Source organism: Enterobacter sp. ODB01 (assembly GCF_001623605.1).
GTDB classification, from domain to species: Bacteria; Pseudomonadota; Gammaproteobacteria; order Enterobacterales; family Enterobacteriaceae; genus Enterobacter; species Enterobacter kobei.
In genome coordinates, this window is record NZ_CP015227.1 from 2,811,452 (window position 1) to 2,868,232 (window position 56,781).

At 54.7% G+C, this 56,781-nt stretch carries 56 protein-coding genes (2 of these 56 only partly in view); 24 read left to right on the plus strand and 32 right to left on the minus strand.

Annotated features, from left to right (window positions below; all coding sequences use genetic code 11):
* Both mfd and A4308_RS13390 read right to left on the minus strand, forming a co-directional pair.
* Positions 1-2,555, minus strand: the 5' portion of a protein-coding gene (mfd, locus tag A4308_RS13385; protein ID WP_045282232.1) for a transcription-repair coupling factor. It extends 892 nt beyond the left edge of the window; only the first 2,555 of its 3,447 coding nucleotides appear in the window; the start codon lies at positions 2,553-2,555; the stop codon falls past the left edge of the window.
* 150 nt (positions 2,556-2,705) lie between these two features.
* The gene (locus tag A4308_RS13390; RefSeq protein WP_045282231.1) at positions 2,706-3,779 is read right to left on the minus strand and encodes an acyltransferase family protein; all 1,074 of its coding nucleotides are present in this window, start codon (positions 3,777-3,779) and stop codon (positions 2,706-2,708) included.
* Between the two features lie 258 nt (positions 3,780-4,037).
* On the opposite strand from A4308_RS13390, the gene lolC reads away from it, so the two are divergent.
* The 5 genes from lolC to cobB are packed head-to-tail and all read left to right on the plus strand — an operon-like array spanning position 4,038 to position 8,976.
* Positions 4,038-5,237 carry a lipoprotein-releasing ABC transporter permease subunit LolC gene (gene lolC / locus A4308_RS13395; RefSeq protein ID WP_014883405.1) on the plus strand — a complete coding sequence of 400 codons (1,200 nt, stop codon included), beginning with the start codon at positions 4,038-4,040 and terminating at the stop codon, positions 5,235-5,237.
* Positions 5,230-5,931 carry a lipoprotein-releasing ABC transporter ATP-binding protein LolD gene (lolD, locus tag A4308_RS13400; protein WP_023332716.1) on the plus strand — a complete coding sequence of 234 codons (702 nt, stop codon included), beginning with the start codon at positions 5,230-5,232 and terminating at the stop codon, positions 5,929-5,931. The genes lolC and lolD overlap by 8 nt, the downstream gene beginning before the upstream one ends.
* Positions 5,931-7,175 carry a lipoprotein-releasing ABC transporter permease subunit LolE gene (gene lolE / locus A4308_RS13405; protein ID WP_014883407.1) on the plus strand — a complete coding sequence of 415 codons (1,245 nt, stop codon included), beginning with the start codon at positions 5,931-5,933 and terminating at the stop codon, positions 7,173-7,175. Before lolD ends, lolE begins: the two co-directional genes overlap by 1 nt.
* Positions 7,176-7,228: 53 nt before the next feature.
* Positions 7,229-8,140 carry an N-acetylglucosamine kinase gene (nagK, locus tag A4308_RS13410; protein WP_045282230.1) on the plus strand — a complete coding sequence of 304 codons (912 nt, stop codon included), beginning with the start codon at positions 7,229-7,231 and terminating at the stop codon, positions 8,138-8,140.
* Between the two features lie 14 nt (positions 8,141-8,154).
* Entirely contained in the window at positions 8,155-8,976 is an 822-nt protein-coding gene (gene cobB, locus A4308_RS13415) for a Sir2 family NAD+-dependent deacetylase (RefSeq protein ID WP_014883409.1), read from the plus strand.
* 45 nt (positions 8,977-9,021) lie between these two features.
* On the opposite strand, the gene A4308_RS13420 is transcribed toward cobB, so the two are convergent.
* Complete coding sequence (locus A4308_RS13420) at positions 9,022-10,953, minus strand: methyl-accepting chemotaxis protein (protein ID WP_045282229.1); 1,932 nt, start codon at positions 10,951-10,953, stop codon at positions 9,022-9,024.
* Positions 10,954-11,190: 237 nt separating this feature from the next.
* On the opposite strand from A4308_RS13420, the gene A4308_RS13425 reads away from it, so the two are divergent.
* A complete protein-coding gene (locus A4308_RS13425; protein WP_045282228.1) occupies positions 11,191-12,420 on the plus strand; it encodes an EAL and HDOD domain-containing protein in 1,230 nt (409 codons plus the stop codon).
* A gap of 47 nt (positions 12,421-12,467) precedes the next feature.
* On the opposite strand, the gene potD is transcribed toward A4308_RS13425, so the two are convergent.
* Genes potD through potA form a run of 4 tightly spaced genes read right to left on the minus strand, consistent with a single transcriptional unit; the run spans position 12,468 to position 16,276 of the window.
* Positions 12,468-13,502 carry a spermidine/putrescine ABC transporter substrate-binding protein PotD gene (gene potD / locus A4308_RS13430; RefSeq protein WP_045282227.1) on the minus strand — a complete coding sequence of 345 codons (1,035 nt, stop codon included), beginning with the start codon at positions 13,500-13,502 and terminating at the stop codon, positions 12,468-12,470.
* Positions 13,499-14,290 (minus strand): spermidine/putrescine ABC transporter permease PotC, encoded by a 792-nt coding sequence (gene potC / locus A4308_RS13435; protein ID WP_014883413.1) that lies wholly within the window; start codon positions 14,288-14,290, stop codon positions 13,499-13,501. The genes potD and potC overlap by 4 nt, the downstream gene beginning before the upstream one ends.
* Complete coding sequence (potB, locus tag A4308_RS13440) at positions 14,287-15,144, minus strand: spermidine/putrescine ABC transporter permease PotB (protein ID WP_045282226.1); 858 nt, start codon at positions 15,142-15,144, stop codon at positions 14,287-14,289. Before potB ends, potC begins: the two co-directional genes overlap by 4 nt.
* Complete coding sequence (gene potA / locus A4308_RS13445) at positions 15,128-16,276, minus strand: spermidine/putrescine ABC transporter ATP-binding protein PotA (protein WP_198923270.1); 1,149 nt, start codon at positions 16,274-16,276, stop codon at positions 15,128-15,130. The genes potB and potA overlap by 17 nt, the downstream gene beginning before the upstream one ends.
* Positions 16,277-16,513: 237 nt before the next feature.
* Between potA and pepT the strand changes: the two genes are divergently transcribed.
* On the plus strand, positions 16,514-17,737 hold the full coding sequence (gene pepT, locus A4308_RS13455; RefSeq protein ID WP_014883416.1) for a peptidase T: 1,224 nt from the start codon (positions 16,514-16,516) through the stop codon (positions 17,735-17,737).
* An 89-nt stretch (positions 17,738-17,826) separates the two neighbouring features.
* Here pepT and A4308_RS13460 read toward each other — a convergent pair whose 3' ends face one another.
* From A4308_RS13460 to rluE, 8 genes are all read right to left on the minus strand, one after another.
* Complete coding sequence (locus A4308_RS13460) at positions 17,827-18,948, minus strand: ribosomal protein uL16 3-hydroxylase (protein ID WP_014883418.1); 1,122 nt, start codon at positions 18,946-18,948, stop codon at positions 17,827-17,829.
* Positions 18,949-19,039: 91 nt separating this feature from the next.
* Positions 19,040-20,503 (minus strand): two-component system sensor histidine kinase PhoQ, encoded by a 1,464-nt coding sequence (phoQ, locus tag A4308_RS13465; RefSeq protein ID WP_014883419.1) that lies wholly within the window; start codon positions 20,501-20,503, stop codon positions 19,040-19,042.
* Positions 20,504-21,175 carry a two-component system response regulator PhoP gene (gene phoP / locus A4308_RS13470; protein ID WP_014883420.1) on the minus strand — a complete coding sequence of 224 codons (672 nt, stop codon included), beginning with the start codon at positions 21,173-21,175 and terminating at the stop codon, positions 20,504-20,506. It abuts the gene before it with no gap.
* A 123-nt stretch (positions 21,176-21,298) separates the two neighbouring features.
* Entirely contained in the window at positions 21,299-22,669 is a 1,371-nt protein-coding gene (purB, locus tag A4308_RS13475) for an adenylosuccinate lyase (RefSeq protein ID WP_014883421.1), read from the minus strand.
* Positions 22,670-22,688: 19 nt separating this feature from the next.
* Positions 22,689-23,318, minus strand: coding sequence for a high frequency lysogenization protein HflD (hflD, locus tag A4308_RS13480; RefSeq protein ID WP_014883422.1), 630 nt, complete (start codon positions 23,316-23,318; stop codon positions 22,689-22,691).
* A 26-nt stretch (positions 23,319-23,344) separates the two neighbouring features.
* Positions 23,345-24,457, minus strand: coding sequence for a tRNA 2-thiouridine(34) synthase MnmA (gene mnmA, locus A4308_RS13485; RefSeq protein WP_014883423.1), 1,113 nt, complete (start codon positions 24,455-24,457; stop codon positions 23,345-23,347).
* 40 nt (positions 24,458-24,497) lie between these two features.
* Entirely contained in the window at positions 24,498-24,971 is a 474-nt protein-coding gene (locus tag A4308_RS13490) for an NUDIX hydrolase (RefSeq protein ID WP_023332725.1), read from the minus strand.
* Positions 24,972-24,980: 9 nt separating this feature from the next.
* On the minus strand, positions 24,981-25,634 hold the full coding sequence (rluE, locus tag A4308_RS13495) for a 23S rRNA pseudouridine(2457) synthase RluE (RefSeq protein ID WP_014883425.1): 654 nt from the start codon (positions 25,632-25,634) through the stop codon (positions 24,981-24,983).
* 117 nt (positions 25,635-25,751) lie between these two features.
* Here rluE and icd point away from each other — a divergent pair, with 117 nt between their 5' ends.
* The 3 genes from icd to A4308_RS13510 all read left to right on the plus strand — a co-directional run bounded on the left by icd (position 25,752) and on the right by A4308_RS13510 (position 27,742).
* On the plus strand, positions 25,752-27,002 hold the full coding sequence (icd, locus tag A4308_RS13500; RefSeq protein WP_014883426.1) for an NADP-dependent isocitrate dehydrogenase: 1,251 nt from the start codon (positions 25,752-25,754) through the stop codon (positions 27,000-27,002).
* Between the two features lie 77 nt (positions 27,003-27,079).
* Positions 27,080-27,427 carry a DUF1304 domain-containing protein gene (locus tag A4308_RS13505; RefSeq protein WP_045281777.1) on the plus strand — a complete coding sequence of 116 codons (348 nt, stop codon included), beginning with the start codon at positions 27,080-27,082 and terminating at the stop codon, positions 27,425-27,427.
* 69 nt (positions 27,428-27,496) lie between these two features.
* The gene (locus A4308_RS13510) at positions 27,497-27,742 is read left to right on the plus strand and encodes a DUF2543 family protein (RefSeq protein WP_014883428.1); all 246 of its coding nucleotides are present in this window, start codon (positions 27,497-27,499) and stop codon (positions 27,740-27,742) included.
* Position 27,743: 1 nt separating this feature from the next.
* Here A4308_RS13510 and A4308_RS13515 read toward each other — a convergent pair whose 3' ends face one another.
* Positions 27,744-29,243, minus strand: coding sequence for an EAL domain-containing protein (locus A4308_RS13515; protein ID WP_045281778.1), 1,500 nt, complete (start codon positions 29,241-29,243; stop codon positions 27,744-27,746).
* A 192-nt stretch (positions 29,244-29,435) separates the two neighbouring features.
* On the opposite strand from A4308_RS13515, the gene A4308_RS13520 reads away from it, so the two are divergent.
* Both A4308_RS13520 and A4308_RS13525 read left to right on the plus strand, forming a co-directional pair.
* Positions 29,436-30,920, plus strand: coding sequence for a sensor domain-containing diguanylate cyclase (locus tag A4308_RS13520; RefSeq protein ID WP_230278727.1), 1,485 nt, complete (start codon positions 29,436-29,438; stop codon positions 30,918-30,920).
* A 280-nt stretch (positions 30,921-31,200) separates the two neighbouring features.
* The gene (locus A4308_RS13525) at positions 31,201-31,449 is read left to right on the plus strand and encodes a GlsB/YeaQ/YmgE family stress response membrane protein (protein WP_008500746.1); all 249 of its coding nucleotides are present in this window, start codon (positions 31,201-31,203) and stop codon (positions 31,447-31,449) included.
* Positions 31,450-31,576: 127 nt separating this feature from the next.
* Here the strand turns inward: A4308_RS13525 and A4308_RS22510 are convergent, their stop codons facing one another.
* Both A4308_RS22510 and A4308_RS13530 read right to left on the minus strand, forming a co-directional pair.
* Positions 31,577-31,675 (minus strand): YoaK family small membrane protein, encoded by a 99-nt coding sequence (locus A4308_RS22510; protein WP_014883431.1) that lies wholly within the window; start codon positions 31,673-31,675, stop codon positions 31,577-31,579.
* A 43-nt stretch (positions 31,676-31,718) separates the two neighbouring features.
* On the minus strand, positions 31,719-32,738 hold the full coding sequence (locus A4308_RS13530) for a sensor domain-containing diguanylate cyclase (protein ID WP_032629199.1): 1,020 nt from the start codon (positions 32,736-32,738) through the stop codon (positions 31,719-31,721).
* A 163-nt stretch (positions 32,739-32,901) separates the two neighbouring features.
* On the opposite strand from A4308_RS13530, the gene A4308_RS13535 reads away from it, so the two are divergent.
* Complete coding sequence (locus A4308_RS13535) at positions 32,902-33,156, plus strand: putative hemolysin (RefSeq protein WP_023332730.1); 255 nt, start codon at positions 32,902-32,904, stop codon at positions 33,154-33,156.
* 80 nt (positions 33,157-33,236) lie between these two features.
* Complete coding sequence (locus A4308_RS13540; RefSeq protein ID WP_045269430.1) at positions 33,237-33,542, plus strand: periplasmic protein; 306 nt, start codon at positions 33,237-33,239, stop codon at positions 33,540-33,542.
* Here A4308_RS13540 and A4308_RS13545 read toward each other — a convergent pair whose 3' ends face one another.
* Entirely contained in the window at positions 33,543-33,887 is a 345-nt protein-coding gene (locus A4308_RS13545) for a DUF488 domain-containing protein (RefSeq protein ID WP_045135040.1), read from the minus strand. It lies immediately after the preceding gene.
* 101 nt (positions 33,888-33,988) lie between these two features.
* On the opposite strand from A4308_RS13545, the gene A4308_RS13550 reads away from it, so the two are divergent.
* On the plus strand, positions 33,989-34,696 hold the full coding sequence (locus tag A4308_RS13550) for a CTP synthase C-terminal region-related (seleno)protein (protein ID WP_049010365.1): 708 nt from the start codon (positions 33,989-33,991) through the stop codon (positions 34,694-34,696).
* A gap of 32 nt (positions 34,697-34,728) precedes the next feature.
* On the opposite strand, the gene A4308_RS13555 is transcribed toward A4308_RS13550, so the two are convergent.
* Positions 34,729-35,916, minus strand: coding sequence for a CynX/NimT family MFS transporter (locus tag A4308_RS13555; RefSeq protein ID WP_045281780.1), 1,188 nt, complete (start codon positions 35,914-35,916; stop codon positions 34,729-34,731).
* Between the two features lie 99 nt (positions 35,917-36,015).
* Here A4308_RS13555 and A4308_RS13560 point away from each other — a divergent pair, with 99 nt between their 5' ends.
* Positions 36,016-36,807 (plus strand): AraC family transcriptional regulator, encoded by a 792-nt coding sequence (locus A4308_RS13560; protein ID WP_023332735.1) that lies wholly within the window; start codon positions 36,016-36,018, stop codon positions 36,805-36,807.
* Here the strand turns inward: A4308_RS13560 and A4308_RS13565 are convergent.
* Positions 36,791-37,237: a DUF441 domain-containing protein gene (locus A4308_RS13565; protein WP_023332736.1), complete on the minus strand. Its 447-nt coding sequence runs from the start codon at positions 37,235-37,237 to the stop codon at positions 36,791-36,793. The genes A4308_RS13560 and A4308_RS13565 overlap by 17 nt on opposite strands.
* Positions 37,238-37,381: 144 nt before the next feature.
* Between A4308_RS13565 and yoaI the strand changes: the two genes are divergently transcribed.
* Positions 37,382-37,486, plus strand: a complete 105-nt coding sequence (yoaI, locus tag A4308_RS22515) for a small membrane protein YoaI (protein WP_023332737.1) — start codon at positions 37,382-37,384, stop codon at positions 37,484-37,486.
* A gap of 16 nt (positions 37,487-37,502) precedes the next feature.
* Here the strand turns inward: yoaI and A4308_RS13570 are convergent, their stop codons facing one another.
* The 3 genes from A4308_RS13570 to yeaG all read right to left on the minus strand — a co-directional run bounded on the left by A4308_RS13570 (position 37,503) and on the right by yeaG (position 41,395).
* On the minus strand, positions 37,503-38,003 hold the full coding sequence (locus A4308_RS13570) for a YbaK/prolyl-tRNA synthetase associated domain-containing protein (protein WP_023332738.1): 501 nt from the start codon (positions 38,001-38,003) through the stop codon (positions 37,503-37,505).
* Positions 38,004-38,102: 99 nt separating this feature from the next.
* Positions 38,103-39,386 (minus strand): YeaH/YhbH family protein, encoded by a 1,284-nt coding sequence (locus tag A4308_RS13575; RefSeq protein WP_014883442.1) that lies wholly within the window; start codon positions 39,384-39,386, stop codon positions 38,103-38,105.
* Positions 39,387-39,460: 74 nt separating this feature from the next.
* A complete protein-coding gene (gene yeaG, locus A4308_RS13580) occupies positions 39,461-41,395 on the minus strand; it encodes a protein kinase YeaG (protein WP_014883443.1) in 1,935 nt (644 codons plus the stop codon).
* A gap of 431 nt (positions 41,396-41,826) precedes the next feature.
* Between yeaG and A4308_RS13585 the strand changes: the two genes are divergently transcribed.
* The gene (locus tag A4308_RS13585) at positions 41,827-42,573 is read left to right on the plus strand and encodes a MipA/OmpV family protein (RefSeq protein WP_014883444.1); all 747 of its coding nucleotides are present in this window, start codon (positions 41,827-41,829) and stop codon (positions 42,571-42,573) included.
* A gap of 78 nt (positions 42,574-42,651) precedes the next feature.
* On the opposite strand, the gene A4308_RS13590 is transcribed toward A4308_RS13585, so the two are convergent.
* Positions 42,652-43,536, minus strand: coding sequence for a D-hexose-6-phosphate mutarotase (locus A4308_RS13590; protein WP_045281781.1), 885 nt, complete (start codon positions 43,534-43,536; stop codon positions 42,652-42,654).
* A 75-nt stretch (positions 43,537-43,611) separates the two neighbouring features.
* The gene (gapA, locus tag A4308_RS13595) at positions 43,612-44,607 is read right to left on the minus strand and encodes a glyceraldehyde-3-phosphate dehydrogenase (RefSeq protein ID WP_014831506.1); all 996 of its coding nucleotides are present in this window, start codon (positions 44,605-44,607) and stop codon (positions 43,612-43,614) included.
* A gap of 341 nt (positions 44,608-44,948) precedes the next feature.
* Between gapA and msrB the strand changes: the two genes are divergently transcribed.
* A complete protein-coding gene (msrB, locus tag A4308_RS13600; RefSeq protein WP_023332742.1) occupies positions 44,949-45,362 on the plus strand; it encodes a peptide-methionine (R)-S-oxide reductase MsrB in 414 nt (137 codons plus the stop codon).
* 41 nt (positions 45,363-45,403) lie between these two features.
* Entirely contained in the window at positions 45,404-45,682 is a 279-nt protein-coding gene (locus tag A4308_RS13605; protein ID WP_023332743.1) for a YeaC family protein, read from the plus strand.
* Between the two features lie 60 nt (positions 45,683-45,742).
* On the opposite strand, the gene A4308_RS13610 is transcribed toward A4308_RS13605, so the two are convergent.
* The 4 genes from A4308_RS13610 to sppA form a co-directional block, all read right to left on the minus strand.
* Positions 45,743-46,999 (minus strand): glycoside hydrolase family 18 protein, encoded by a 1,257-nt coding sequence (locus A4308_RS13610; RefSeq protein ID WP_045281782.1) that lies wholly within the window; start codon positions 46,997-46,999, stop codon positions 45,743-45,745.
* A gap of 202 nt (positions 47,000-47,201) precedes the next feature.
* Entirely contained in the window at positions 47,202-47,843 is a 642-nt protein-coding gene (gene pncA / locus A4308_RS13615) for a bifunctional nicotinamidase/pyrazinamidase (RefSeq protein ID WP_014883449.1), read from the minus strand.
* A 9-nt stretch (positions 47,844-47,852) separates the two neighbouring features.
* A complete protein-coding gene (gene ansA / locus A4308_RS13620; RefSeq protein ID WP_014883450.1) occupies positions 47,853-48,869 on the minus strand; it encodes an asparaginase in 1,017 nt (338 codons plus the stop codon).
* A gap of 63 nt (positions 48,870-48,932) precedes the next feature.
* Positions 48,933-50,789: a signal peptide peptidase SppA gene (gene sppA, locus A4308_RS13625; protein ID WP_049010368.1), complete on the minus strand. Its 1,857-nt coding sequence runs from the start codon at positions 50,787-50,789 to the stop codon at positions 48,933-48,935.
* 167 nt (positions 50,790-50,956) lie between these two features.
* Here sppA and A4308_RS13630 point away from each other — a divergent pair, with 167 nt between their 5' ends.
* From A4308_RS13630 to A4308_RS13640, 3 genes are all read left to right on the plus strand, one after another.
* The gene (locus A4308_RS13630) at positions 50,957-51,508 is read left to right on the plus strand and encodes an NAD(P)H nitroreductase (protein ID WP_014883452.1); all 552 of its coding nucleotides are present in this window, start codon (positions 50,957-50,959) and stop codon (positions 51,506-51,508) included.
* A 116-nt stretch (positions 51,509-51,624) separates the two neighbouring features.
* Complete coding sequence (selD, locus tag A4308_RS13635) at positions 51,625-52,668, plus strand: selenide, water dikinase SelD (protein WP_014883453.1); 1,044 nt, start codon at positions 51,625-51,627, stop codon at positions 52,666-52,668.
* A gap of 4 nt (positions 52,669-52,672) precedes the next feature.
* Complete coding sequence (locus tag A4308_RS13640) at positions 52,673-54,586, plus strand: DNA topoisomerase III (RefSeq protein ID WP_014883454.1); 1,914 nt, start codon at positions 52,673-52,675, stop codon at positions 54,584-54,586.
* Between the two features lie 117 nt (positions 54,587-54,703).
* On the opposite strand, the gene gdhA is transcribed toward A4308_RS13640, so the two are convergent.
* Positions 54,704-56,047 (minus strand): NADP-specific glutamate dehydrogenase, encoded by a 1,344-nt coding sequence (gdhA, locus tag A4308_RS13645; protein ID WP_045281784.1) that lies wholly within the window; start codon positions 56,045-56,047, stop codon positions 54,704-54,706.
* Positions 56,048-56,274: 227 nt separating this feature from the next.
* On the opposite strand from gdhA, the gene A4308_RS13650 reads away from it, so the two are divergent.
* Positions 56,275-56,547 (plus strand): YnjH family protein, encoded by a 273-nt coding sequence (locus A4308_RS13650; protein ID WP_045281785.1) that lies wholly within the window; start codon positions 56,275-56,277, stop codon positions 56,545-56,547.
* Here the strand turns inward: A4308_RS13650 and A4308_RS13655 are convergent.
* Positions 56,507-56,781, minus strand: partial view of a pyrimidine (deoxy)nucleoside triphosphate diphosphatase gene (locus A4308_RS13655; RefSeq protein WP_045281786.1) — the 3' portion only. 142 nt of this gene lie beyond the right edge of the window; the window shows 275 of its 417 coding nt (coding positions 143-417); its start codon lies off the right edge, out of view — the gene reads right to left on this strand; the stop codon is at positions 56,507-56,509. The genes A4308_RS13650 and A4308_RS13655 overlap by 41 nt on opposite strands.

Consider the following 56,781-nt stretch of genomic DNA (forward strand, 5'->3'; position numbering starts at 1 on the left):
CGCTCCAGCTCGCGCTCGCGCATCTGCCCGTGGCCGATGGCAATACGCGCTTCCGGTACCAGCTCGGCCAGCCTGTCCGCGGCTTTCTGGATATTTTCAACGTCGTTATAAAGATAATAAACCTGGCCCCCGCGCAGTACCTCACGCAGGATCGCCTCGCGTACCACCAGATTATCGTACTCGCGGACAAAGGTTTTCACCGCCAGACGACGCGCCGGTGGTGTGGCGATAATCGACAGATCGCGCATGCCGCTCATCGCCATGTTCAGCGTACGCGGAATTGGCGTTGCGGTCAGGGTCAGAATATCGACGTCGGCGCGCATCGCTTTGATGCGTTCTTTATGGCGCACCCCGAAGCGGTGCTCTTCATCGACGATCAGCAGCCCCAGATCTTTCCACTTCACGTCGCTTTGCAGCAGCTTGTGCGTACCTATCAGAATATCGATTTTGCCTTCGCTTGCCTGTTCGAGGATCTGCGTCTGCTCTTTGGCGCTGCGAAAACGTGACAGCATCTCAATGCGCACCGGCCAGTTGGCGAAACGGTCGCGGAAGTTGTCGAAGTGCTGCTGGGCGAGCAGGGTGGTCGGCACCAGCACCGCCACCTGCTTGTTGTTTTCAACCGCCAGGAAGGCGGCGCGCATCGCCACTTCGGTCTTGCCGAAGCCGACGTCGCCGCAGACTAAGCGGTCCATCGCCAGCGGCTGGCACATGTCGCTCAATACGGCGTTGATGGCCTGGGCCTGATCCGGCGTGGTTTCAAACGGGAAACTGTCGCAGAACAGCTGGTACTGCTCTTTATCATGCTTAAAGGCGAAGCCCTCTTTGGCCGCGCGCTGGGCGTAGATATCCAGCAGCTCGGCCGCCACGTCGCGTACTTTCTCCGCCGCTTTCTGGCGCGCGCGAGCCCAGGCATCGCCGCCCAGCTTGTGCAGCGGGGCGTTATCCTCCGCGCCACCCGCGTATCGGCTGATCAGATGCAGGGATGACACCGGAACATACAGTTTGGCGTCGTTGGCGTAGGTCAGCATCAGGTATTCACCTTTGATGCCGCCGGCTTCCAGCGTGGTCATTCCCTGATAGCGCCCAACGCCATGTTCCAGGTGAACAATGGGCTGGCCCGGATGCAGTTCGGCCAGGTTACGGATCAGCGTGTCCGGGTTAATGGTTCGACGGCTGTCCTGACGGCGCCGCGCGACGCGCTCACCCAGCAGATCGCTTTCGCAAATCAGCGCCAGGTTGTTGAGCGTATCAATAAACCCGTGTTCGGCGGCACCAATCATCAGATAACGGCCGTTTCCGGCCGCGTCGCTGAGGCGCTGAATGCGTTTCGGCGCAACTTTTATTCGCCCCAGCAGCTCGCCGAGTGCTTCGCGGCGGCCTTCACTCTCAACGGAGAACACCACCGGGCCGGTAAAGGACTCCAGGAACTTGCGCAGATTATCCAGCGGCGATTTCTGCTGCGCCTGTACGGCCAGGTCCGGCAGCGTCCGGAAGGCGAGGTTGGTGTTGGCGGCCTTATCGGCAAGCGAATCGGTTTTGAGCTGGATCCGCGGCCAACGCTTCAGCTCCGCATTGAGTTCGTCGGTACGCAGCCACAGCGCTTCCGGCGGCAGCAGCGGACGCATCGGGTCAACGCCCCGGTTTTCGAAGCGGGCGCGGGTTTCGCTTTCGAAACGGCTGGCGCTGGCGTCGATATCGCCGGTGTTCACAATCAGCGTATTTGCCGGGAAGTAGCTGAACAGGGCAGGTAGCGGCTCGTTAAAGAACAACGGCTGCCAGTATTCGATCCCGGCCGGGAGCGTGCCTTTGCTGACCTGCTGATAGATGTGCTCGGCATCACGCTTCACGTCGAACTTATCGCGCCACTGGCTGCGGAACAGTTCGATGGCAGTTTTGTCCGTCGGGAATTCATGTGCGGGCAGTAAGTTAATGGACTCTACTTCCTCCAGCGTGCGCTGGGTGTCGGCGTCGAACACGCGCAGGCTGTCGATTTCATCATCGAAGAAATCGAGACGATACGGCTGGTCGCTGCCCATAGGATACAGATCAAGCAGTGCGCCACGGGTTGCGTATTCCCCGTGCTCCATCACCTGATCGACATGGCGATAGCCGGCACCGTCAAGCTGCTCGCGCAGGGCATCACGGGACAGGCGCTGGCCTTTTTTCATCACCAGCGCATGACCATGCAGATAGCTGTGCGGACAGACGCGCTGCATCAGGGTATTCACCGGCACAATCAGCACACCGCGCTGCATGGTCGGCAACTGGTAGAGCGTCGACAGGCGCGAGGAGATGATCTCCTGATGCGGAGAGAAGCTGTCATACGGCAGCGTTTCCCAGTCGGCCAGGCTGAACACCAGGCTATCGGTGAACTGGCGGATTTCGTCGTGCAGGCGCAGGGCATTTTGCATATCCGGGGCAACAAGCACCACCGGGCCGGGGTGTCGTTCAGCAATTTCTGCCACCAGCGTGGCGCACGCCGCGCCCGTAAGTTCACCCAACTGGCGCTGGTCGCCCGCTTTGACAGGCAAGGAATAACGATAGTGTTCAGGCATGGCTATGTCAGAGTCTCTTATGGATATACCAACAGTATTGGGGCATATCACTGATACGCAATGTCTTTATTATCCTCGATCGTTTTACATAAGCAAATTGTAACCGCACGGGGTGACTTTCCGCCCCCAAAACGGGGGGCGGAGAAGGCATTAGCGGGGGGACGGTGACAGGGAGAGCGTTGACGGAGGAGAGAAGAAAAGATCGCCAAACAGCGCGGTGGAGAGTTTGCGCACCCCGAGCCCGGCAAGGGTGCAGATAAGCAGGCTGGCAAACGGATAGACCAGAATTAAGCCCAGCTCTGCCCAGACCGGCCAGTATGCGGCATTCATCTCGCCAATCAGGAACAGGCTGAAGGCCTCAATGAGGATGCGGTGGGTGGTATAGATCGCAATGGTGTTGGAGCCAATCACGTTCAGCAGATTGTTGGGATGCACGGCGTAACGCTGCTCAATACTGTAGAAAAGCTTCATGATCAACACAATCGACAGCAGGGAAAGCAGGAGAGAAACGTTAGCAAACCACAGCACCACGGAGACGGCGGCGAACGCCCCTGTCGCCAGCCACGTGCGGCGCAGGTTGAAACTTTTCATCCACGCCATCAGCTCTGCGCCATACCACGCTCCGAGGCTGTAGTAGATCATGTTGCGAACTACGCTGTTCATTCCCCACCACGGCAACGGCAGGAAGTTGATCGCGACGCTCGCCAGTGCCAGCAGCCCGAGAACCGGTAGCTTCCAGCGGCTCAGCAGTTTACACAGCGTGAAGTAGACGACCAGAGCATACAGATACCACAGGCTGGTGCTGGCGGTGAGCATACCGCGTACAAATCCTGAGAGGGAATCGGCGTAGGCCGCGTTCGAGGAGGTGGCAAGCTCACGATCGGGCGCCAGCCAGGCATTCAGGTGGGTCAATGCCTGCCATTGCAGAATCCCCCACAGGACCAGAACCCAGACAATGCTCCAGATCCGTTTGTCGAGACTGGTTCGCCAGTTCACCTCATCGATATAACGACGGATCAGATAGCCGGAGATAAAGAAGAATACCGGCATGCGGAATGGGGCGAGGTAGAGATTAAAATAGACCCAACATTTCGCGAGAAGGCCGGATAGCGGGTGTTGCAGCCCGCTCAGGTGCGGATAAAAGGTGATGACCGAATGATAGATAACCACCAGGCAGATACACAGCCCTTTTATCTGGTTAATCCATAATGCTTTTTGCTTCATTGTTCGCGACTACCTTAAATTGCCATAAACGAACGAGCAATTGTTGTGAAATGAAACCGGGATGTAACGGGTAACAGTCTGTATCAGGAGGTTTTTCGGAAAAGGTGGAGGTTGCGAGGCGACAATTCAGACAATAGCACGCTGATTTATCTGAATTTTTCAGAAAAATGATTACCAAAGCTTACGGTTTCAGTCATTTACGCTTAACGGATTCGCTTATATACTCGTGGGTCTGCTATCAGCAAACAGACGGATTTCATGTATCAACCTGTCGCACTCTTCATAGGCTTACGTTACATGCGTGGGCGCGCCGCGGACCGCTTCGGTCGCTTTGTCTCCTGGCTTTCGACTATTGGCATTACGCTCGGCGTGATGGCACTGGTGACGGTCCTTTCCGTCATGAATGGCTTCGAGCGCGAGCTGCAAAACAACATCCTGGGGCTGATGCCGCAGGCCGTTCTCTCCTCCACCAACGGTTCGCTGAACCCGCAACAGCTGCCGGAAAGTGCGGCGAAGTTACAGGGTGTCACGCGCGTTGCGCCGTTAACAACCGGCGACGTGGTGCTGCAAAGCGCCCGCAGCGTGGCGGTCGGCGTCATGCTGGGTATTGACCCTGCACAAAACGATCCGCTGACGCCGTACCTGGTTAACGTGAAGCAGACCGATCTGGCCGCCGGAAAATACAACGTTATTCTGGGTGAGCAGCTTGCCGGCCAGCTTGGCGTCAACCGTGGCGACCAACTGCGTGTGATGGTGCCCTCTGCCAGTCAGTTTACGCCGATGGGGCGCCTGCCAAGCCAGCGCCTGTTTAACGTAATTGGTACCTTTGCCGCCAACAGCGAAGTCGATGGTTATCAGATGCTGGTTAACATTCAGGATGCTTCGCGCCTGATGCGTTACCCGGCAGGGAACATCACGGGCTGGCGCCTGTGGCTCGACGCGCCGCTGAAGGTTGATACCCTCAGCCAGCAAAAACTGCCGGACGGCACCAAATGGCAGGACTGGCGCGAACGTAAAGGCGAACTGTTCCAGGCCGTGCGTATGGAAAAAAACATGATGGGGCTGCTGTTGAGCCTGATCGTGGCCGTGGCCGCTTTTAACATCATCACTTCGCTGGGTCTGATGGTGATGGAAAAGCAGGGCGAGGTCGCCATCCTGCAAACCCAGGGGCTCACGCCGCGCCAGATCATGGCGGTCTTTATGGTGCAGGGTGCCAGCGCCGGGATTATCGGCGCGCTGCTGGGGGCGGGGCTCGGCGCATTGCTTGCCAGCCAGCTTAATAATTTAATGCCGATCATCGGCGCGCTGCTTGATGGCGCGGCGCTGCCGGTGGCTATCGAGCCGCTGCAGGTTATCGGTATTGCGCTGGCCGCGATGGCCATTGCGCTGCTTTCGACGCTTTATCCTTCCTGGCGCGCTGCCGCCACTCAACCCGCTGAGGCTTTACGTTATGAATAAGATCCTGTTGCAATGCGACAACCTGTCCAAACGCTATCAGGAAGGCGCTGTGCAGACCGACGTGCTGCACAATGTGAGCTTCAGCGTGGGCGAAGGCGAGATGATGGCGATTGTCGGCAGCTCCGGCTCGGGCAAAAGTACGCTGCTGCACCTGCTCGGCGGGCTGGATACCCCAACCAGCGGCGACGTGATTTTTTCCGGCCAGCCGATGAGCAAAATGTCCTCAGCGGCGAAGGCCGAGCTGCGTAATCGCGAGCTGGGCTTTATCTACCAGTTCCACCACCTGCTGCCGGATTTCACGGCGCTGGAAAACGTGGCGATGCCGTTGCTGATTGGCAAAAAGAAACCGGCAGAAATTAACGCCCGCGCCAGCGACATGCTGAACGCAGTAGGGCTGGGTCATCGTGGCAATCACCGTCCGTCGGAGCTTTCCGGCGGCGAACGTCAGCGCGTGGCCATTGCCCGTGCGTTGGTCAACAACCCGCGTCTGGTGCTGGCGGATGAACCGACCGGTAACCTGGATGCGCGTAATGCGGACAGTATTTTCCAGCTTTTAGGTGAACTTAACGCCTCGCAGGGCACCGCGTTTCTGGTGGTCACCCACGATCTGCAGCTGGCAAAACGCATGGGGCGCCAGCTTGAAATGCGCGACGGTCATCTGAATGCAGAACTGACCCTGATGGGAGCGGAGTAATGGCTTCACCGTTATCGTTACTCATCGGGTTACGCTTTAGCCGCGGTCGCCGTCGCGGCGGCATGGTGTCGCTCATCTCCGTCATCTCGACCATCGGTATTGCGCTGGGCGTGGCGGTGTTGATTGTCGGCCTGAGCGCCATGAACGGCTTCGAGCGCGAACTGAATAACCGCATTCTGGCGGTGGTACCGCACGGGGAAATCGAGCCGGTTAACCAGCCCTGGACCCACTGGAGCGATGCGCTCAACAAAGTAGAGAAAGTCCCGGGCATCGCTGCTGCCGCGCCCTATATCAACTTTACCGGGCTGGTGGAGAGCGGGGTAAACCTGCGTGCCATCCAGGTGAAAGGGGTGAACCCTGCCCAGGAAGAGCGTCTGAGCGCGCTGCCGAAATATGTGCAGAACGGCGCGTGGGCAAACTTTAAGGCCGGCGAGCAGCAGATCATCATGGGCAAAGGCGTTGCAGATGCCCTGAAGGTGAAGCAGGGCGACTGGGTGTCGATCATGATCCCGAACGCCAGCGCCGATCACAAATTGCAGCAGCCGAAACGCGTGCGCCTGCACGTCACCGGTATTCTTCAGCTGAGCGGTCAGCTTGACCATAGCTTTGCGATGGTGCCGATGGAAGATGCGCGGCAGTATCTCGACATGGGCGACAGTGTGACGGGCATTGCCATTAAGGTGAACGACGTCTTTAATGCCAACAAACTGGTACGCGACGCGGGCAGCGTGACCAATAACTATGTTTACATCAAAAGCTGGATCGGCACTTACGGGTATATGTACCGTGATATCCAGATGATCCGCGCGATTATGTATCTGGCGATGGTGCTGGTGATTGGCGTCGCGTGCTTTAATATCGTCTCGACGCTGGTGATGGCAGTCAAGGACAAGAGCGGTGACATTGCCGTGCTGAGAACGCTCGGGGCGAAAGACGGTCTTATTCGCGCCATCTTCGTCTGGTACGGTTTGCTGGCAGGATTGTTCGGCAGCCTTTGTGGCGTGGTGATTGGCGTGGTGGTTTCCCTGCAGCTGACGCCAATTATCAACGGCATTGAAAAGCTTATTGGTCACCAGTTCCTGTCGGGTGATATCTATTTTATTGACTTCCTGCCGTCTGAATTGCACTGGCTGGACGTTTTTTATGTGCTGGTTACAGCACTTTTACTGAGTCTGCTGGCAAGCTGGTATCCGGCGCGTCGCGCAAGCCGAATTGATCCGGCGAGGGTATTAAGTGGCCAGTAATTACGTCATGATCTAGCGGCTTTTGGGCCGCCAGGTCAAAAGAGGAATGCACTATGTATTATGGATTTGATATTGGCGGCACCAAGATTGCGCTCGGCGTATTTGATAAAGACCTCAGGCTGCAGTGGGAAACGCGCGTTCCCACGCCGCGCGAGAGTTACGACGAATTTTTAACCGCCATTGCCACGCTGGTGGCGCAAGCAGATGAACGCTTTGGCGTCAAAGGCAGCGTCGGCATTGGTATTCCGGGCATGCCCGAAACCGACGACGGCACGCTGTATGCCGCCAACGTACCTGCTGCAAGCGGCAAACCGCTGCGCGCCGATCTCGCTGCCCGCCTTGAACGCGACGTGCGTTTAGATAACGATGCCAACTGTTTTGCGCTCTCTGAAGCCTGGGATGATGAATTCCGTCAGTATCCATTGGTCATGGGACTGATCCTCGGCACGGGCGTCGGCGGAGGGATCGTGATCAACGGTAAGCCCATCACCGGGCGTAGCTATATCACCGGTGAGTTCGGCCATATCCGCTTGCCGGTGGATGCCCTGGACGTTGTCGGGCGTGAGTTTCCGCTGACCCGCTGCGGCTGCGGCCAGCACGGCTGTATTGAGAACTACCTCTCCGGCCGCGGGTTTGCATGGCTTTACGAACACTTCTATCATCAGAAACTTGAGGCCCCTCAAATCATTACCTTGTGGGAGCAAGGGGATGCGCAGGCGCGTGAGCACGTTGAGCGCTATCTGGATCTGCTGGCGGTATGTCTGGGAAATATTCTCACTATCGTCGACCCGGATCTGCTGGTGATTGGGGGAGGGTTGTCAAACTTCACTGCGATTACGGAACAGTTGTCCGGGCGTTTGCCCCGACATTTATTGCCGGTTGCACGCGTGCCGCGTATTGAACGTGCGCGACACGGGGACGCAGGAGGCATGCGCGGAGCCGCATTCCTTCATCTCACCGATTAGTTTACGAGGTTTCTATGCTGTCGCGTCGCCAGGGTCGACTCAGCCGTTTTCGCAAAAACAAACGCCGCTTACGTGAGCGCTTGCGTCAGCGGATCTTTTTCAGAGACAGAATGATGCCAGAAGCGATGGATAAACCCAGAGTGGTGGTGCTGACCGGGGCGGGGATCTCCGCTGAGTCAGGAATTCGAACCTTCCGCGCGGCGGACGGACTGTGGGAAGAACACCGCGTGGAGGATGTCGCCACGCCGGAAGGTTTTGCCCGCGATCCGGATCTCGTGCAGGCGTTTTACAACGCCCGCCGTCGCCAGCTGCAGCAGCCTGAGATTGCGCCCAATCCGGCGCATCTGGCGCTGGCGAAGCTGGAAGAGGCGCTGGGGGATCGTTTCCTGCTGGTGACGCAGAATATCGACAACCTGCATGAGCGAGCCGGTAACAAAAACATCATCCACATGCACGGTGAGTTGCTCAAAGTTCGCTGTGCCTGGAGCGGCCAGGTGCTGGACTGGAAAGAGGACGTGCTGCCAGAAGACAAATGTCACTGCTGTCAGTTCCCCGCACGCCTGCGCCCGCACGTGGTGTGGTTCGGCGAGATGCCCCTGGGGATGGATGATATTTACAGCGCGCTGGCGATGGCAGACGTGTTTATCGCCATTGGTACATCCGGCCATGTTTACCCGGCGGCGGGGTTTGTTCACGAAGCGCGACTGCACGGCGCCCATACGGTTGAGCTCAATCTGGAGCCAAGCCAGGTGGGCAGCGAGTTTGAAGAGAAACACTACGGTCTGGCAAGCGCGGTCGTCCCGGAATTTGTCGACAAGCTGCTGAAAGGGCTTTAGCGGCAATGGTGTAAAAAGGCACCCGTCCTGCGGGTGCCTGACGATTTACGAATGAAAGAACGCCAGCGTCTTCTCCAGCGATTTAGCCTGCTCGTCCAGTGAGAGCGCCGCGGCTGAGATCTGCTGCACCAGAGAGGCGTTCTGCTGGGTTGTGCTGTCCATCTGATTCACGGCGGTGCTGACCTGGCTAATCCCCCGATTTTGCTCGTCCAGCGCCTGAACGATATCGTTGATCACCAGATGCACATGCGACACCGCCTCGATAACCTGTTTCATCATCACGCCGGTTTCATTGACCAGCTCAACGCCTTTGTTGACGCGGCCAGACGATTCGGCAATGAGCTGAGAAATCTCTTTTGCTGCGTTAGCGCTCCGCTGGGCCAGGTTACGGACTTCACCGGCCACCACCGCAAAACCGCGTCCCTGCTCACCCGCCCGTGCGGCTTCTACGGCAGCGTTTAGCGCCAGGATATTGGTCTGGAAGGCAATGCCATCGACAATGCTGTTGATCTCACCGATCTTACGCGCGCTGTCATCAATCTCGCCGATCACCGTGACAACGTCGTTCACCAGCGTTTCGCCATGTCCGGCGAGGCTGGCGGCGCGGTCGGTCAGCGTGGTCGCTTTGTGCGCATTGTCGGCATTATTCTTCACCGTGGCCGAAATCTCTTCCATGCTGGCCGCGGTTTCCACAATCGCTGCTGCCTGCTCCTCGGTTCGCGAGGCAAGGTCAAGGTTACCTGCCGAAATCTCGCTGGTGCCACCCCGCACGGAATGGCTGGCATCGCTGATGTTGTCGACGATGCGTTTGAGCTGCATCTGCATGGTGTGCAGGGCGTAAAAAATACTGCGAGTATCTCCCGCGCGCACCGGAATTGTATTGTTCAGCTCCCCGCGGGCGACGGCCAGGGCAATTCCGGCGGCGTCAGAAGGTTCGCCACCCACCGGTCGGTCAACTTTACGCGTAAAGATTTGCGCCATGACCAGGCTCACCACTACGATACTGAGCACCATAAGGACAATGGCTTTCAGCAAAAATGCACGCGCCTCGGCCATCACCTCACTGACCGGAGTGACGATGGCCAGCTTCCACGGCGTCTGGCTGTTACCAATTGCAATATCCTGCCAGGTAATAAATGCCTCCTCATTCAGCAGTGGATCGTTTTCCCGGATGACATCATGGCCCGTTATCTTCCCCGCGTAAGGCTTTCCGGTGGCCTGTTTGTCCGGGCTGAATACCACTTTATTTTCCGCTGAGAGGAGCAGGGCATAGCCAGTCCCGTTCCACGGTTTTATTGCCCCAGTCATGGCTTGCAGCGTGGCGAGTGAAAAGTCAGAGGTGACCGATCCCAGAAACTTACCGTCAGCCATAATGGGGGCGGCAATGGAGGTAAGCATGACGTCTACGCCATTGTAGGGGTAGATATAGGGTTCGATGATCACCTCTTTTTGCCGTTGCTTCGGCAGCAGGTAATAATCGCCGCTGCCGGGTGTTTCCAGGTCCGTCAGCAGGTGCAGTGCGGGTTTGCCAGAGGCATCGCGGTCGACATAGCGGGCATAGCGTCCGGCAGGATCCTCTCCGCTCTGTCCGGCAAAGGCGGCATCCTGATGGTCAAACGCGTTGGGCTCAAAAGCCATCGACATGGAGAGAAACTGCGGGTGGGCCGCAAGATAATGGATCAGCAGTTGGTTGAGACTTTGGCGATCGGAGATGCCCGCATCCCGCAGCGCCAGGGCACTGTTGCCCATATCCCTGGCGGCAGCCAGCGCGGAATCCATCTCCTTACTGACCTGCAAAGACTGCACCTCAGCAATCTGGCGGATATGTTTTTTGGCCAGACTGTCCTGCTGCGCCATCCACTGCCACATCATAAAACCAATCGTGGCGGTAAAGCCCACCGTCACGGTGAGAAAAATGGACAATAGCATTAACGTTTTGACGCTCATTTTTGATCTTCGGACCTTGGCGTTTTGCATTCTTATCTCCCGTAATCGTGTGCGTGTCGGTCAGGCACATATTACTTATCGGATATATCACTCTCTTTCTGTAGAGTACCGGGAGTATTTAATTTAAATTCTGAGAATATAAACCCTGTTAATTAGTGTGGATGCTTTTATTTTGTGCATTCAATCAAAATAGTGCTCGATAATGCTCGTTATCGTCGTGTAGAAAGAGGATGCTAATAAATATTAAGTGGTAGAGGAGGATGGGATATGTACGGATTTATCGCCAGACAACCCATTTTTAACCCGGAGATGAAGACGGTCGCCTATGAACTGCTCTTCAGAGAGGGAATGACAAACCGTTTTCCGGATGTCTCGGCGGAATATGCGACATCCAGAATGATATCAGATCAGTTTTTATGTGTACCCGCGCAACGGATCGCCGGGGAGCACACGTCGTTTATTAATTTTCCCTCCCGGATGGTCATCGACCGGAGCGGAGAAGCGCTCGATAAAGAGAGCGTGGTCATTGAGATACTGGAAGATGCGGTTCCGGGGGCTGAGCTGTTGCAGGCCGTCAGAGAGATGAATGCGCACGGCTACCACTTCGCGCTCGATGATTTCACCCTCGCTCCGGAATGGGATGCGTTTTTACCTTATATTTCGGTTCTGAAATTCGATATCAGAAATTATACCTTAGCGCAAATTAAACAGTATCTGGCATCGCGTAAGAACGAGACCGCACATATAAAATATCTCGCTGAAAAAATTGAGACTAAAGAGGAATTTATTCGATTCAGAGATGAAGGATTTTCTCTGTTTCAGGGTTATTTTTTCTGCCGTCCGGAGATGATTAAATATAAACGTTTATCGCAAAATCAGCTTGCGATTTTCCGCCTGCAAATGGAAATCGGACGTAATAAACCTGATTATCGCATTATCGAATCGCTGATAAAAAGTGATCTCACCCTCTCCTGGAAAATTATGCGCTACATGAAGCACACGGCATTTAAACATGTTGGTGCCTGTAATTTCAGCAAGTTAACCCTAAGTGAGGTACTCCGCTATCTTGGGGAGAATCAGCTGAGACGGTTCGTTGCCGTCGTGGTCCTGGCGAGTGCGGACAATGACACCGTCAGCGAGCTTTATCCGTTGAGCATGATGCGTGGGAAATTCTGCGAATTGATCGCAGAGGCGATAAACGAACCGACGCTGGCTGAAAATGCTTTTCTGTGCGGCCTGTTCTCGCTGCTGGATACTCTCCTTGAACTGCCGATGACCGAGTTGATGAAGCAGATTGCGGTGCCGCAGAGCGTGAGCAACGCACTGTGCCATCAGGAGGGGCAGCTAGCTGATATGATCGCACTCTGTCGTTACTACGAGCAGCAGCAGTGGGAGGAGGCGACAAGACTGAGTCGCGCACTGGGGCTGTCGGATGATGATGTGGTCGAGGCGATGAGAAGGGCGACGATTTGGGCTGGCGAGAATGCGGCCAGTTAATGCTTCCTCACGCCGTTAGCACGGCGTGAGGAATAGCGCGATGCCGTTTATCGGCCCGCTTTTAGTTTCTGGTAATACTCTTCGTAGAGGCGGCTGGCGTCACCAACGTCGTTCTGCCATTCCCCTTTGCTGATGGTGTCGGCATCCGGATAGAGTGACTTATCGTTAGCCACTTCAGGCTTCAGCAGCTTGCGTGCCGCGAGGTTCGGTGTCGGGTAGCCAATCGTTTCGGCAACCTGCTTCGCCACGTCCGGGCGCAGCAGGAAGTTAATCAGCTTCAGCGCACCCTCCACGTTTTTGGCATTGGCAGGGATCGCGAGGCTATCCATCCAGAAGATCCCGCCTTCTTTCGGCCACACTACCTCCAGCGGCGTACCGGCCTGACGGGCAACATACGCGGAGCCGTTCCACACCATGCCCAGATTCACTTCGCCTTCCATATACGGGTTTGCCGGGTTATCAGAGTTAAATGCCGCCACGTTAGGCATCAGCTTTTTCAGCTCGTTATAGGCCGCTTCAATCTCTTTTGGGTCCGTCGTATTGCCGGAGTAGCCGAGCTTACGCAGCGCTACCTGGAACACTTCGCGCGCGTCGTCGGTTAACAGCAGGCTGCCTTTGTATTCCGGTTTCCACAGATCGGCCCAGCTTGTAACGGTTTTCGGATCGATAGCCTCGCTGTTGACACCAATTGCGGTTGCGCCCCAGATGTAAGGAATGGAGTAGTCGTTATTCGGGTCAAACGGCTTGTTGAGCATCTCCGGATCGAGATTGTTGAAGTGAGTGAGCTTCGTTTTATCGATCTTCTGAATCATGCCCTCTTTGCGCATTTTGTCGACAAAGTAGGTAGACGGCACCACCAGATCATATGCGCCGTCTTTGTAGGTTTTGAGCTTGGCATACATGGTTTCATTCGACTCGTAGGTCGAGTAGATGACCTTGATGCCCGTCTCTTTCGTAAACTGTTCCAGCAGGCCCGGTGGCACATACTCGGTCCAGTTATAGAAGTAGAGCGTTTTACCGTCATCAGCGTGCGCGGCACCCATGCCAAGTACCAGTGCCGCAGCGGCGAGCATTTTTTTCATTTCATTGTCCCCTGAGATTTTGTTTTATCACGAGCAATAATCTGGCTGGCAATCACCAGAACCAGCGAAAACACCAACAGAATGGTCGCCAGCGCGTTCACTTCAGGTGAGACGCCGACTTTGACCATCGAATAGATCTTCAGTGGCAGGATTTCGTAACTCGGCCCGGTCACGAACGAAGAAACAACCACGTCATCCATCGACAGCGTAAAGCTGAGTAGCCATCCTGCGGCTACCGCGGGCATCGCCAGCGGCAGAATGATTTTGCGCAGGATGGTCATCTCGCTGGCCCCCAGATCTTTCGCCGCCTCAAGCATACGCACGTCAAACCCTTTCAGACGTGCAAAGACGGTAACCACCACAAACGGAAGGCAGAAGGTGATGTGGGAAAACAGCAGCGACCAGAAGCCAAGCTGAATGCCCAGCAGCATAAACAGCACCAGCAGCGAAATCGCCATCACGATATCCGGCGACATCATTACCACAAACAGCATGCCGCTGACGAACGGCTTACCGCGAAAGCGATAGCGATACAATGCCACCGCGGTGAGGGAACCGATCAGCGTGGCGAAGGTGGCGGAGAAAATCGCCATCGTCAGCGAGTGCTGAGCGGCCTGCAGCAGACTGTCATTATTCATCAGCAGGCTGTACCAGTTGGTGGTAAAGCCCTGCCAGTTGATGCCGAAGCGTGAACTGTTAAACGAATTCACGATCAAAATGATAATCGGAATATAAAGGTAAGCGTAAATGGCGGTCATAAAACCGCCGCGAAGCAGTCGACCGATCATTCGAGTTCCACCTTTTTATTCAGCAATCGTGAGGCCCGCCAGTAGACCAGCAGCATCAGCCCCATTACCACCGTCAGCGTAATGCTGGTCGCGGATCCGAACGGCCAGTCGCGGATGTTCAGGAACTGGCTCTTGATCACGTTACCAATCAGCAGGTTTTTTGCTCCGCCCATGAGATCTGACACGTAGAACAGCCCCATTGCCGGGAGCATCACCAGCAGACAACCGGCGATAATGCCGGGCATGGTCAGTGGAATGATAATGCGGATAAAGGTTTGCAGCTTGTTAGCACCCAGATCTTTTGCCGCTTCCAGCAGCGGTTTATCGAGCTTCTCGATGCTGGAGTAGAGCGGCATCACCATAAACGGCAGCAGAATATAGACAAGGCCAATAATCACCGCACCCGGAGTAAACATGATGCGTACAGGGGTATCAATCACCCCCAGCCACAGCAGAAACGCGTTGAGGTAGCCTTTGGTGCTCAGGAAGATTTTTAACCCGTAGATGCGAATCAGCGAATTGGTCCAGAACGGCACAATCAACAGAAACAGCAAAAGCGGGCGCACCTTTTGTGGCAGCCCGGCCAGGAACCATGCGAAAGGATACCCCAGTAGCAGGCAGGTGACGGTAGCAATCAGCGCCATATTCAGCGAGTGCAGAAGCACGTCAAAATAGAGCGGGTCGAGCAGGCGCGCGTAGTTATCCAGCGTAAAGACCAGCTTAACGAAGTGGGCATCGTCGCGTGTCAGAAAGCTGGTGGCGATGATCATCAGGTTGGGTAAAAAGACAAATAACACAAGCCAACCGACGATAGTGGTAATCACCACCTTCTGGAATTTACTTGTGTTCTTCATCAGCCAGTACAACCTCCCAGCTTTCTACCCAGTTGATAACCATTTTCTGGTCGAGAGAGTGGTCGAAGTCAGGATCGTCCTCGTTAAAGAATTCGCTGACCATCACCATTTTGCCATTTTCCAGTTCGACGACGGACTCCAGCGTCATCCCTTTGTAATTGCGCTCGCGGATATAGCCGATAAGCCCTTCGGCTTCGGTATTACCGTGAATTTCATCGACACGCAGATCTTCAGGACGCAGCAGGACGTTGAGTTTTTGTCCCTTCTCGACGGCGAAGTTCACGGTGATATTGCATTCACGTCCTTCCACGTTCGCGCGCACGCGCCGATCGTCCAGACGTTCAATCACCGTGGCATTAAAGATATTGATTTCGCCAATGAAGCTGGCGACAAACAGGTTTTTCGGCTCTTCGTAAATTTCACGCGGCGTGCCGTCCTGCTCTATTTTGCCATCGCGCATTACCACAATACGGTCTGACATGGTCAGCGCCTCTTCCTGGTCGTGGGTGACGAAGACAAAGGTGATGCCAAGCTTGCGCTGTAGCGCCTTCAGCTCGTTCTGCATCTGCTTGCGCAGTTTGTAGTCCAGCGCGGAAAGCGACTCATCTAACAGAAGCAGGCGCGGTTTATTGACCACGGCACGGGCAATGGCCACGCGCTGCTGCTGACCGCCGGAGAGCTGGTGGGGTTTTCGCTGAGCAAACTCGTCCAGCTGCACCATCCGCAGGGCTTCCGTGACGCGCGGGGGGATCTCGCTGGCCGGCGTTTTTTGCATCCGCAGGCCAAACGCCACGTTCTCAAACACGGTCATGTGCGGGAACAGGGCATAGCTCTGAAAGACGGTATTGACGTGGCGATCTTCGGCAGGAACCTGGGTTATGTCCTGGTTCTCAAGATGGATGTGGCCATTATCGACGCTTTCCAGCCCGGCGATAAGGCGCAGTACGGTTGTCTTGCCGCAGCCGGAGGGGCCAAGCAGCGTAAGAAACTCGCCGTCATTGATGGTCAGATTGAGGTCGGAAATGACCTCTTTGCCATCAAAACTTTTACGAATTCGTTCAAGTTGCACCAGCGGTGAACGAGAACGGGGTTGTGTATTCAATTTTTGCACTGTCCCATATAGACGCCTCAGGCAGCAGGCCGAAGCGGGGTTTGTGTGTAACCACCTTGGTGACTCGTAATGAGGGCGGACATTCTACGGCAAACCTCGGGAATCGCCAATCCTTGTCACTGATTCATAAGCTACATTTACTAACGCAGAACGATATAAACGGAAAATATTCTCGTTTGCGGGATAAAAGTGACCTGACGCAATATTTGCGTTTTGATGCTTATTGATAATGTTGTCACAAAAAGTGAGGGTGACTGCATGGATAAATTACTTGAGCGTTTTTTACAGTACGTTTCGCTGGATACCCAATCTAAACCGGGTGTCCGCCAGGTGCCAAGCACCGAAGGCCAGTGGAAGTTATTAAACCTGCTTAAAGAGCAGCTCGACGCCATGGGGCTGGTTAACGTCACGTTAAGCGAAAAGGGCACTGTGATGGGGACGCTGCCGGCGAATGTCCCGGGTGATATCCCGGCGATTGGCTTTATCTCCCATGTCGACACCTCTCCGGATTTTAGCGGTAAACATGTGAACCCGCAGATTGTTGAAAACTACCGCGGCGGTGATATTGCGCTGGGCATTGGCGACGAAGTGCTCTCTCCCGTGATGTTCCCGGTCCTGCACCAGCTGCTCGGTCAGACGCTCATCACCACCGACGGGAAAACGCTGTTGGGCGCAGATGATAAGGCGGGGATCGCGGAGATCATGACGGCGCTGGCGGTGCTGAAAGGCAAAAACATTCCGCACGGGGATATCCGGGTTGCTTTCACGCCGGACGAAGAGGTGGGGAAAGGCGCGAAACATTTCGATGTGGAGGCTTTTAACGCGCAGTGGGCCTACACCGTCGATGGCGGTGGCGTGGGCGAGCTGGAGTATGAAAACTTTAACGCCGCTTCGGTGACCATTAAAATTGTCGGGAACAACGTTCACCCCGGTTCAGCCAAAGGGGTGATGGTGAATGCGCTGTCGCTGGCGTCGCGTATTCATGCTGAAGTCCCCGCGCAAGAGAGCCCGGAGATGACAGACGGATATGAAGGTTTCTATCACCTGACCAGCATTAAGGGCACCGTGGATAGCGCCCAGATGCACTACATCGTGCGCGATTTTGACCGTAAAGCCTTTGAAGCGCGCAAGCGTAAGATGATGGAAATCGCCAAAAAGGTAGGCAAAGGGCTGCATCCTGACTGCTACATTGAACTCATCATCGAAGACAGCTATTACAATATGCGTGAGAAGGTGATGGCGCATCCGCACATAATTGATATCGCCCGGCAGGCAATGCGCGACTGCGATATTGAACCGATCTTAAAACCGATTCGTGGCGGTACCGACGGTTCGCAGCTGTCATTTATGGGATTGCCGTGCCCGAACCTGTTTACCGGTGGCTACAACTACCACGGCAAGCATGAGTTTGTGACGCTGGAAGGAATGGAAAAAGCGGTGAAGGTGATTGTGCGGATTGCGGAGTTGACCGCGAAGCGGTGAGACATTGCCCGGTGGCGCTGCGCTTACCGGGCCTACGATCGGAATGTAGGCCGGCTAAGGCGAAGCCGCCACCCGGCACATCTCAAGACTCAATCCTCAAAAAACCAATACCCGCTGTTAACCAGCGCGGCCAGCATGGCGAGGAATGAGGGATCTTCCAGCGCATCGCCAAAGGTTTCAGCAGTCAGAACCATATGGCTGGCAATCGCTTCCAGTGCAGGACGGTGCGGGGAATCCAGCTTCTCGCCATTGACGAAGACCTCTTCACCGATGCGTAGCACGCGCAACCCGCCCAGACGAACCAGCTTGTCGCCCTGCTGAAGGGCATCATAAATCTCGTCAGCCTGATAAGGCGGCTCCGGAGGCGCCACGTCCAGCTCGTGGCGGGACTGGCTAATAAACTCGCCAAACCACTGTCTGAAATGTTCCGGCTCGTTGATCAGATCCAGCATCATACCGCGCAGCTTGTCCAGCTCTGCTGGCAGAATATCTGCCGGATGCTCGCGCGCAGGCACATCCGGATCGCTGTAGCGATAGCTGCCCAGCTCGCGTTGCAGAACATAGTCGGCAAAGCCGCTGATCATCTCGCGACCGCTTGGTGCGCGGAACCCAACCGAGTAGTTGAGCGAGTTTTCCAGGGAGTAACCCTCATGCGGGAACCCAGGCGGAATGTAGAGAATATCGCCTGGCTCCAGCTCTTCATCAATAATCCCTTCAAACGGATCCACCTGAAGCAGGTCCGGATGCGGACAGTGCTGTTTCATCGGCACTTTCTCGCCCACGCGCCAGCGGCGGCGACCCGTACCCTGAATAATAAACACGTCGTACTGGTCCAGGTGCGGACCCACGCCGCCACCCGGAACGGAGAAGGAGATCATCAGATCGTCCATCCGCCAGTCGGGCAGGGCGCGGAACGGGCGCATTAGCGCGGCAGTGGGTTCGTGCCAGTGGTTGACGGCCTGCACCAGCAGCGACCAGTTGTTTTCACCGAGATGATCATAGCTTTCGAAAGGACCGTGACTGACCTGCCATTTCCCGTCCTGGTGACTGACCAGGCGGCTGTCGACTTCGTTTTCCATGGCCAGACCGGCCAGTTCGTCAGGCGAGATAGGGTCGACAAAGTTGCTGAACCCACGTTTCAGAACCACCGGGCGTTTTTGCCAGTAACGTTCAATAAACTCGGGCCAGTTAAGCGTTAAGTGATAATCCATATTTTTTTATTCCGCAGGTTCTTACTGACACGGATTATAACGGAAGCTCAGCCCCCCGGCTGCGAGATCCTCGCATTTTTCACATAACGGGTTAACTATCGTTCGATGTGGGCTGCTGGCGACCAAAAATCACTTCCATTCTGGCGCCGCCCAGCAAACTTTCGCTGGTTTCAATTTTTCCATCGTACTGGTCGACAATTTCACGTGCGACGGCTAACCCCACCCCCTGGCCGGGGCGCAGCGTATCGGCGCGCTGGCCGCGATCGAACACCACATCACGTTTATTGCGCGGGATCCCCGGGCCATCATCTTCAACGATAATATGTAACTCGTTATCCGTCTGACGCGCAGACACTTCCACAAACTCCAGGCAGTATTTACAGGCGTTATCCAGCAGGTTGCCCATGACTTCCATGAAGTCATTCTTTTCGCCGACAAAGCTTATCTCAGGCGAGATATCGAGGCTGATGTTCACCCCTTTACGCTGGTACACCTTGTTGAGGGCGGACGTAAGATTATCCAGCAGCGGTGCCACCGGGTGCAGCTCGCGGCTCAGAAGCGCGCTGCCGGAACGCATACTGGCGCGGTGCAGGTAATAGCCAATTTGCTGTGAGATTCGACTGATCTGCTCCAGCATCACCGGCTCGGCATCATCAACGCTCAGCTTTGAACTGCGCATTGAACGCAGGGTACTTTGCATCACGGCCAGCGGTGTTTTCAGGCTGTGAGTGAGGTCAGTCAGAGTTGTACGGTACTTATCATAGCGTTCACGTTCACTTTTCAGCAGGCGATTGAGATTACGTACCAGACTTGTCAGCTCACGGGTGGTTTCCGGATTGAGTTTTTCGCGATGGTGTTCCTCAAGCTCGCGCACCTCTCGCGCCAGGGATTCAATGGGGCGCAAGCTCCACCACGCCGCCACCCAAAGCAGCGGGATTACCAGCAGCAGGTTAGCGGCCAGAACATAAACGAACCAGCTCCAGACCCTGTAGGAGCGCTTGAGCTCGACAGGAATGGTGTCGATCACCACAATGGTCAACTGCGGCATGTTCATCGTCGCCGGGTAGATATTAATCGCCACGGAGTGCGTCATCTCCGTTTCGGCATCATCCTCGCGGATTTCATTGAGTTTCTGCTGCATAGAGCGATCTTCGCGAATCAGCGAGCTGGTGGTGTTAAGATCGGCTTCTATCTCATGAAAACCATTGGTTTTAAGCCACTCCGGACGAATGCTTTTAACCAGCCACGGGATATCTCTTTGCGCCCACAGCAACTTCCCTTTTTCGTTGTAAATCAGAGCTAAAGTAGGGCTCTGTTGATTCAGGTTCTCGGGCATTTCAACGCTGATACGGTTGTTTTCCCATTTCGCCAGAGTGTAAAACAGATTACTTTCGCCACGTAACAGTCGAAAAGTCGTTTTATCGAAGCTGACGCTGTAACCCACCAGGGCGACCATACCGTAGGAGAGCGACAGCACCAGCACCACTGCGGCCGTTGCCAGCAAAAAACGAACCCGCAGTGAGAGGGGCAGAATATGGCGCAAAATCTGTCTCATTTAGCGTAATTCAAACAGGTAGCCCTGGCCGCGGACGGTTGTGATCACATCCTGCGGGTACTGCGCCTGAATTTTCTTACGCAAACGCCCCATCAGCACATCAATAGTATGGCTCTCGCGCAGCTCCGCGTCCGGGTAGAGCTGGAGCATTAAGGAGTCTTTGCTCACAACCTTGCCACTGTTACGGATCAGCGTTTCCATGATGGTGTATTCGAATGCAGTCAGCTTGATCACTTCATTGTTAATCGAGAGCTCGCGTCGGGAGAGATCCACCTGGAAAGGCGGAATGGAGATAACCTGTGAAGCCAGCCCGCTGTTGCGGCGTAATAGCGCCTGCATTCGCGCAGCCACTTCTTCAATATGGAACGGCTTGGTGACGTAATCATCCGCACCGGCGCTGAGCACTTCAACTTTGTCCTGCCAGCCTTCGCGGGCGGTCAGAACCAGCACCGGGAGAGAAACATCATGGCTGCGCCAGCGACGAATTAACGACAGACCGTCTTCATCAGGCAAGCCTAAATCGACAATGGCGATATCCGGCAGATGTTCATTGAGATAATAATCGGCTTCTTTTGCATCTTCAGCATCGTCCACCTGATGTCCCATCTCCTGAAGCTGAACCTTCAGGTGGTGGCGTAGCAATGCGTTATCCTCAACAACCAGTACGCGCATCATCTTTTCTCCCAGAATATGTAGTACGAATAGTTTAACGCTGATTATGTTGCCGTGGGGATAAACATTCAGTAAACCGGGGAAAAGCAACCCCCTTTCCGGGCGGAAAGGGGGGAAGGGGTGTTACTTCAGCTCGTCGACCATGGTAATGGCGCGGCCAATGTAGTTCGCCGGCGTCATGGCTTTCAGGCGCGTTTTCTCTTCTTCTGGCAGTGCCAGACCGTCAATAAACTGTTTCATGCCTTCAGCATCTACACGCTTGCCGCGAGTCAGCTCTTTCAGTTTTTCATACGGCTTTTCGATGCCGTAGCGACGCATCACGGTCTGAATCGGCTCCGCCAGCACTTCCCAGTTGTGATCCAGTTCGTCCAGCAGACGATCGCGATTCACTTCCAGTTTGCTCACGCCTTTCAGGGTGGACTGGTACGCGATCAGCGCGTAGCCAATGCCCACGCCCAGGTTACGCAGCACGGTGGAATCGGTCAGGTCACGCTGCCAGCGGGATACCGGCAGTTTGCTCGCCATATGCTGCAGCACCGCATTCGCCAGGCCCAGGTTGCCTTCGGAGTTTTCGAAGTCGATTGGGTTCACTTTATGCGGCATGGTGGAAGAACCAATTTCACCGGCGATGGTTTTCTGCTTGAAGTGGTTCAGCGCAATGTAGCCCCACACGTCACGATCGAAGTCGATCAGAATGGTGTTGAAGCGCGCGATGCAGTCAAACAGCTCAGCGATATAGTCGTGCGGTTCAATCTGCGTGGTATACGGGTTCCACTGAATACCCAGGGAGGTGACAAACTCTTCGCTGAACTGGTGCCAGTCCACTTCCGGGTAAGCGGCGATGTGGGCATTGTAGTTACCGACTGCACCGTTGATTTTGCCAAGAATTTCAACCTGTTCCAGTTGGCGGTACTGGCGCTCCATGCGGTACGCCACGTTCGCCATCTCTTTACCCATGGTGGAAGGGGTGGCTGGCTGGCCGTGAGTACGGGAAAGCAGCGGAATGTCGCGGTATTCCACGGAGAGCGCTTTCACCGCGTCGATGATCTTACGCCAGTAAGGCAGCACAACCTCTTTACGCGCGGTAGAGAGCATCAGCGCGTGAGACAGGTTGTTGATATCTTCAGAGGTACAGGCGAAGTGAATGAACTCTGACACCGCGTGCAGGGCAGGGACGCTTTCCACTTTCTCTTTCAGGAAGTACTCAACCGCTTTCACGTCGTGGTTGGTGGTGCGTTCAATGGTCTTAATGCGCGCGGCATCTTCTTCGCTAAACTCAGCAACGATTTTATCAAGGTAATCGTTTGCCTTTTCGTCAAAAGCAGGAACTTCCTTGATTGCTGCCTGGGCGGCCAGCTTCTGCAGCCAGCGTACTTCAACCTGAACACGGAACTTCAGCAAACCATATTCGCTGAAGATCCCGCGCAGCGCGCTGACTTTATCGCCGTAGCGTCCATCGACAGGGGATACGGCGGTCAGTGAGGATAATTCCATAATTCGCAACTCCGGGAGGTTAACAATGAGCAAGAATTTGTTTTGCCTGAGTGGTCAGGCGATTACGAGAAAACATTAACTGCAGACGGCCACCGCCAACCTGATGCCACAGCACGGCGGCGCGGATCCCTGCCAGCAGGGACGCACGTACTTTTGCCTGCACCTGTGGGCTTTGCAGCACGGCAGGGGATCCGGTGACCTGAATACGTGGGCCCAGCGGGCTGATGACATCAACGTAAATACCGGCCATCGCGCTCAGCAGCGTTTCGGATTGCAGATCAAAATGGTCGAGTTGACGCTGGAGCCCGCCGATACGATCGCCCAGGGTATTGAGCGCGCCTTTCGCCGCGCTCAACTTACGCTCAAGTACCATCAGGCTTAAGGTGTAGCGGGTCAGTTCTGCGTTTAACCCTTGACGACTACTGGCGTTAAGCACGCCAAGCAGGGTTTCAAGACCGAGACGAAGATTGGTTTCACTCCCACCAAATACACCCAGAGTTGAACCGGGGTTAAGGTCGATAACGCTGTTGAGTGAAACGTGCAGGGCATCGGCATCGCAATGACCCTGATGCGCCAGCTGTTGCACCAGACGGGCAGACTGGCAAATTCCTGCCAGCGCCAGGGTGATGTCGTAGTAGTTCTTCGCCACATGGTCTCCTTTATGTGTGCGCTCTGTTAAACAGCGGGCAGCGGCAGGCGCTGTTCAATGATCCCGCCGCCCAGGCAGATTTCGCCGCTGTAGAAGACAGCAGACTGACCCGGGGTGACGGCGGCAACCGGCTCGTCAAAACGCACGTCAATGCGATCGTCATCGAGCGCGGTAACGGTGCAAGGAATATCGGTCTGACGGTAGCGCGTTTTCACCGTGCAGCGCAGCGTGCCTTTCAGCGGCTCGCGATCGACCCAGTGCAGCTGTTGCGCGATAAGGCCAACGGACATCAGACGCGGATGGTCGTGCCCCTGGGCGACAACCAGAATATTGTTTTCGACATCTTTGTCGACCACATACCACGGATCTTCGCTGCCATCTTTGGTTCCACCGATACCCAGACCTTTGCGCTGGCCTAAAGTATGGTACATCAGCCCCTGGTGCTGGCCGATCTCATCGCCATCAACGGTGACAATTTTACCCGGCTGTGCAGGCAGGTAGCGGCCAAGGAAATCACGGAATTTGCGCTCACCGATGAAGCAGATGCCGGTAGAGTCCTTTTTCTTCGCGGTGATCAGGTCCAGCTCTTCCGCGATTTTACGTACCTGCGGCTTTTCCAGCTCGCCAACCGGGAACAGGCTCTGGGCGATCTGTTCGTGGCTCAGGGTATAAAGGAAGTAGCTCTGATCTTTGTTGCCGTCCAGACCGCGCAGCAGCTGGCTTTTGCCATTCACATCTGCACGACGCACGTAGTGGCCGGTCGCAATGTAGTCTGCGCCCAGATCTTCCGCAGCGAATTCCAGGAAGGCTTTAAATTTGATCTCTTTGTTGCACAGAATATCCGGGTTCGGGGTGCGCCCCGCTTTGTACTCTTCCAGGAACAGTTCAAAGACGTTATCCCAGTATTCTGCAGCAAAGTTAACGGTGTGCAGTTCAATGCCGAGCTTATCGCACACGGCCTGCGCATCGGCGAGATCCGCAGCGGCAGTGCAGTATTCCTCGCCATCATCTTCCTCCCAGTTCTTCATGAACAGGCCCTCCACCTTATAGCCCTGTTGCTGTAACAGGTAGGCGGAAACGGAGGAATCGACACCGCCGGACATGCCGACGATCACTTTTTTCTGGCTGTTATCTGACATGGAATACTCACGACATTGAACTTCAAGGCGGCGTATTCTATCACGCCCCCCCACCATTGGCACCCTCTGTAAACGGCCAGTTAAATGCGCCGATGACTTCCAGCGGTAAGCGGCCAGCAGACTGCCAGCAGCGAATGCTTTCCGCAACCAGCGGCGAGCGCAGGTTTGGCGCGTTAAGGATCTCCTCGGCAGTCACCCACAGGCAGCGGTCGATATCGTTATCCTGCGGCTCTGTGGCGCACATTTCGCTAAGCTCGACGGCAAACAAGAAGCGCAGGAACGGGGTGCTATCGGGCGCAATCCACTGATGCAGTCGGATAAAGTGCTGGGGTTCGGCGTGTATGCCGGTCTCTTCCCACAGCTCGCGTTTTGCTGCCTGCAGTAAGGTCTCATTGGCTTCAAGGTGCCCGGCTGGCTGGTTCCACAGCGCTTTACCGTTAATGCTCTCTTCGACCACAAGGAATTTACCCTGGGCGTGGACCACGCAGGCGACCGTAACATGAGGTTTAAACATAGTGACTCCTTAAGCGGTAACGTCTCGCCATTCACCGTTTGCCAGCGTTTCCAGGGTGTAGCTGCCCATGGCGTAGCGAATCAGACGCAGAGTAGGGAAGCCGACGTGAGCGGTCATGCGCCGAACCTGACGGTTGCGGCCTTCATAAAGGGTGATTTTGAGCCAGCTTGTCGGAATGGATTTGCGTTCGCGGATGGGCGGATTGCGCGGCCATAGCCACTCCGGTTCATTCACGCGTTCAATACCTGCAGGCAGGGTTGGACCATCGTTCAGCGTTACGCCGCGGCGTAATTTCTCCAGCGTTTCTTCGTCCGGTTCGCCTTCGACCTGCACGAAGTAAATTTTGCCCGTGCGTTTTCCCGGCTGTGTGAGCTTTGCCTGCAGAGCGCCGTCGTTGGTTAAAACTAAAAGTCCTTCGCTGTCCCGGTCCAGACGCCCGGCGGCGTAAACGCCCTGAACGGGAATGTAATCCTTCAGCGTGCTGCGTCCGGCCTCATCGGTGAACTGCGGCAAAACATCGTAGGGTTTATTGAACAAAATAACCCGCTTCGGCTGGGTTTCTTGCGGTCTTCTGGCGGCTTGTCGTGAGCTGAATCGCTCAACCCGGTGTTTTGTAAAAGAAGTTTTCTTCATGGTATTTTCAGGCGTTATCAATTGCCGCATTATAGCCTAATAACGAAGACCTTTCATGGCGCAGGACATTCAGGTACTATCGAAGGGCTCATTACAATTTATTAACATAAGATCAGTAACAACCAGAAGCGCTCGAAGGAGAGGTTAATGGAAAGCAAAGTAGTTGTTCCGGCGGAAGGTAAAAAGATCACCCTGCAAAACGGCAAGATTAACGTTCCTCACAATCCGATTATCCCGTTCATTGAAGGTGACGGTATCGGTGTAGACGTTACCCCGGCAATGCTGAAAGTGGTTGATGCCGCTGTTGAGAAAGCCTACAAAGGCGAGCGTAAAATTTCCTGGATGGAAATTTACACCGGTGAGAAATCGACTCAAGTTTATGGCCAGGACGTCTGGCTGCCAGCAGAAACGCTGGACCTGATCCGCGACTACCGCGTTGCTATCAAAGGCCCATTGACCACCCCAGTCGGCGGCGGTATCCGCTCCCTGAACGTGGCACTGCGTCAGGAGCTGGACCTGTACGTCTGTCTGCGTCCGGTGCGTTACTATCAGGGCACCCCAAGCCCGGTTAAGCACCCTGAACTGACCGATATGGTTATCTTCCGCGAAAACTCAGAAGACATCTACGCGGGCATCGAGTGGAAAGCAGACTCTGCAGACGCAGAAAAAGTGATTAAATTCCTGCGCGAAGAGATGGGCGTGAAGAAAATTCGCTTCCCTGAACATTGCGGTATCGGCATCAAGCCATGCTCCGAAGAAGGGACTAAACGTCTGGTGCGCGCGGCTATCGAATACGCGATCACCAACGACCGTGACTCTGTGACTCTGGTTCACAAAGGCAACATCATGAAGTTCACCGAAGGTGCCTTCAAAGACTGGGGTTACCAGTTGGCGAAAGAAGAGTTCGGCGGTGAGCTGATCGACGGTGGCCCGTGGCAGAAGATCAAGAACCCGAACACCGGCAAAGAGATCATCGTTAAAGATGTGATCGCCGATGCGTTCCTGCAGCAGATCCTGCTGCGTCCTGCTGAATACGACGTGATTGCCTGTATGAACCTGAACGGTGACTACATCTCTGACGCCCTGGCAGCACAGGTTGGCGGTATCGGTATCGCCCCTGGTGCAAACATCGGTGACGAGTGCGCTCTGTTCGAGGCGACCCACGGTACTGCTCCTAAATATGCAGGTCAGGACAAAGTGAACCCAGGCTCTATCATCCTGTCCGCAGAGATGATGCTGCGTCATATGGAATGGTTCGAAGCCGCAGACCTGATCGTTAAAGGTATGGAAGGCGCGATCAACGCGAAAACCGTAACTTACGATTTCGAACGTCTGATGGAAGGCGCTAAACTGCTGAAATGCTCAGAGTTTGGCGACGCGATCATCGCGAACATGTAATCCAGACTCTGGGTTAAACAAGAGCGGGGGCCTGAGGGTTCCCGTTTTTTTTGCCTCTGCCTGCAGGAAATAACACGATGCTAGCCACTGTTCTTATCGCTGTCGTTGCATTTATCCATCTTTACATCCTTGTGCTGGAAATGTTCCTGTGGGACACCAGAACCGGGCATAAGGCGTTTAATCTCAACCCGGAATTTGCGCGTGAAACCCGCGTGCTGGCCGCGAATCAGGGGCTATACAACGGTTTTCTTGCGGCGGGTTTGCTCTGGAGCCTCTGGCTCGGTGAAGAGGGTGTTCATGTGGCCATCTTCTTCCTGGCCTGCGTGCTGATTGCCGGTCTCTTTGGCGCAGTGACCGCCAGCCGGAAGATTCTGTATGTTCAGGCTTTACCTGCGCTTGCCGCCCTGCTTGCGCTGCTTATCTGAAGCAACGCGTTGGTCAACCGTGCGTCGTCCGATATACTTGTGGCTTCATCCTGAGAGGTTTAGACAGTTATGAATAACGACATCCCATTGAAGTATTATGACATCGTCGAAGAATACGCGACGGAAGCCGCAAAGCCTGTCAGTGAGTCAGAGCAGGACCCACTGGCGCATTATTTCCAGCTGCTGCTCACGCGGTTATCAAATAATGAGGAGATTGATGAGGAAGCTCAGCAAGAGATGGCGCGTGAAGCCGGGGTTCATGCTGAACGTATTGATGATATTGCGAACTTCCTTAATCAGTGGGGAAATGAATAGCCTACCGCGCCAGACCCAGGAGCCGCTTCGCAAGCTCACGGCGGGAAACAGATTTTGAAAAATACCATCCCTGAACCAGAGCCTCAGGATATCGTTCAGCAATAAAGCGGAATTGTATTTCGTTCTCAACGCCTTCGAAAACCAGCGTTTTATTCAGTTTTGCGAGGGCGTCGCTAAAGATCACAAAAATGTTCTGCTTATAATGCTCACTGATGCCATCGACCAGCGACTTGTCGATTTTGATCTCATCATATTCAAGAAGCGAAAGCCTGGCCAGGTTGGAGTTTTGCACACCGAAGTCATCAATGGATATTCTGACACCAAGGGATTTTAACTTCTGACAGAAGCCCTCCAGAATATTCGCGGTGGAAACGGCTTTTTCAGAGAGCTCGACTTTTACCAGAGACAGCGGAATGTTGTTGGCTAAACATCCACGGCGCAAAATGCTGATAAATTGTCCATCTTCAATTTCCGTTCGACCAACATTGAGCGAAACGACCAGCTGATGCTTAAGCACCAGCGGTGCGATGTCCTTAAGGGATTTCTCAAGAATATGGGTATAATATTTTTTATACAAACCAATTTTCTGGATTAATGGAATAAACAATTCCGGCGAGACGTCACCGTGTTTTGCGTCGCGCCATCTCGATAAAACCTCCACGCCCACTATTTTGCTATCCTGAATGCGAATTATGGGCTGGTAGTGAACGCCAATAGTGTTGGTTAAGACGGCTTTAACCAACGTCCGTTCCAGTGAAAAGCGGTCTTCATTGAGTCGAAAGAAAAATAACGTTATCGCAATCCAGATAAAACATAAAATAGCCACGAGAAAGGCAAACACCGCGGGAGATAACGAGGCCAGTCCTGCATGGTGATGCTTCACAATGACGCACAAATCCCAGGAAGTGCTGCACTGTGTGAGGGTGAGGGTAAATAACGTGGAATGTACCCCATCCTGTTCTTTTACCTCATGGGTTGCTGAAAAAAATATTCTGGCAAAGTCTTTGGTGGTTGCGCTGAGTGAGTAATTGTTGGTAACCGGGGTGAATTTATCGTAAGCGTAGCGGGAGGAGAAGATAATAAGATTATTGTAGATGGCCGCATTGCCCGTGAAAAAATCTTTTCTGGAAAATTGCGCGAGCAGGAATCCCCTGGGTGTTTTATGGAGTTCTTCTGGCAGGGGGACAGGGTTAGCGAGTTTTCCCCAAAAAGCGGTACAGATTATTTTTCCCTGCTCTATAAAACCGATGTCTGCAAAATAAAGGCTGTCGAGCTTAATCTGTCTGTAGCGATCAAGGCTGGCTTTGTCGCATCCCTGAGTGGTCAGGCCTTTAAGTGTCTGCGCCACGCTCTGAGACAGGCCTTCTGAATACTGTAAAAGGGTCTGGGAAATCTCACGCAGTTTGCTTTTCTGCTGGCCCATGATAACCGCATTGACCGTATAGAGAGACAGAAAGACCAGAAACGCTGAAACGATAGTAACGGCAACGATCTTTTTCATTTTCCAGATACCTTGTCCGCTCCCTGATTTTTCAAATCTTATCACAGGCTGGGCTTGCTACAACCCCGATAATATGGGTAGTCAGCCTAATCCAGGCGGATGAACTATGCTTAAGTGCAATTCATTTTCCTCTTAACCTGAGCTTTGTTACAGTGACAAGAGTTGTCAGCCAGGGATGTCAGGCGTGATAAGGTGGAAAAGCTCGTGCATGTCAAAAATACTTTTTACACAACAACCATAACCGTCATCATTGTCTCGTTGATCATTTCATTGTCGCTTGCCGTGCAGATTGCAACGTCCCGACAGCAGTCAATCCAGCAGATCAATACCAGCGTTGCCAACCTGAGCCATACCCTGAATGTCTATACAGAAGGCATCATACGCCAAAGTGAAATGTTGATTACCACCGTTTCCGACACCCTTGAAATTTATGGCATGACCCCGCAACAGGCGATCAATATTCAGCGAATGATAAGCAATCAGGATAACCTTCTTACCCAGATTAATAATGTGGTTGTCTATGATGCGCAGGGGGATATCTTCACCGCCTTGCACGAAACTTTAGCAGGTCCCCGTAAAGGCGCGGACCGGTCATTCTTTGTCTATCACAAGGAAAATAAAAGCCAGCAGATATTTATTGGCGAGCCAGTGATAAGCAGAACCAATGGTAAATGGGTTATTACCATAAGCCGACGCCTTGAGACTCACACGGGGGCATTTAACGGCGTCGTGGTGGTGACGCTGGGTATCGAAAACTTTCTGACCCTTTATGGACAGATCAATATCGGACACGCGGGCGTTATTGGCTTAACGACACAAACAGGCGTTTTACTGATTCGCTACCCCTTTAAGAATACCTATATCGGTACGATTTTTTCAGATTCTCCTCTCTTCAGGAAATACCTAAAAGTACAAAATACAGGGATAGCCAGCTCCGTTTCCCGGTTTGATAAAATCGAACGCATTTATGCCTATGAGAAAAACAGCCGCTACGGACTGGTCACGACGGTGGCGGTCAGCGCGGATGAAGCCCTTTCCCCCTGGCGCAAGCAGGCGATTCAGCTTGCCTTACTTATTTTCGTTTTTACCGCGATACTCATCGTGGCGTCTTATTTCCTGTATTCCGACTTATCCAGAAAAACACGGGATAACAAAGCGCTACAGATTATTGCCTCGGAGGATGCCCTGACCGGGCTTTATAACCGACGTATTTTCGATGAAAAAATTCTCTCCGACATCGCGATGTGCGCGGCAGAGGACGCGCCGATTTCGCTCCTCCTCGTGGATGTGGACTACTTCAAAAAGTACAACGATAACTATGGTCACCCGGAAGGGGACAGGTGTCTGGCATTACTGGGAAACTGCCTCAGGGAAAGCCTCACTCGCGACAACCAGCTTGTTGCGCGATATGGCGGGGAGGAGTTTGCATTGATATTGCCTGAATCGGATATCCAGGAGGCGCTCCGCCTTGCACAGACGATTATTCGCAATGTCTTCTCTCTCCACATTGAACACGCGTTCAGTCCTTTCGGGCGGGTCACGGTGAGCGTAGGCATCTCCACTGCGCGTGCTGTCGACATCGCGGGCAGTCAGCAGAATATTATTATTGCCGCGGACCAGGCGCTCTATCAGGCAAAACGCGGAGGCCGTAACCGGCACGCTTTTGTTGGGGTATAACCCAAAAAAAAGCCCACGAAAGCGTGGGCAAGAAATACTGGAAGCAATGTGAGCAATGTCGTACTGAATACCTGAGTATTTCTCTCAACTATTCAGCGTTGAGAAAGATAATCTTTCTCAATAAAAGATGCAACCCCACATTTCCTGGGGAAGGGCATTTTGATGGCAAAATGCGCATCCGCTCAGTGTGAGGCTTATCACAAATTTCCTTTCTCAAATCCTGTGCTATCCTTTTTTGTGTCGTTGATTTAATGACAAAAACCATACAGAGAGGAAAGTTATGGGAATTTTATCCTGGATTATCTTTGGGCTTATTGCGGGTATTCTGGCGAAGTGGATCATGCCGGGCAAAGATGGCGGTGGGTTTATCGTCACCGTAATACTGGGTATTGTCGGCGCGGTAGTCGGCGGCTGGATCAGTACGCTGTTCGGCTTCGGGAAAGTAGATGGCTTTAACTTCGGCAGCTTTGCGGTTGCGGTGATCGGCGCGCTGGTTGTGCTGTTTATCTACAGAAAGATCAAAAGCTAAAACTGAAGCGTTAAAAAAGGCTGCCGGATGGCGGCCTTTTTACATCACGGGTTCACCACCAGCCAAGCTCCGTGCCTGCAAAGGCCACAATGGCGATGATTAACATAATGAGCGTGGTTTTTCTCATTTATGCCCCCGGTGCAGCGTAACCACCGACAAAAAACCACGCCAGAAACACGACCGCCGTAATAAAAATAACGACAGGGAAGAGGATCCCTATTCTCATATCATCACCTTTTTCTTTTTATAACGCCGTAGAGTGTACGGGGTTAATCCATCGCGAGAAAGCGTGTTTTGCTTTTTCCTTTCTTATCCTGATACATCGCCACATCAGCAGCACGTAATGCGCTGTCCGGATCGGTTACGTCTGGGTCCACTTCGATGACGCCGAGGCTGGCTCCCGGATAAATAAGGTTAATGTTACCCAGCCAGTATTCCCCTGCAATGCGGGCGCTGAAGCGCGCTTTGAGCTGATTCATGTGCTCCTCATTGTCGACATGACTCAGAGAGGCCACCAGAAACTCATCGCCGCCCAGCCGACCAATGATATCGTCCTGCTGTTTTTCTGCGGTCAAACGCTTGCCCACTTCTATCAGGAACTGGTCGCCTGCTTCATGCCCATACCGATCGTTAATCAGTTTAAAATCGTCCAGGTCGATAAACGCAATGATGGCGTTACGTTTCAGGTGTCGAGCCAGGGAAAACAGAGTAGTCAGATCCTCAAAGATGGCACGACGGTTGGGCAGGCCGGTAAGGGCATCGGTATAAGAGTGTGCGATGAGCGCCGCGTTGGCTTCCCGAAGCTGGTTCACCAGAGATTCTTTCTGAATGTACTGACCAATCAACCCGGCGAATAATTTTAATATCTGTTCACCGCGCTCGCTGAGCGGCTTTTTAGCCGTGCTGGTGGCGCAAAGCGTACCGTAAAGCGAGCCATCGGCGAGATGAACCGGAATGCTCATGTAAGTGGTAATACCGAGAGCTTTCGCCGCTTCGCACTCCGGCCAGCGCTCGGGGACATCGTTACTGAAGATGGTGTCGCTATCCAGCGCGCGCTTACACAGCGTCTCATCCCAGGGCACGCTCAGCCCCTCCGGGATCGTCATCTGCTTACTGTTTCGGGCATAAAGGATATGCTGCAGCCGCGCCTGGATATCCACCTTCGTCAGGTAAGTCGACTCCATATCGGTGACGATTTCCAGCATCTCCAGCAGCTGACGAACGAGACTTTCAAGGGATTGCTCAGTAACGAGGGTTTCTGAAACACGGGCAAGGATAATATCCGACATGACGTAGAAAGACTCCCAGGCAGAAGACGTCTGCATCTGCATGTTATGCTGAATTCTTAGGCTTCAGGCATAGTAAAACATGAATGCGGAAAATTTTATATATGGAGAAAGCGGCGCTGAGCCGTTACCCTTAGGCAAAGATGATGTCAAAAGGATCGATGCGATGAGATTTCTGCTTCTGGCGCTGACGCTTCCCCTGGCCGCCTGTACCGCAAAAACAACCCCACCCGATGCGCCCAAACCGCCTCAGGCCGTAGGTATGGCGAACCCGGCTTCCGTTTACTGTCTGGAAAAGGGCGGGGAACAGATCCCGATTCAAAGCCCGCAGGGTGTTCGTACCGAGTGCAAGCTGCCGGGTGGTGAAGTGATCGACGAATGGACGCTCTATCGTCGCGATCATCCGCAACCCACCAGGTGACAGAGGGGCAGGTGCTGCGATACACTTCTCTTTAGGATTATTCTTAGCCAGTATCTGGCTACTGTTACCGCGAGAGAAGTATGTTTCAGCTTAAACCGGGCAGCATGGCGATGATCATCGGTGCCCGCACGGCGTCTGGCCGTCGCAATATTGGTAAATCTGTTGAGTTGTTTGGTCTTTGCCAGCCTGGCCTGCGTTTTGTAAACCCGGTTAACGGCGTGATGACGCAATTACCCGCAAGTGCGGATCGCGCGCTTTGGCTGGTCACCGGAGACGTCTACGCCTTTGACAATCAGCACGGCTTTGCGTTTGTTCGCGCCGAACATCTGATGCCGCTCACCCCTGATCAAGCCCCGCAAATGCGGGATGAGCTGACAATCAGCTGATCACAAATGGCGTAGCCAGTCGGCTAAAACCAGGGCGTGATTCTGTTCCGTGTTTTTCGCGCCATAGAGGAGGGTGAGAGTCTGCTTGTGTGCCAGCGCCGCAAGACGCCTTCCCTCGTCCTTATGCTGCGCCAGTTCTTCCTGATAGGCTTTACTGAAAGTCGCAAAATCAATAGCTTCGCTATGATACTCCTGACGTAATGCGTTCGATGGCGTGAGTGTTTTACACCATTCGTCATGGGCGAGGTCCGTTTTTTTAACCCCTCGCGGCCAGAGTCTGTCCACCAGCACCCGATAGCCATCGTCCGGGCTTGCCTGCTCATAGACGCGTTTGCACTGAATCATAATTCCACCCTCCCAATTTAAGGTATTGTGATAATTGCAGAAGATCGGTAGTCTGAGGTTCCTTATGTTATCTGATAATACTCTGGCATAAGGAACCTTTCATGGAACACCTCCCGGTTAAAACGACGCTCCGCATTGCGCTGGTTGGCGATTACAATCCTGATGTTATTGCACACAAGGCGATCCCGTTGGCCATTGACGATGCTGCGGCCGTTCTTGACCTCACCGCCGATTACGACTGGCTTGCTACCCCGGAATTAACCAGTTCTGAGGATCTGGTGGGCTACGATGCCATCTGGCTGGTTCCTGCGAGCCCCTATAAAAACACAGAGGCCGCCTTTATTGCCGCACGCTACGCCCGTGAAAACAGTATTCCATTCCTGGGGACCTGCGGTGGGTTCCAGCATGCGCTGATTGAGTATGCCCGTAACGTGCTGGGCTGGCACGATGCGGCACATGCTGAGACGGATACCGAAGGCACTATGGTGATCGCGCCGCTGACCTGCTCGCTGGTGGAAATATCCGATGCCATTGAACTGCGCAGCAATACGCTGATCGCCAAAGCCTACGGCAAACCCGAAATTGAAGAGGGATATCACTGCAACTATGGTGTGTCGCCGGAATTTGCTCAGGCGCTGGAGAGCGGTGATATGCGCGTGACGGGCTGGGACGAACAGGGGGAAATCCGTGCGGCGGAGCTGATAACCCACCCGTTCTTTGTGATCACTTTGTTCCAGCACGAGCGTGCTGCGCTGGAAGGACGTCCGGTGGTTCTTGTACAGGCATTGCTTCGCGCGGCGCGGGGCTAAAACAGGGCAGACCCGATGGTCTGCCTTCGTGTTTAGCGGGGCGCGATTTCCCGGTCGCGCCCGGCAAGTATCCCGCAGACGGCCATGACGATCGCGGCCAGCGCACAGGCGAGAAGGGGGATGCGCCAGTCTCCTACCGAATCGTGGATTTTACCCATCAGCGGCGGTCCGCAGGCAGCGAGCAGGTAGCCGATAGACTGTGCCATACCGGACAATGCTGCCGCCTGATGCGCAGAGCTCGCGCGCAGACCGATGAACGTCAGGCCGAGGATCATCGTTGCCCCGGAGCCAAAGCCAAACACCAGCGTCCACATCACCGCCATATCCGGCATAAACCACAATCCCGCTGCGCTTACCGCGCACATCAACGCCACTGCACCGGCGATCGTCCGCTGATCTTTCAGCCGATGGAGGATCAGCGGAACGGCAAGTCCCGGCACGGCTGTCGCCAGCTGTAAAAGACCATGCACCGAACCTGCCTGCGCCTCGCTGTACCCGTGGCTAAGCAGTATCGCCGGCAGCCAGCCGATGATGACGTAATAGATAAGAGAGTTAATCCCCAGAAAGAGCGTCACCTGCCAGGCGAGAGCAGAACGCCAGATTGCGCGGTTATGTAACGCGCCTGCGCCTGTTACCGTCGCAACATGTTTCTGACGCCACTGCGGCAGCCAGAGCAGCAAGGCGAGCAGCGGAAACACCATCAGCATCAGCAGCGCGCCCTGCCAGCCCGCATGACCCTGGGCCAGCGGCACGATTAGCGCCGAGCCTAATGCGGCGGCTGCCCCCATCGTCAGGGAATAGGCACCGGTGAGTTTCGCCACCTGGCCTGGGAAGTCACGTTTAATTAAACCCGGTAACAGCACGTTCCCAAGCGCGATCCCGCAGCCAATCACTGCCGTGCCGATGAAAAGCAGGGCAGCGGAAGGCAGGGAGCGAACGGCTATCCCGGCGCAAATCAGCAACAGGGCGATAAACAGGCTACGCTCCATGCCAATACGTCGGGCCAGACCTGCGGCGAGCGGGGATATCAGGGCAAAAGCCAACAGGGGCAGGGTGGTCAGCAGACCGGTTTGCGCCGTGCTTAAGCCATAATCAAGGCGAAGGGTATCCAGCAGCGGGGCTGCGCCGGTAAAGGTGACGCGAAGCGTGGTGGCGATCATCAGGATGCCTGCAATCAACAGCGCGCCGTGTTTTCCTGAGGTGCGAATAGCAGTAGTCATTATGTTCTCATACGTTCAAGCGAGCGCACACAATACCGATTTTCCCGGCGGTTGAAATCAGGCTAAAATGACAGTTTATCGCTAAAATCGGACAACATGATGATTGGACTGGGACTGGACGGCTACGATCCTGATAGCCAGCATGATGCGGCCGTCGCCTTTCGCATCCGTGTGGTGGCGGAGGAGCAATATATTCCCCTGCATCATCACCGCAAGGGACAGCTGATTCTGGCGCTTGGCGGCGCGATTACCTGTGAAGTGGAAAATGCCATGTTGATGGTACCGCCCCAGTACGCGGTCTGGATCCCCGGGCAGATGCCGCACAGTAACAGGGCCACGCCGGGGGCGCAGCTCTGCTTTTTGTTCATTGAGCCCGGCGCCGCCAGTCTGCCCGACCGCTGTTGTACGCTGAAAATGTCCCCTCTGGTGCGGGAGCTCATTTTATCTCTGGCAGAAAAATCGCAGGCACAGCTTCAGCTTGCGGCCACATCCCGACTGGTCGATGTCCTGTTTGATGAACTGCCGCTCCAGCGTCAGGAGCATTTACAGTTACCCGTCTCGCCCCATCCAAAAATCCGGCTGATGAGCGAGAAGATGGCTGAAGAGCCCGCGGCCTGGCAGACGCTGGCACAATGGGCAAGCCACTTCGCCATGAGCGAACGCAACCTGGCGCGACTGGTGGTAAAAGAGACCGGTTTAAGCTTTCGTCGCTGGCGTCACCAGCTGCAGCTTATTGTGGCGTTACAGCATTTGATCGGCGGGAAATCGGTACAGCAGGTGGCGCAGTCACTGGGTTATGACTCGACCACCGCGTTTATTACCATGTTTAAGAAGGGGCTGGGTCAGACGCCAGCGCGTTACATGGCCAGCCTGACTACGACTTCCCGATAAACAGGGAGACCAGCCCGGCTGCAATCAGCGGGCCCACCGGCACGCCGCGAAAGAGCGCTACGCCCAGCACAGTGCCCACCAGCAGACCCGCAACCAGCGAAGGCTGGCTGCTCATCAGCGTAACGCCGCGCCCCCCGAGCCATGAGACAAAAACACCTACCGCGATAGCCACCAGCGATTTCCAGTTGACAAACGAGTGCAGCAGCGTTGAGGCGGGAAGCGTACCGCTGGCGATGGGCGCCATCACCCCGATGGTTAAAATGATTATCCCGATGGTGAGGCCTTGCTTTTCTATCCACGGGAAAAAGGTATTTAACGGCGTGACGCGCACGATAATCAGCACCAGAATCGAGATGGCGACGGTGGTGTTATGACTGATAAAACCCAGCGCGGCGAGTGCCAGGAGAATGAGCAGAGTAGGGTCAAACATAGGGAATCCTTGCCAAAATAATCGTCCTGCTTACTGTACGCGGAAAAAGGGCGGAGAACAGTTTTAAAAAGATTTTACCGCTGTCATAACCTTGTCATTTACGCGGTTTAAAACGAAGGCAGATATCGCAAAGGGGTCGCTATCATGAACGATCACATGTTTGTTGAAACGCTGATTATCTCCTCATCGTTTTTCGCCATTGCCGCGATTCTCGTCGCTTCCGTATTGTTGCTGGAGAGAAAAGGCTGACAGTCAGCCTTCACGGTTAGACTTTATGGAAAGTCACAAGCTCAGGACGGGCGATGCGCAGGTAATCCTGGGTATCCATGATCACGGATTTTTCCAGCAGGCCGGCGTTAAACGCGATTTCGTCGAAACGCTCGAACAGCAGCGGGTCGGCGACCAGCGTCAGATCGGGGTGGAAACTAAAAGGCGGAATAGCGCCGAATACGCAGGCGGTAAGGGTACTTACCTCGGCCGGGCTGGCGAGGGAGGCTTTAAGCCCGCCGAAATGGCTGGCAAGCCGGCTCAGGTCTGCCTGCAGATCGGCGGCCAGGATCGCCAGAACATGCTTTTTAACACCGTTTCCCTTCACTTTGCAGACCAGGGCTTTTGCGCCCTGACGCAGATCGGTCCCGCGTATTTCACTTACCGCTTCACATTTCCCGACCGCCTCGTGCTCCATAACCCGAAAACGTGCGCCTTGCCCGGTGAGTAAGGTTATCAGTTGCTGGTGGGTTCCTGTCCCCATAACGTCGTCAGTCATCGCGATTTTCCCGGTGATAATCCAGTATGCAGATGGCTACATTAGCACGAGAAGAACGGCGTCGAAAGAAAACAGCCAGCGCGTTCGCTGGCTGTGAGATTATGCGTTGCTGTTAGCAGACTGCTTGTGGAAGAGCTCCCTGAACACCGGATAAATATCATCCTGGTCACGGATATGTTGCATGGCAAAATTATCAAACATCGATTGCAGATGTTCATATTCCCGCCACAGGGTCTGATGCGCGCGACGGGTAATTTCGATATAGCTGTAGTAACGCACCACCGGCAGAATTTTCTTCGCCAGGATGTCGTGACACAGCGGTGAGTCGTCGGCCCAGTTATCACCATCGGACGCCTGCGCGGCATAGATATTCCATTGCGCCGGGTCGTAACGCTCTTTCACGACTTCATCCATCAGCTTCAGCGCGCTGGAGACGATGGTGCCGCCGGTCTCCTGCGAGTAGAAGAACTCATGCTCGTCGACCTCTTTAGCCTGCGTATGGTGGCGAATATAGACCACTTCCACATTCTTATAGGTTCTGCTCAGGAACAGGTAGAGCAGGATATAAAAACGCTTCGCCATATCCTTGGTGGCCTGGTCCATGGAGCCGGAGACGTCCATCAGACAGAACATCACTGCCTGGCTTGAGGGCTCTGGGCGTTTTTCATAATTCTTGTAACGCAGGTCGAAGGTGTCGATAAACGGAACGCGATCGATCTTCGCTCTTAGCTCGGCAATCTCTTTGCGCAGGCGCTCCTCTTCCAGCAGTTGCGCCGGCTCCGTGTTTTCCACGACCTTCAGGCTACTTTCAAGTTCGCGCAGTTCACGACGTTTGCCTGCCGTCATGGCCGTGCGCCGCGCCAGCGAATTCTGCAACGAACGCACGACGCTGATGTTGGCGGGGACGCCGTTGGCGGTATAGCCCGCGCGATGGGTTTTGTACTCGTTAAGCTGACGATGCTGATTCTTTTTCAGATTCGGCAGCGCCAGGTCCTCAAACAGCAGGTCGAGGTATTCATCTTTTGAAATCTGGAAAACGAACTCATCCTGACCTTCACCGTCCTGGCTGGCCTGTCCCTGACCGCTTCCTGAACCACCGCCGCCGCCCTGAGGACGCTCAATTCTGTCGTTCTGAACGAAGTGGTCATTACCTGGGTGTACGCGATGGCGCAGACCGCCTCGCCCCTGATGAAACATCGGTTCGCTGATGTCATCGGTGGGGATGGAAACAGACTCGCCGCTGTCGACGTCGGTCACCGAGCGTTTGTTGATGGCCTCGGAGATCGACTGTTTAATTTGCGCTTTGTAACGGCGCAAGAAGCGCTGGCGGTTCACCGTGCTCTTGTTTTTGCCGTTAAGACGCCGGTCAATAAACCAGGTCATATACCCCCCGTACTGCATTTGCCAACTTGCGTTTTTGTTGGCCCGGCAGGCGCTAGCGCTGCCGGGCACTTGTTTTAGGACGATTTACGCACGCGCAGATACCATTCGCAGAGCAGGCGAACCTGTTTGCGGGTGTAGCCTTTTTCCATCATACGGTCGACAAAATCGTCGTGTTTCTTCTGCTCATCGGTTGAGGTTTTGGTGTTGAACGAGATAACCGGCAGCAGCTCTTCGGTATTGGAGAACATTTTCTTCTCAATCACGGTGCGCAGTTTCTCGTAGCTGGTCCAGTTCGGATTGCGTCCGTTGTTATGCGCTCTGGCGCGCAGGACGAAGTTCACAATCTCATTACGGAAGTCTTTCGGGTTGCTGATCCCGGCAGGCTTCTCGATTTTTTCCAGTTCCGCGTTCAGGGATTCACGGTCAAACAGCTGGCCGGTATCCGGGTCGCGGTACTCCTGATCCTGGATCCAGAAGTCAGCGTAGGTGACATAACGGTCGAAAATATTCTGTCCGTACTCTGAATAGGATTCCAGGTAGGCTGTCTGGATCTCTTTGCCAATGAACTCGGCGTATTTCGGAATCAGGTAGCCTTTCAGGAACTCAAGATAGCGTTCAGCCTGCTCCTGCGGGAACTGCTCGCGTTCAATCTGCTGCTCCAGCACGTAGAACAAGTGAACCGGGTTGGCCGCCACTTCCGCATGGTCGAAGTTAAAGACGCGGGAGAGGATCTTAAACGCGAAACGGGTGGACAGGCCGTTCATCCCTTCATCGACCCCGGCGTAATCACGATACTCCTGATAGGATTTCGCTTTCGGGTCGGTGTCTTTCAGGCTTTCGCCATCATAGACGCGCATTTTTGAGTAGATGCTGGAGTTTTCCGGCTCTTTCAAACGCGAAAGGATAGAGAAGCGCGACAACGTTTCCAGCGTGCCTGGCGCGCAGGGAGCATGCACCAGCTCACTGTGGTTGAGCAGTTTCTCGTAAATCTTGATCTCTTCGGAGATCCGCAGGCAATAAGGCACCTTGACGATGTACACGCGGTCAAGGAAAGCCTCATTGTTTTTATTATTACGGAAGGTCACCCATTCGGATTCGTTCGAGTGGGCGAGGATTATCCCGTTAAACGGCAGGGCGGAGATACCTTCCGTCCCGTTATAGTTCCCTTCCTGGGTCGCCGTCAGCAGAGGATGCAGCACTTTGATTGGTGCTTTAAACATCTCCACGAATTCCATAATCCCCTGGTTGGCGCGGCACAGCGCACCGGAATAGCCGTAGGCATCCGGGTCATTTTGTGCGAAGTTTTCCAGCTTACGGATATCAACTTTACCCACCAGCGCCGAGATATCCTGGTTGTTCTCATCACCCGGTTCCGTTTTGGCGATGGCGATCTGCTCAAGGATAGACGGCCACACTTTCACCACGCGGAATTTGGTGATATCGCCCCCAAACTCATGCAGGCGTTTTGCCGCCCACGGCGACATGATGGTGCCGAGGTAGCGGCGCGGAATGCCAAACTCTTTATCCAGAATTTGCGCATCTTCCTGTGGATTAAACAGGCACAGCGGATGGTCGTTCACCGGGCTGCGTTCGCCATTAGCGCTCAACACATAAATCGGCACGCGCTGCATCAGCGACTTCAGGCGTTCAGCCAGCGAGGATTTACCGCCACCGACTGGGCCGAGTAAATAGAGGATCTGTTTCTTTTCTTCCAGACCCTGAGCGGCATGCTTCAGATAGGAGACAATCTGTTCAATGGCATCTTCCATGCCGTAGAACTCTTCGAACGCCGGATATCGGGCGACCACCCGATTCGAAAATAGACGGGAAAGCCGTGGCTCCAGGGCAGTATCAACCATGTTTGGCTCACCAATAGCCATCAATAGCCGTTCTGCCGCATTGGCATAGGCACTGCGATCTTGCCGACAAATGGTAAGAAACTCCTGCAGTGTGAACTCTTCGTCCTTGGCAGCTTCATAGCGCTGGCGATAGTGATCGAATATATTCATGGCATGCCGTCCTTTCGTTTTTTAGCACAGGATAAGAGCCGTTCGTATGAGTAGTGGAGGCTCCCGGAAGAGAATCTCTCGCACCTCACTGCCAGAGCAGCAACCTGTGTGCCAGGTCAGAGGCTAAGAACCGCAGGGCGTTCAGGAAAACTCTTCTTAAAATTAAGCGTAGATGGCATTTGCCAAACTTGCATGCTGAGAAAATCTAATTTCAATGACATATCAATAACTCATCCAAAAATTTCCACCTGGGTTATAAGGCTTAAGCACGTTTTTCATTCAGTGGTCATATAAATGAAAGCGTGCTGTCATCTGAAAAGTGAAAAATAACGGGTTAATCAGACTGATTAGCAGGCAAAAAATTTTGGGTTGTACGGGAATGGCGGTTACACTTCTCCCGCTGATTATTTGACTACAGGAAAGAATGGATTGTGACCAAACTCAAACTTCTGGCATTGGGCATCCTTGCCGCGACCGCAGTTAGCACCGCTCAGGCGGAAAGTCAGTGGACGGTTGGCGCGGGTGTTGGCGTCATTAACAGCCCATACAAACAGTATGATCGTGACGTATATCCTGTTCCCGTTATCACCTATGAAGGCGAGAACGTCTGGTTCCGCGGTCTCGGCGGCGGCTACTATCTCTGGAACGACACGGCCGACAAGCTCTCGATCATGGCCTACTACGATCCAACGCACTTCAAGCCGGGAGACAGCGACAGCCACGCGCTTCGCCAGCTCGATAAGCGCAAAAGTAGCATGATGGCCGGGCTTTCATACGTGCATAACACCGAGTATGGCTTCCTGCGTACTGCTCTGGCAGGTGATACGCTGGACAACAGCAACGGCTTTATCTGGGACCTGGCGTGGCTGTACCGTTATACCAACGGCGGGCTCACCCTGACGCCGGGCATCGGTGTGCAGTACAACAGTGAAAACTACAACGACTACTATTACGGCGTCTCTAAAAACGAGTCTCGCCGCAGTGGTCTGAAAAGCTACAGCGCAGATGATGGCTGGGATCCCTACCTGGAGCTGACCGCGAGCTATAACTTCCTTGGCGACTGGAGCGTCTACGGTACTGGCCGTTATGAGCGTCTGAGCGATGAAGTGAAAGATAGCCCGATGGTCGATAAGTCCTGGGCGGGTATCTTCTCTGTGGGTGTGACCTACAAGTTCTGATTGTGCATTAATTCAGTGCAATCATTGCATCAAAACGGGGCGCTTGCGCCCCGTTTGCTTTTTTGTGGTGCAGGGCGATTATCGCTTAACAATACGGATCGTCTGCCCTAAACGAGACGGTTTTTCTTCGCTCGCTTTCTGCGGCGTGGTCACGCAGGCTGTTTCTACACAAACGAATGTTTTGTAACCGTCATCAGGAATATCGGCCATGCTGACAGACAATGCCGGACCTGGGTTCCAGCCCACCACATTGCTGTGATGATGATGAACGACCTCAATGCCGCGATTCAGGGCACCATCGTGGATCACGCTGCAGGCTTCCGGGTGGAGATAGACGCGGTCGGTACGATCGGGGAAAGCCTGAACGCCGTCGCTCAGCTTGCCCTCTTTCGCATTATCAACTTTGTCGATAAAGGTATCGCCGAGGCCGCTCACCTTCACTGCGTTGATGTCACCCACGTTGAAGTAGGTGTGCAGGGCAGACGTGGTTTCGAACTCGCCGTGAGCTTCCAGCTCAATTTCGCAGGTTTTACACAGCTTGAAACGGGCGTACAGGGTGAAATCATGCGGCCACAGGGCGCGGGTTTCATCATTCGCCTGCAGCTCAAAGGTCAGCACGGCACCGTTGTCATCTTCATTGTGCGCTTTCAGCGTCCACTGCTGGTTACGGGCAAAACCGTGAGACGGCAAACCCTGCTGTGTGGACGGGCCGAACCATGGCCAGCAGATGGGGACGCCGCCACGGATAGCAGCCCCTTTTTTGAACGAGGTGGCGTCGCTCAGCCACAGTCCTTCCTCTTCGCCCTCAGGCTTCCAGGAGAGCAGGTGGGCGCCATTCAGCGCCACGGAGGCTTTCACGCGCGGGTGGTCAACGACGATAACATCAGCGCCGTCAATCTGGCGGCGGGAGAGCACAGGGGTAAGTTGTTCGACTACCGGAAGTGCAAATATTTTATTAATCATTAAGCAATCCTCTGTCTAAAAAACAATAAAAAAGGCGACCGAAGTCGCCTTTTTGGATCAAACACTCATCTCAACTTATTTGGAGATGTGAGCGATCAGGTCCAGTACTTTGTTAGAGTAGCCAGTTTCGTTGTCGTACCAGGAAACCAGTTTCACGAAGTTGTCGTTCAGTGCGATACCAGCTTTAGCATCGAACACGGAAGTGCACACTTCGCCGTTGAAATCAGTAGATACAACGTCGTCTTCGGTGTAACCCAGAACGCCTTTCATTGCGCCTTCGGAAGCAGCTTTGATTGCTTTCTTAATTTCTTCATAAGAAGCAGCTTTTTCCAGACGAACGGTCAGGTCAACAACGGATACGTTAGGCGTTGGAACGCGGAACGCCATACCAGTCAGTTTGCCATTCAGTTCTGGCAGTACTTTACCTACAGCTTTAGCAGCACCGGTAGAGGATGGGATGATGTTCTGAGCCGCGCCACGGCCGCCGCGCCAGTCTTTGTGAGACGGGCCGTCAACGGTTTTCTGAGTAGCGGTGGTAGCGTGAACGGTAGTCATCAGACCTTCGATGATGCCGAAGTTGTCGTTGATGACTTTAGCCAGCGGTGCCAGGCAGTTGGTGGTGCAGGATGCGTTGGAAACGATGTCCTGGCCAGCGTAAGTTTCGAAGTTTGCACCACGAACGAACATTGGGGTGTTGTCTTTAGAAGGACCAGTCAGAACAACTTTCTTCGCGCCTGCAGTGATGTGTTTACGTGCAGTTTCGTCGGTCAGGAAGATACCGGTAGCTTCAGCTACAACATCAACACCGATTTCGTTCCATTTCAGGTTAGCTGGGTCTTTCTCAGCAGTAACGCGGATGGTTTTGCCGTTAACAACCAGGTGGCCGTCTTTCACTTCAACGGTGCCGTCGAAACGACCGTGAGTTGAGTCGTACTTCAGCATGTACGCCATGTATTCAGCGTCCAGGAGATCGTTGATACCAACGATTTCGATGTCAGAACGTTTCTGAGCAGCACGGAAAACAATACGGCCGATACGGCCAAAACCGTTGATACCTACTTTGATAGTCATATATTCCACCAGCTATTTGTTAGTGAATAAAAGGTTGCCTGTAAAATTACAAAAACCTTACGCAGCGTCAAGCGGAATCGTGTCAATCATTGCGACAAATCAATCCTGTGACTAACGTTTGTGCGACTGACTCGCCTCACTTTCCCTTTGAGCTTGCAACCACATGGGGGCTGCGCCCGGAATTTTAAAGTCCTCGCAGGATAAAAATGTGAACATGATCACAATTGCCTGACCGCCTTTTCGCGACACATAAGTTTAGAACAAAAGTGCACGCAAGGGTGTTAATGTTTTGTTAGAATCCGGGTTAAAAGATGTCTGTTTCTACAGCGAGATGTAAGCATATGTCGAACCAACGTAACCCTGACGATTTGAAAAAAAACCTCACAGAAATGCAGTTTTACGTGACGCAGAACCACGGCACGGAACCGCCATTCACCGGGCGTTTACTGCACAATAAGCGAGACGGCGTCTATCACTGTCTGGTCTGTGATGCCCCGCTGTTTAACTCACAAACGAAATTCGATTCCGGCTGCGGCTGGCCGAGCTTTTACGAGCCGGTGAGCGATGAGGCCATCCGCTATCTGACTGACACCTCGCACGGCATGGTGCGCACGGAAATCCGTTGCGGGACCTGCGACGCACACCTGGGGCACGTCTTCCCGGATGGTCCACAGCCAACGGGGGAGCGTTTCTGCGTCAATTCGGCCTCCATGAGCTTCACGGATGATGAAAACGGCGACCAGATCAAGGGTTGAAAAAACGATTCAGCAAATTATTCCTTTGAAAGGGAGAGATCGTGAATATTGATGACATGATTAACGGGATGACCCCGGACGTTTATCAGCGTCTGGTCACCGCCGTTGAACTGGGAAAATGGCCGGATGGCGTGGCGCTTACCCCTGAGCAAAAAGAGAACAGTTTGCAGCTGGTGATGCTGTGGCAGGCGCGCAACAATACTGACGCGCAGCACATGACGATCGATACCAACGGCCAGATGGTGATGAAAAGCAAGCGAGAGCTGAAAGAAGATTTTGGCATCACGCCGAAGCCAATTGCGACGCTGAAAATGCAATAACCGTGCGGGCTGATGCCTTCATCCAACCCTCTCCCACGGGGAGAGGGTTTGAATGCGTCGCTACTTTTGCGGGATCCCTAATGACTCTGCCAGCTGCTTCGCTAACTGGTTGTTATCGTCCGCGCCATACTCCCAGAACATCGCCCCGGCGAGACCTTTCTGTCTAATGTAGTCCGCTTTGATCGCCACGGAACGTGGGTTCTCATACGAAATCGCAAAGAGCGCCTTGCCGTCGGCTGCTTCCACGGAGAGCCACGGCACTTTCGCCTGGTCGTCCCAGTGCTCGGTAAAACGCTTCTGCGGATCGTTCAGCAGCTTTTTCACGATATCGTTGTACTTCACGTAGGTATCTTTGGACAGGTCATAGCCGAGCGACCTGAACAAGCCGAGCTCCTGCGGTCCAAAGTAGGGCTGGGTGACCGGATTTTTTTGTGCGTCCGGCTTGCTCCAGTCGATACCCGGCTCAACGGCGCGTTTCGGTACGCGACCGTAAAACCCGATCCCGAGGTTCATCTGCTGTGGTTTCAGTCCCGCGGCCAGATAGTTATTTACCACAAAGTCCACGCTGTATTTATCGGCAGCAGCCACCGTCGGCCAGGCGCTGGAATCATAGAGGTTGGCGTTAAAATACTGGGTACCATACGCCATGTCGTAGGTCATCAGGTTGATGTAGTCGAGCAGGGGAGCGATGGCTTTGACATCCACCCAGCTTTTCGGACTTTCCGCATTGGCGCCTACCGCAATGGTCACCAGCTTTTTCTGCCCGAATGCGTCGCGCATCTCTTTCAGCAGCGCGGTGAAGTTGTCCCTGTCGGCTGGCGTGCTGGCAACCAGTCCCCACGCGCCGTTGACCGGGTACTCCCAGTCGAGATCAATCCCGTCCAGACCGTATTTGTCGACAACCTCCTGGGCGGATCGGATAAACACCGCACGACTCTCTTTGGTGGCCGCTGCGCCAGAGAAACCACGCGCACCCCAGCCGCCAACAGAGAGCAGCACTTTAAGGTGCGGGTTTTGTTTACGCAGAGTGGGGATTAAGGCCAGATCGGATGCCACTTTTGGCGAAAGCCAGATCTGATGCAGTTTCGTCGGATCTTTCAGCGCGGCGTTGGTTTCGTCTTTCTCGTTGTTGTAGACCAGACCAAACGAATAGTTCAGGTGGGTGATCTGGCGGACATCCAGTTTATTAATGTCGCCACCCGGTCCGGCGGTGACATCGCCACCCCCGTTGAAATAGCCGACGGACATCAGGGGTGCAGCGGAAGCCAGTGACGCGCAAAGCAAGGGTAATGCTGCCAGCAAGGGCAAACGTTTCATATAATTTCCTCTTTGACTTAATAAAAATAACCACGCCACAGAAAAGGCGTGGCGAAAAAACAACCTGACGAGAATAGCATTGCCGCTTCGCTGAGGATGCGAGGGAGTTCACTTTATGGGGATTGGAGAAGAAATGCCGGGTGGCGCTGCGCTCCAGAGAAAGTAGGCCGGGTAAGGCGAAGCCGCCACCCGGCTTAAAAAACTACGCCTGCGTTTCCAGCCAGTCTGCCAGGGTATACAGCGTCGCGCCTTCGGCAGCCATCTCCATAAACGCCTGAGCACTGTCCTGAGGGTGAATGTTCACGCCGCGGCAGCCGTCGGTGATCACGCTGACGGTGTAGCCTGACTGGAGCGCGTCCAGTACGGTAAACTTCACGCAGTAATCTGTCGCCAGCCCCAGCACAATCAGCTCCGTGATTTCATGGTGGCGTAACCACGCGTCCAGCGCTGTCTTCTGACGATGACCGTTATCAAAAAACGCGCTGTAGCTATCTATTGTCGGGTTTTCACCCTTATGGAACACCGCGTCGATGGCTTTCTGATTCAGGAGCGGATGCAGCGCCGCGCCTTCCGTTTGCTGCACGCAATGATCCGGCCAGAAGGTTTGCGCCAGCCCGTCGAGTTCACCCTGAGTGAACGGTTCGACGTTGTGCTGGCTGGCAAAACTGCCGTGGTTAGCCGGGTGCCAGTCCTGGCTGGCGACCACCGCTTCACCGCGGGCTTTACACCAGTCAATCAGCGTATTCGCCACGTCAACGGTGCTGTCACCTTCGGCGACGGCCAGCGCGCCGCCGGCGCAGAAATCATTTTGCAAATCGACCAGTAGCAGGGCGCGTTGCGTCATGAGGCCTCCTTATTCGTCAGGGGTCAGTTCACCGCGCAGATTTTGCATCATGGCGTTGCGAATGGACTGAATGTCCAGATCCTGACTCAGTAAATAGTGAAGTTTAGTCAGCGTCGCCTCAACGGTCATATCGAAACCGCTGATGACACCCGCATGTGCCAGCGCGTTGCCGGTGGCATAGCCACCCATATTCACTTTGCCGGACATACACTGGGTCAGGTTCACCACCACAATTCCGCGTTCGCTGGCTTCCTGAAGCTCTTTCAGAAACTCACCGTTCTGCGGGGCGTTGCCCACGCCGTAGGAGCGCAGGATCAGCGCTTTCACTGGCTGGCGCAGGAAGTTGCGGACCACGTCGGCGGAAATACCCGGGTAAATGGTAACCACGCCGATGGGCTGCGGGGTAATCGGATGCACAATCAGCTCGCCAGCGGTATTCGGTGCAGGCGGCGTGCCCAGACGCCGGATATGAATCCCGGCTTCCAGCAGCGGCTGCAGGTTCGGTGAGGCGAAGGCGTCAAAACCATCGGCATGGGCTTTCGTCGTGCGGTTGCCGCGATACAGACGGTTGTTGAAGAACAGCGAGACTTCGTTAATCGGGTAATTTGCCGCCACGTACAGGGAGTTCAGCAGGTTGATCTGCCCGTCGGAGCGTAACTCCGCCAGCGGAATTTGCGACCCGGTGACGATAACCGGCTTGCTCAGGTTCTCCAGCATGAAGGAGAGCGCCGAGGCCGTGAACGCCATGGTGTCGGTACCATGCAGGATCACGAAGCCGTCGTACTGGTCGTAATGCGCTTTAATGTCATCCGCGATGTGCTGCCAGTCTTCTGGCGTCATGTCGGAGGAGTCCATCAGCGGCTCGTATTCATGGATGGTAAAGTCAGGCATTTCCGGACGGTGGAACTCAGGCATCAACGCAAGCTGACGCTGAAGGTGGCCGGAGACAGGAATATAGCCATTTTCAGAGCGCTGCATACCGATGGTACCGCCAGTGTAGGCTACATAAATCGATTTCTTCTGCATGGTAGTGAGTTCTTGTTCTTCAAAAGAAAAAAATCCCCTCTTCGCGAGAAGAGGGGACGGTTTTTAACGGACGTTCGCGCAGGTCAGGCAAAACGCGTAACGACTTTGTGGATCGTTAAAGGCCGCGAGCTTATCGCTTTCCGTCTTCATCGCTTTCGCTGCCGTGGCAACCGGCGCAGGCAGGTAAGCCTGCAGCGCCTCCGGCAGCATGGCGCGAACGGAGACAGACATGCTGTCCATCACCATATCAAAGAATGACGGCTCATCCTGATAATACTCAATGTGCCATTGCTTGAGCTTCGCCAGGTCGGCCGCTTTCTTCACGGCGTCGTCAAAGTCACCCAGACTGTCCACCAGTCCGTTGTTCTTCGCGTCCTGACCTGTCCAGACGTGGCCCTGAGCAATCTGGTCAATCTGTTCAGGCGTCTTTTTACGCGAGTCAGCCACCAGCGTAATAAAGCGCTTATACCCGTTCTCAATGCTCAGCTGCATCATATCCGACACTTCCGGCGGCAGGGATTTCGTTATCGACACATCTGCCAGCGGCGACGTAGAAACACCGTCGGTGTGCACGCCCAGATAATCCAGACTGTTTTCCACGGTGTTAATCACCCCGAAGATGCCGATAGAACCCGTCAGCGTACTTGGGTTAGCCACAATGTAGTTGGCTGGCGTGGAGATCCAGTACCCACCTGATGCCGCCATTCCGCCCATGGAGACGACGACCGGTTTGCCCGCAGCGCGGGCTGCGGCCAGCTCAGCGCGGATCACTTCGGAGGCGCTCACGCTGCCGCCTGGGCTGTTTACGCGCAGAACAATGGCTTTCACTTTCGGGTCAAGGCGCGCGTCACGGATTTGCGACGCGGTAGTGTCACCGCCGACGTTACCCGGGGTTTCCTGACCGTCCATGATGGCGCCGTTAGCAAACACCACGGCTACGCTGTCACCGCTCTCGTCCGGTTTTTTCGCAGCGTAGTCATACATACTGATGGCGCTGTAGTTTTTGTCCTCTTTGCTCCAGCCAAACTGTTTGGTCAGGGCTTTTTCGATATCCGCACTGGTACCCAGCGCATCAACGAGTTTATTGTCGAGGGCATATTTCGCGGTATCGCCGTCAACCTTACGCAGACCCTCCAGCACGCCACGTGCGCCCGGGAAGACCTGCTCAGCGGTAATTTGGCGGTTAGCGGCCACGGTGCCCAGATAGTTTTGCCACAGCTCGCCAATCCAGCGGCTGTCCGCTTCACGGGCAGCAGGGGACATATCGTCGCGAATAAACGGCTCCACGGCTGATTTATAGGTGCCGACGCGGAAGACGTGGGTCGTCACTTTCAGCTTGTCGAGCAGCGATTTGTAGTACAGGCCGTTGGTGGCAAAGCCGTGCAGGTCGACCGTCCCCTGCGGAGAGAGCCAGATCTTGTTGGCGAAGCTTGCCAGATAATATTGCCCCTGGCTGTAGCTGTCGCCCACGGCGATCACTGGCTTACCGCTGTCGCGGAATTCACGCAGCGCTTTACCGATGTACTGCATTGAAGGCTGGTCGCCTCCGGCAAAATCTTTCAGATCCAGTACGATCCCGGTGATATTTCGGTCGTCTTTGGCCTGACGGATAGTATCGACAATATCGAACAGGGAGTTTTCCTGCAGGCGGTCGGACGTCGCGCCAAACAGCTGACGTCCAATGACCCCCAGACGGTTGCTGGTGGACGGTTTATCCACGATGACGCCGGTGATATCGAGTAACAGCGCCCCGCGAGTTGAATGCTGCGCCTGATTCGCATTGCTGATATGCATCCAGATGCCTGCGCAAACCAGAACCAGCAGGATGAAGAAGATGTTCATCACCAGGTTGCGGACGAAGTTGAGCAGTCGCCACGTCCATTTAAAGAAACCGGCAAAGATTCGCCAAAGGGTTCGCATGTATTCTCCCTAACCAGAAAATGACTGTTTCCGTCGCCACTGGACGGTAATGTTGGGTTATCGTAATGACCCAACCGCCACTTGTCAGCAGGAATCGCCTGCCAGGCTGTAACAAAATCTGCGGCCGTGTTAATTTTGTGAGTAAATTTCAATAAAGGAGTTAACCAATGGACGCACTTGAACTGCTTGTTAACCGCCGCAGCGCGTCACGTCTGGCCGAACCTGCCCCGGCGGGCGAGCAGCTGGAAAACATTCTGCGTGCCGGGATGCGTGCCCCCGATCACGGCACGCTGCAGCCGTGGCACTTCTTTGTGATTGAAGGTGAAGGCCGCGATCGTTTCAGCCAGCTGCTGGAGCAGGGCGCGGTTGCCGTCGGGCAGGATGAGAAAGGTATCGATAAAGCGCGCAATGCGCCGTTCCGTGCGCCGATGATCATCGCCGTCGTGGCGAAATGTCAGGCTGGCCACAAAGTCCCGGTCTGGGAGCAGGAAATGTCTGCTGGCTGCGCGGTAATGGCGATGCAAATGGCCGCTGTCGCACAGGGGTTTAACGGTATCTGGCGTACCGGTCCGCTGACCGAGAGCCCGGTAGTCCGTGACGGTTTTGGCTGCGGTGAGCACGATAAAATTGTCGGTTTCCTCTACCTCGGTACGCCGCAGCTTAAAGCCTCCAGCACCATCAGCGTGCCGGACACTTCGCCTTTCGTCAGCCGTTTCTGATAACCCACGCTAAACTGTCTGGATTCTGAGCATCTGCCGCAGAATTCAGACAGTCATACTTACCTCTTTATGGAATGAGCGCTACCATAGCGCGATTGAGATGACAGGAGACGTCCATGAGCGAGCAAACCATTCGTTTAACGCAGTACAGCCACGGAGCCGGTTGCGGTTGTAAAATTTCCCCGAAAGTGCTGGAGACCATTCTGCACAGTGAACAGGCGAAGTTTGTCGACCCGAACCTGCTTGTCGGCAATGAAACGCGTGACGATGCTGCAGTTTATGACTTAGGTAACGGCACCAGCATTATCAGCACCACTGACTTCTTTATGCCGATTGTCGATAACCCCTTCGATTTCGGGCGCATTGCGGCCACCAACGCCATCAGTGATATCTTCGCGATGGGCGGTAAGCCGATTATGGCCATCGCCATTCTGGGCTGGCCAATTAATACCCTCGCGCCGGAAATTGCCCGCGACGTCATTGATGGCGGCCGTTTCGCCTGTCAGCAGGCGGGAATTGCGCTGGCCGGTGGTCACTCGATTGACGCGCCTGAACCTATTTTTGGCCTGGCCGTCACGGGCGTGGTGCCGACCGAGCGCGTGAAGCGCAACAGCACCGCGCAGGCGGGCTGCAAGCTGTTCCTCACCAAGCCGCTCGGCATTGGCGTACTCACGACCGCCGAGAAAAAATCCCTGCTGAAGCCGGAACACAAAGGTCTGGCAACGGAAGTGATGTGCCAGATGAACCTTGCGGGCGCGGCATTCGCCAATATCGACGGCGTGAAGGCGATGACCGATGTGACCGGTTTTGGTCTGCTGGGACACCTCTCCGAAGTGTGTCAGGGCGCGGGCGTGCAGGCACAGGTCTGGTATCAGGACGTGCCGAAACTGCCGGGCGTGGAAGAGTACATTGCGCAGGGCGCGGTGCCGGGCGGTACTCAGCGCAACTTTGCCAGCTACGGTCACCTGATGGGCGAGATGCCTGAAGAGTGGCGCAACCTGCTGTGCGATCCACAAACTTCCGGCGGCCTGCTGCTGGCGGTCACACCGGAAGCCGAAGCGGACGTTCAGGCAACGGCCGCCGAGTTTGGCATTACCCTGACCGCGATCGGCGAGCTGGTGACCGCACGCGGTGGCCGACCGATGATTGAGATCCGTTAATTCGATGCGGTTGTTTATTGCCGAAAAGCCGAGCCTGGCGCGCGCCATCGCCGACGTGTTGCCGAAGCCGCACCGCAAGGGCGACGGCTTTATCGAATGCGGTAACGGGCAGGTGGTGACCTGGTGTATTGGTCACCTGCTTGAGCAGGCGCAGCCGGACGTCTACGACAGCCGCTACGCCCGCTGGAACCTCAACGATCTGCCCATCGTGCCGGAAAAATGGCGCCTGCAGCCCCGGCCTTCGGTGACCAAACAGCTGAACGTGATCAAGCGTTTCCTGCACGAAGCCTCTGAAGTGGTTCACGCAGGTGACCCGGACAGGGAAGGGCAACTGCTGGTAGATGAAGTGCTGGACTATCTCGAGCTGGCGCCGGAAAAACGCCAGCAGGTACAGCGCTGCCTGATAAACGACCTCAACCCGCAGGCGGTAGAGCGTGCGATCTCGCGTCTGCGTGCCAACAGCGAGTTTATCCCGCTGTGCGTCTCGGCGCTTGCGCGCGCGCGCGCTGACTGGCTGTACGGGATCAACATGACCCGCGCCTACACCATCCTCGGGCGTAATGCGGGCTATCAGGGGGTACTCTCCGTGGGCCGCGTGCAGACGCCGGTGCTGGGGCTGGTGGTGCGTCGTGATGAAGAGATTGAGAACTTCGTCGCCAAAGATTTCTTTGAAGTGAAAGCGCATATCGTTACGCCTAAGGACGAACGCTTTACCGCCGTCTGGCAGCCGAGCGATGCCTGTGAATCGTACCAGGATGAAGAGGGACGCTTGCTGCACCGTCCGCTGGCGGAGCATGTGGTTAACCGTATTACCGGTCAGCCTGCCATCGTCACCAGCTATAACGATAAACGGGAATCAGAACCCGCACCGCTGCCATTTTCGCTCTCGGCCTTGCAGATTGAGGCGGCGAAGCGCTTTGGCCTCAGCGCGCAAAACGTGCTGGATATCTGCCAGAAGCTCTATGAAACCCACAAGCTGATCACCTATCCGCGTTCGGATAGCCGTTATCTGCCGGAAGAACATTTTGCCGGTCGCCACGCGGTACTGAACGCGATAAGCGTACACGCCGCCGATCTCCTGCCGCAGCCGGTGGTGAACCCGGACACCCATAACCGCTGCTGGGATGATAAAAAGGTGGATGCCCACCATGCAATTATCCCGACGGCACGCGCCAGCCACGTTAACCTGACGGATAACGAAGCGAAGGTCTATAACCTCATCGCCCGTCAGTATCTGATGCAGTTCTGCCCGGACGCGGTGTTCCGCAAATGCGTCATTGAGCTTGAGATTGCCAAAGGTAAGTTTATCGCCAAAGCGCGTTTCCTCGCGGAAGCGGGCTGGCGCACGCTGCTCGGCAACAAAGAGCGTGACGAGGAGAACGACGGTACGCCGCTGCCGGTAGTCGCGAAAGATGACGAGTTATTGTGCGAGAAAGGTGAAGTGGTTGAACGTCAGACCCAGCCGCCACGCCATTTCACCGATGCGACGCTGCTGTCGGCCATGACCGGGATTGCCCGATTCGTGCAGGATAAAGATCTGAAGAAAATCCTGCGCGCCACCGACGGTCTGGGTACGGAAGCGACGCGAGCGGGGATCATCGAACTGTTGTTCAAGCGCGGCTTCCTGGAGAAAAAAGGACGCTATATCCACTCCACGGAGCCGGGCCGGGCGCTCATCCACTCCCTTCCGGAGCTGGCCGCGAGGCCGGACATGACCGCACACTGGGAATCTGTGCTGACGCAAATCAGTGAAAAGCAGTGCCGCTACCAGGACTTTATGCAGCCGCTGGTGGGGACGCTGTATCAGTTGATCGATCAGGCACGCAGTACACCGGTGAAGCGGTTCAGAGGGATGGTTGCGCCGGGTAGCGGCGCGAAGAAGCCCTTTAAAAAGAAAAAGAGCGCGGCAGCTTCTTAAACCGTAGGCCGGGTAAGGCGAAGCCGCCACCCGGCGAAAAGCAGCTCTGCGGCCTGAAAAAAAGCCCGGTGGCGTCTACGCCTTACCGGGCCTACAGGGCGAGAACACAGTGAAAGCTTAAATCACACCCTGCCCAATCATCGCATCCGCCACCTTCACGAATCCGGCGATATTCGCTCCGCGCACGTAGTTAGTTTGCGACGCTTCACCGCCGTACTCCACGCAGGCGTGGTGAATATCCAGCATGATATGGTGCAAACGGGCATCCACTTTCTCCGCCTTCCAGCCAAGACGCGCGGCGTTTTGCGCCATCTCAAGGCCGGAGGTTGCCACGCCGCCCGCATTGGCGGCCTTGCCTGGGGCAAACAGCACGCTCGCTTCGAGGAACAGATTCGTCGCATCGATGGTGGTCGGCATATTCGCCCCTTCGGCCACCGCCTTCACGCCGTTGCCGATCAGCGTGCGCGCGGCGTCCACGTCCAGTTCGTTTTGCGTGGCGCACGGCAGGGCAATATCCACCGGAACACCCCACGGCTGCTTGCCTTCCAGATACGTCAACCCAAATTCCTGGGCATAGTCTGCGAGCCGCCCGTCGCGGCTGGCTTTAATTTCGCACAAGCGCGCCAGTTTTTCTGCCGTAAAGCCCGCTTCATCCACCACCGTGCCACGGGAGTCCGAGGCCGTCACCACGCGGGCGCCAAACTGCATCGCTTTTTCGATAGCGTATTGCGCCACGTTACCGGAGCCGGACACCGCCACGCGCATCCCTTCAAACCCTAACCCGTGACGTTTGAGCATCGCCTCGGTGAAATAGACCAGACCATATCCGGTCGCCTCCGGGCGAATCAAACTCCCGCCAAACGACAATCCTTTGCCGGTAAAGACGCAGGCGCTGTTGTTGGAAAGCTTTTTCATCATCCCGGCCATAAAGCCCACTTCGCGGGCCCCCACGCCGATATCCCCCGCCGGTACGTCGGTGTCCGGACCAAGGTGGCGCCAGAGCTCGGTCATCAGCGCCTGACAGAAACGCATCACTTCACCTTCGCTTTTCCCCTTAGGATCGAAGTCACTCCCGCCTTTCCCGCCGCCCATCGGCAGGGTGGTGAGCGCGTTTTTAAACGTCTGCTCAAAGCCGAGGAATTTCAGGATCGACAGGTTCACGGAAGGGTGGAAACGCATGCCGCCCTTAAACGGGCCGATGGCGGAGTTAAACTGCACGCGCCAGGCGCGGTTGACCTGGACCTGATTGCGGTCATCCACCCAGGTCACGCGGAACTGGATCACCCGTTCTGGCTCAACCAGACGTTCCAGCAGCGACAGTTGACGATAACGCGGGTTTTCTTCAAGGAAAGGCCACAGGGTGGTCATCACTTCACGAACGGCCTGAGCGAACTCGCTCTGATGCGGGTCGCGCTGCTGAACATGGGCAAGAAAGCTTTCCAGAGAGCGTGTCTGATCCATAGATATAAGAACCCCTTATAGTCATTTATGTATATTGCTTATGCGATTTGTGTTGTTTTTTTGACTATACCACCCGTACTGCTTTGTGAAGCAAGCAGAAATGTAGGGTGAAAGGGAAATTAATGACCCGCGCTGCGTCATAACAAAAAGCGATGATGTGTGAAATTAAAGATTCTGCCCGATTAACCGTTATAGTCATTATCAGGACATAACAGGAAGACAAGTCTATGAATCGTTACGTGATGGCTGCATTTTCGTTGATGTTGACCGCTGGCGCGCAGGCTGACCGCATTCGCCCGGACGTGGAGGTGAATGTCCCGCCGGAGGTCTTTAGCTCCGGCGGCCAGCGTGCGCAACCCTGTAACCAGTGCTGTATCTATCAGGATCAAAATTATTCTGAAGGAGCAGTGGTAAAAGCGGACGGGATTTTGCTGCAATGCCAGCGTGATGAACGCGCGATCAGCACGAACCCGCTGGTCTGGCGGCGCGTAAAAGAATAAACGCCTCCAGCAGCGGAATATCCGCCGGGGCCAGGTCGTAGCTCAACGCCTCTTCCGGCGTGCACCACGCCAGCGCGCTGTGGTAGTGTGCGGTTAACGCTCCGCTAAAGGCAGGAACATACCAGGCGTGCAGGTTGATTAACCGCTGCGACACTTCGCGCTGGTGGCTTGCCACATACTGCACGGGCTGCGCCTCAATACCCAACTCTTCACGCAGCTCGCGGATTAGCGCCT

Coding starts and splice junctions, on each gene's coding strand:
- ansA (WP_014883450.1), bottom strand. CDS start 48,869: ATGCAGAAGAAATCGATTTATGTAGCCTACACTGGCGGTACCATCGGT.
- lolC (WP_014883405.1), top strand. CDS start 4,038: ATGTATCAACCTGTCGCACTCTTCATAGGCTTACGTTACATGCGTGGG.
- A4308_RS13390 (WP_045282231.1), bottom strand. CDS start 3,779: ATGAAGCAAAAAGCATTATGGATTAACCAGATAAAAGGGCTGTGTATC.
- icd (WP_014883426.1), top strand. CDS start 25,752: ATGGAAAGCAAAGTAGTTGTTCCGGCGGAAGGTAAAAAGATCACCCTG.
- sppA (WP_049010368.1), bottom strand. CDS start 50,789: ATGCGAACCCTTTGGCGAATCTTTGCCGGTTTCTTTAAATGGACGTGG.
- mnmA (WP_014883423.1), bottom strand. CDS start 24,457: ATGTCAGATAACAGCCAGAAAAAAGTGATCGTCGGCATGTCCGGCGGT.
- A4308_RS13425 (WP_045282228.1), top strand. CDS start 11,191: ATGTACGGATTTATCGCCAGACAACCCATTTTTAACCCGGAGATGAAG.
- potC (WP_014883413.1), bottom strand. CDS start 14,290: ATGATCGGTCGACTGCTTCGCGGCGGTTTTATGACCGCCATTTACGCT.
- potB (WP_045282226.1), bottom strand. CDS start 15,144: ATGAAGAACACAAGTAAATTCCAGAAGGTGGTGATTACCACTATCGTC.
- nagK (WP_045282230.1), top strand. CDS start 7,229: ATGTATTATGGATTTGATATTGGCGGCACCAAGATTGCGCTCGGCGTA.
- phoQ (WP_014883419.1), bottom strand. CDS start 20,503: ATGAGACAGATTTTGCGCCATATTCTGCCCCTCTCACTGCGGGTTCGT.
- A4308_RS13530 (WP_032629199.1), bottom strand. CDS start 32,738: ATGTCGGATATTATCCTTGCCCGTGTTTCAGAAACCCTCGTTACTGAG.
- yoaI (WP_023332737.1), top strand. CDS start 37,382: ATGAACGATCACATGTTTGTTGAAACGCTGATTATCTCCTCATCGTTT.
- A4308_RS13540 (WP_045269430.1), top strand. CDS start 33,237: ATGTTTCAGCTTAAACCGGGCAGCATGGCGATGATCATCGGTGCCCGC.
- A4308_RS13590 (WP_045281781.1), bottom strand. CDS start 43,536: ATGATTAATAAAATATTTGCACTTCCGGTAGTCGAACAACTTACCCCT.
- pncA (WP_014883449.1), bottom strand. CDS start 47,843: ATGACGCAACGCGCCCTGCTACTGGTCGATTTGCAAAATGATTTCTGC.
- A4308_RS13490 (WP_023332725.1), bottom strand. CDS start 24,971: ATGTTTAAACCTCATGTTACGGTCGCCTGCGTGGTCCACGCCCAGGGT.
- purB (WP_014883421.1), bottom strand. CDS start 22,669: ATGGAATTATCCTCACTGACCGCCGTATCCCCTGTCGATGGACGCTAC.
- rluE (WP_014883425.1), bottom strand. CDS start 25,634: ATGCGGCAATTGATAACGCCTGAAAATACCATGAAGAAAACTTCTTTT.
- A4308_RS13570 (WP_023332738.1), bottom strand. CDS start 38,003: ATGACTGACGACGTTATGGGGACAGGAACCCACCAGCAACTGATAACC.
- msrB (WP_023332742.1), top strand. CDS start 44,949: ATGTCGAACCAACGTAACCCTGACGATTTGAAAAAAAACCTCACAGAA.
- pepT (WP_014883416.1), top strand. CDS start 16,514: ATGGATAAATTACTTGAGCGTTTTTTACAGTACGTTTCGCTGGATACC.
- A4308_RS13575 (WP_014883442.1), bottom strand. CDS start 39,386: ATGACCTGGTTTATTGACCGGCGTCTTAACGGCAAAAACAAGAGCACG.
- A4308_RS13545 (WP_045135040.1), bottom strand. CDS start 33,887: ATGATTCAGTGCAAACGCGTCTATGAGCAGGCAAGCCCGGACGATGGC.
- lolD (WP_023332716.1), top strand. CDS start 5,230: ATGAATAAGATCCTGTTGCAATGCGACAACCTGTCCAAACGCTATCAG.
- A4308_RS13420 (WP_045282229.1), bottom strand. CDS start 10,953: ATGCAAAACGCCAAGGTCCGAAGATCAAAAATGAGCGTCAAAACGTTA.
- phoP (WP_014883420.1), bottom strand. CDS start 21,175: ATGCGCGTACTGGTTGTTGAGGATAACGCATTGCTACGCCACCACCTG.
- potD (WP_045282227.1), bottom strand. CDS start 13,502: ATGAAAAAAATGCTCGCCGCTGCGGCACTGGTACTTGGCATGGGTGCC.
- A4308_RS13510 (WP_014883428.1), top strand. CDS start 27,497: ATGAATAACGACATCCCATTGAAGTATTATGACATCGTCGAAGAATAC.
- A4308_RS13515 (WP_045281778.1), bottom strand. CDS start 29,243: ATGAAAAAGATCGTTGCCGTTACTATCGTTTCAGCGTTTCTGGTCTTT.
- A4308_RS13640 (WP_014883454.1), top strand. CDS start 52,673: ATGCGGTTGTTTATTGCCGAAAAGCCGAGCCTGGCGCGCGCCATCGCC.
- A4308_RS13535 (WP_023332730.1), top strand. CDS start 32,902: ATGAGATTTCTGCTTCTGGCGCTGACGCTTCCCCTGGCCGCCTGTACC.
- lolE (WP_014883407.1), top strand. CDS start 5,931: ATGGCTTCACCGTTATCGTTACTCATCGGGTTACGCTTTAGCCGCGGT.
- selD (WP_014883453.1), top strand. CDS start 51,625: ATGAGCGAGCAAACCATTCGTTTAACGCAGTACAGCCACGGAGCCGGT.
- A4308_RS22510 (WP_014883431.1), bottom strand. CDS start 31,675: ATGAGAATAGGGATCCTCTTCCCTGTCGTTATTTTTATTACGGCGGTC.
- gdhA (WP_045281784.1), bottom strand. CDS start 56,047: ATGGATCAGACACGCTCTCTGGAAAGCTTTCTTGCCCATGTTCAGCAG.
- yeaG (WP_014883443.1), bottom strand. CDS start 41,395: ATGAATATATTCGATCACTATCGCCAGCGCTATGAAGCTGCCAAGGAC.
- A4308_RS13525 (WP_008500746.1), top strand. CDS start 31,201: ATGGGAATTTTATCCTGGATTATCTTTGGGCTTATTGCGGGTATTCTG.
- A4308_RS13505 (WP_045281777.1), top strand. CDS start 27,080: ATGCTAGCCACTGTTCTTATCGCTGTCGTTGCATTTATCCATCTTTAC.
- A4308_RS13630 (WP_014883452.1), top strand. CDS start 50,957: ATGGACGCACTTGAACTGCTTGTTAACCGCCGCAGCGCGTCACGTCTG.
- cobB (WP_014883409.1), top strand. CDS start 8,155: ATGCTGTCGCGTCGCCAGGGTCGACTCAGCCGTTTTCGCAAAAACAAA.
- A4308_RS13555 (WP_045281780.1), bottom strand. CDS start 35,916: ATGACTACTGCTATTCGCACCTCAGGAAAACACGGCGCGCTGTTGATT.
- A4308_RS13650 (WP_045281785.1), top strand. CDS start 56,275: ATGAATCGTTACGTGATGGCTGCATTTTCGTTGATGTTGACCGCTGGC.
- gapA (WP_014831506.1), bottom strand. CDS start 44,607: ATGACTATCAAAGTAGGTATCAACGGTTTTGGCCGTATCGGCCGTATT.
- A4308_RS13565 (WP_023332736.1), bottom strand. CDS start 37,237: ATGTTTGACCCTACTCTGCTCATTCTCCTGGCACTCGCCGCGCTGGGT.
- A4308_RS13610 (WP_045281782.1), bottom strand. CDS start 46,999: ATGAAACGTTTGCCCTTGCTGGCAGCATTACCCTTGCTTTGCGCGTCA.
- A4308_RS13460 (WP_014883418.1), bottom strand. CDS start 18,948: ATGGATTATCACTTAACGCTTAACTGGCCCGAGTTTATTGAACGTTAC.
- A4308_RS13550 (WP_049010365.1), top strand. CDS start 33,989: ATGGAACACCTCCCGGTTAAAACGACGCTCCGCATTGCGCTGGTTGGC.
- A4308_RS13560 (WP_023332735.1), top strand. CDS start 36,016: ATGATTGGACTGGGACTGGACGGCTACGATCCTGATAGCCAGCATGAT.